Annotated in this window: 51 protein-coding genes, 1 tRNA gene and 1 other RNA gene (2 of these 53 cut by a window edge); 33 read left to right on the forward strand and 20 right to left on the reverse strand. The window is 65.8% G+C overall.

Annotated elements, in window-relative coordinates:
- Positions 1-872 carry the 3' portion of an NADH-quinone oxidoreductase subunit C gene (locus tag QW868_RS26020; protein WP_316231866.1) on the forward strand. It extends 640 nt beyond the left edge of the window, so 872 of the gene's 1,512 nt are visible here — the last part of the coding sequence; the start codon falls outside the window, past its left edge; it ends in the stop codon at positions 870-872.
- A 14-nt stretch (positions 873-886) separates the two neighbouring features.
- A complete protein-coding gene (locus QW868_RS26025; RefSeq protein WP_316231867.1) occupies positions 887-1,414 on the forward strand; it encodes an NADH-quinone oxidoreductase subunit B family protein in 528 nt (175 codons plus the stop codon).
- A 212-nt stretch (positions 1,415-1,626) separates the two neighbouring features.
- Here the strand turns inward: QW868_RS26025 and QW868_RS26030 are convergent.
- A tRNA-Arg gene (locus tag QW868_RS26030) sits at positions 1,627-1,703 on the reverse strand.
- A 269-nt stretch (positions 1,704-1,972) separates the two neighbouring features.
- Positions 1,973-3,448 carry a HAMP domain-containing sensor histidine kinase gene (locus tag QW868_RS26035; RefSeq protein ID WP_316231868.1) on the reverse strand — a complete coding sequence of 492 codons (1,476 nt, stop codon included), beginning with the start codon at positions 3,446-3,448 and terminating at the stop codon, positions 1,973-1,975.
- 501 nt (positions 3,449-3,949) lie between these two features.
- On the opposite strand from QW868_RS26035, the gene rpmH reads away from it, so the two are divergent.
- From rpmH to dapE, 10 genes are all read left to right on the forward strand, one after another.
- Complete coding sequence (rpmH, locus tag QW868_RS26040) at positions 3,950-4,084, forward strand: 50S ribosomal protein L34 (RefSeq protein WP_006609582.1); 135 nt, start codon at positions 3,950-3,952, stop codon at positions 4,082-4,084.
- 31 nt (positions 4,085-4,115) lie between these two features.
- The gene (rnpA, locus tag QW868_RS26045) at positions 4,116-4,526 is read left to right on the forward strand and encodes a ribonuclease P protein component (RefSeq protein ID WP_315775596.1); all 411 of its coding nucleotides are present in this window, start codon (positions 4,116-4,118) and stop codon (positions 4,524-4,526) included.
- Between the two features lie 22 nt (positions 4,527-4,548).
- Entirely contained in the window at positions 4,549-6,414 is a 1,866-nt protein-coding gene (gene yidC, locus QW868_RS26050; RefSeq protein ID WP_315775597.1) for a membrane protein insertase YidC, read from the forward strand.
- 145 nt (positions 6,415-6,559) lie between these two features.
- On the forward strand, positions 6,560-7,219 hold the full coding sequence (yihA, locus tag QW868_RS26055) for a ribosome biogenesis GTP-binding protein YihA/YsxC (RefSeq protein ID WP_316231869.1): 660 nt from the start codon (positions 6,560-6,562) through the stop codon (positions 7,217-7,219).
- A complete protein-coding gene (locus QW868_RS26060; RefSeq protein WP_316231870.1) occupies positions 7,216-7,587 on the forward strand; it encodes a DUF423 domain-containing protein in 372 nt (123 codons plus the stop codon). The genes yihA and QW868_RS26060 overlap by 4 nt, the downstream gene beginning before the upstream one ends.
- Before the next feature lie 75 nt (positions 7,588-7,662).
- The gene (gene argB / locus QW868_RS26065; RefSeq protein WP_012047096.1) at positions 7,663-8,559 is read left to right on the forward strand and encodes an acetylglutamate kinase; all 897 of its coding nucleotides are present in this window, start codon (positions 7,663-7,665) and stop codon (positions 8,557-8,559) included.
- A 203-nt stretch (positions 8,560-8,762) separates the two neighbouring features.
- Positions 8,763-9,773, forward strand: coding sequence for a DUF1036 domain-containing protein (locus tag QW868_RS26070; protein WP_316231871.1), 1,011 nt, complete (start codon positions 8,763-8,765; stop codon positions 9,771-9,773).
- A gap of 220 nt (positions 9,774-9,993) precedes the next feature.
- Complete coding sequence (locus QW868_RS26075) at positions 9,994-10,686, forward strand: pyrimidine 5'-nucleotidase (protein WP_316163406.1); 693 nt, start codon at positions 9,994-9,996, stop codon at positions 10,684-10,686.
- A gap of 215 nt (positions 10,687-10,901) precedes the next feature.
- Positions 10,902-11,747, forward strand: a complete 846-nt coding sequence (gene dapD / locus QW868_RS26080) for a 2,3,4,5-tetrahydropyridine-2,6-dicarboxylate N-succinyltransferase (RefSeq protein WP_315775602.1) — start codon at positions 10,902-10,904, stop codon at positions 11,745-11,747.
- Positions 11,748-11,806: 59 nt separating this feature from the next.
- Positions 11,807-12,961: a succinyl-diaminopimelate desuccinylase gene (gene dapE / locus QW868_RS26085; RefSeq protein ID WP_316231872.1), complete on the forward strand. Its 1,155-nt coding sequence runs from the start codon at positions 11,807-11,809 to the stop codon at positions 12,959-12,961.
- Positions 12,962-12,980: 19 nt separating this feature from the next.
- Here the strand turns inward: dapE and QW868_RS26090 are convergent, their stop codons facing one another.
- The 4 genes from QW868_RS26090 to def all read right to left on the reverse strand — a co-directional run bounded on the left by QW868_RS26090 (position 12,981) and on the right by def (position 17,652).
- Positions 12,981-15,038: a HAMP domain-containing methyl-accepting chemotaxis protein gene (locus QW868_RS26090; RefSeq protein ID WP_316163408.1), complete on the reverse strand. Its 2,058-nt coding sequence runs from the start codon at positions 15,036-15,038 to the stop codon at positions 12,981-12,983.
- 154 nt (positions 15,039-15,192) lie between these two features.
- On the reverse strand, positions 15,193-15,930 hold the full coding sequence (gene truA / locus QW868_RS26095) for a tRNA pseudouridine(38-40) synthase TruA (RefSeq protein ID WP_315734935.1): 738 nt from the start codon (positions 15,928-15,930) through the stop codon (positions 15,193-15,195).
- A 117-nt stretch (positions 15,931-16,047) separates the two neighbouring features.
- Positions 16,048-16,983 (reverse strand): methionyl-tRNA formyltransferase, encoded by a 936-nt coding sequence (gene fmt / locus QW868_RS26100; protein ID WP_316231873.1) that lies wholly within the window; start codon positions 16,981-16,983, stop codon positions 16,048-16,050.
- A 141-nt stretch (positions 16,984-17,124) separates the two neighbouring features.
- Positions 17,125-17,652, reverse strand: a complete 528-nt coding sequence (gene def / locus QW868_RS26105) for a peptide deformylase (RefSeq protein ID WP_315783908.1) — start codon at positions 17,650-17,652, stop codon at positions 17,125-17,127.
- A 169-nt stretch (positions 17,653-17,821) separates the two neighbouring features.
- Here def and QW868_RS26110 point away from each other — a divergent pair, with 169 nt between their 5' ends.
- Complete coding sequence (locus QW868_RS26110) at positions 17,822-19,054, forward strand: DNA recombination protein RmuC (protein ID WP_316231874.1); 1,233 nt, start codon at positions 17,822-17,824, stop codon at positions 19,052-19,054.
- Positions 19,055-19,097: 43 nt separating this feature from the next.
- Entirely contained in the window at positions 19,098-20,483 is a 1,386-nt protein-coding gene (locus tag QW868_RS26115) for an AmpG family muropeptide MFS transporter (protein ID WP_316231875.1), read from the forward strand.
- A 204-nt stretch (positions 20,484-20,687) separates the two neighbouring features.
- Here QW868_RS26115 and QW868_RS26120 read toward each other — a convergent pair whose 3' ends face one another.
- The 5 genes from QW868_RS26120 to ffs form a co-directional block, all read right to left on the reverse strand.
- Positions 20,688-21,113, reverse strand: coding sequence for a hypothetical protein (locus QW868_RS26120; protein WP_315773633.1), 426 nt, complete (start codon positions 21,111-21,113; stop codon positions 20,688-20,690).
- 20 nt (positions 21,114-21,133) lie between these two features.
- A complete protein-coding gene (gene recR, locus QW868_RS26125; RefSeq protein WP_008964175.1) occupies positions 21,134-21,733 on the reverse strand; it encodes a recombination mediator RecR in 600 nt (199 codons plus the stop codon).
- A 25-nt stretch (positions 21,734-21,758) separates the two neighbouring features.
- Positions 21,759-22,079 (reverse strand): YbaB/EbfC family nucleoid-associated protein, encoded by a 321-nt coding sequence (locus QW868_RS26130; RefSeq protein WP_315715348.1) that lies wholly within the window; start codon positions 22,077-22,079, stop codon positions 21,759-21,761.
- 103 nt (positions 22,080-22,182) lie between these two features.
- Positions 22,183-24,021, reverse strand: coding sequence for a DNA polymerase III subunit gamma/tau (locus QW868_RS26135; RefSeq protein WP_315783914.1), 1,839 nt, complete (start codon positions 24,019-24,021; stop codon positions 22,183-22,185).
- Between the two features lie 132 nt (positions 24,022-24,153).
- An RNA gene (ffs, locus tag QW868_RS26140) (signal recognition particle sRNA small type) lies at positions 24,154-24,250 on the reverse strand.
- Between the two features lie 145 nt (positions 24,251-24,395).
- Here ffs and QW868_RS26145 point away from each other — a divergent pair.
- The 5 genes from QW868_RS26145 (at position 24,396) to QW868_RS26165 (ending at position 28,323) form a co-directional block, all read left to right on the forward strand.
- The gene (locus QW868_RS26145) at positions 24,396-24,815 is read left to right on the forward strand and encodes an HIT family protein (RefSeq protein WP_315773628.1); all 420 of its coding nucleotides are present in this window, start codon (positions 24,396-24,398) and stop codon (positions 24,813-24,815) included.
- A 3-nt stretch (positions 24,816-24,818) separates the two neighbouring features.
- Positions 24,819-25,763, forward strand: coding sequence for an NAD(+) diphosphatase (gene nudC / locus QW868_RS26150; protein ID WP_315773626.1), 945 nt, complete (start codon positions 24,819-24,821; stop codon positions 25,761-25,763).
- A 130-nt stretch (positions 25,764-25,893) separates the two neighbouring features.
- On the forward strand, positions 25,894-26,394 hold the full coding sequence (locus QW868_RS26155) for an Lrp/AsnC family transcriptional regulator (RefSeq protein ID WP_315773624.1): 501 nt from the start codon (positions 25,894-25,896) through the stop codon (positions 26,392-26,394).
- 112 nt (positions 26,395-26,506) lie between these two features.
- Positions 26,507-26,836 carry a hypothetical protein gene (locus tag QW868_RS26160; protein WP_315775612.1) on the forward strand — a complete coding sequence of 110 codons (330 nt, stop codon included), beginning with the start codon at positions 26,507-26,509 and terminating at the stop codon, positions 26,834-26,836.
- 20 nt (positions 26,837-26,856) lie between these two features.
- Complete coding sequence (locus QW868_RS26165) at positions 26,857-28,323, forward strand: methyl-accepting chemotaxis protein (protein WP_315753813.1); 1,467 nt, start codon at positions 26,857-26,859, stop codon at positions 28,321-28,323.
- 63 nt (positions 28,324-28,386) lie between these two features.
- Here QW868_RS26165 and QW868_RS26170 read toward each other — a convergent pair whose 3' ends face one another.
- The 4 genes from QW868_RS26170 to QW868_RS26185 all read right to left on the reverse strand — a co-directional run bounded on the left by QW868_RS26170 (position 28,387) and on the right by QW868_RS26185 (position 34,682).
- Positions 28,387-29,886, reverse strand: a complete 1,500-nt coding sequence (locus tag QW868_RS26170; protein WP_315812548.1) for a phosphomannomutase/phosphoglucomutase — start codon at positions 29,884-29,886, stop codon at positions 28,387-28,389.
- Positions 29,887-30,110: 224 nt separating this feature from the next.
- Complete coding sequence (locus QW868_RS26175; RefSeq protein ID WP_315753978.1) at positions 30,111-30,611, reverse strand: TIGR02281 family clan AA aspartic protease; 501 nt, start codon at positions 30,609-30,611, stop codon at positions 30,111-30,113.
- Positions 30,612-30,772: 161 nt separating this feature from the next.
- Positions 30,773-33,247, reverse strand: a complete 2,475-nt coding sequence (gene hrpB, locus QW868_RS26180; protein ID WP_316231876.1) for an ATP-dependent helicase HrpB — start codon at positions 33,245-33,247, stop codon at positions 30,773-30,775.
- A 115-nt stretch (positions 33,248-33,362) separates the two neighbouring features.
- On the reverse strand, positions 33,363-34,682 hold the full coding sequence (locus QW868_RS26185; protein ID WP_315773616.1) for a UDP-glucose/GDP-mannose dehydrogenase family protein: 1,320 nt from the start codon (positions 34,680-34,682) through the stop codon (positions 33,363-33,365).
- Between the two features lie 151 nt (positions 34,683-34,833).
- On the opposite strand from QW868_RS26185, the gene QW868_RS26190 reads away from it, so the two are divergent.
- Entirely contained in the window at positions 34,834-35,886 is a 1,053-nt protein-coding gene (locus QW868_RS26190; RefSeq protein ID WP_316231877.1) for an acyltransferase family protein, read from the forward strand.
- A gap of 8 nt (positions 35,887-35,894) precedes the next feature.
- Here QW868_RS26190 and QW868_RS26195 read toward each other — a convergent pair whose 3' ends face one another.
- Positions 35,895-36,863, reverse strand: coding sequence for a quinone oxidoreductase (locus tag QW868_RS26195; RefSeq protein WP_316231878.1), 969 nt, complete (start codon positions 36,861-36,863; stop codon positions 35,895-35,897).
- Positions 36,864-36,962: 99 nt separating this feature from the next.
- On the opposite strand from QW868_RS26195, the gene QW868_RS26200 reads away from it, so the two are divergent.
- From QW868_RS26200 to QW868_RS26215, 4 genes are all read left to right on the forward strand, one after another.
- Entirely contained in the window at positions 36,963-37,814 is an 852-nt protein-coding gene (locus QW868_RS26200; protein WP_316231879.1) for a LysR family transcriptional regulator, read from the forward strand.
- 72 nt (positions 37,815-37,886) lie between these two features.
- Positions 37,887-40,952, forward strand: a complete 3,066-nt coding sequence (polA, locus tag QW868_RS26205; RefSeq protein ID WP_316231880.1) for a DNA polymerase I — start codon at positions 37,887-37,889, stop codon at positions 40,950-40,952.
- A gap of 876 nt (positions 40,953-41,828) precedes the next feature.
- Entirely contained in the window at positions 41,829-43,028 is a 1,200-nt protein-coding gene (locus QW868_RS26210; protein WP_316231881.1) for a glycosyltransferase family 87 protein, read from the forward strand.
- Positions 43,029-43,112: 84 nt separating this feature from the next.
- Positions 43,113-43,748: a LysE family translocator gene (locus QW868_RS26215; RefSeq protein WP_315783931.1), complete on the forward strand. Its 636-nt coding sequence runs from the start codon at positions 43,113-43,115 to the stop codon at positions 43,746-43,748.
- A 129-nt stretch (positions 43,749-43,877) separates the two neighbouring features.
- On the opposite strand, the gene QW868_RS26220 is transcribed toward QW868_RS26215, so the two are convergent.
- Positions 43,878-44,504, reverse strand: coding sequence for a glutathione S-transferase family protein (locus QW868_RS26220; RefSeq protein WP_315753834.1), 627 nt, complete (start codon positions 44,502-44,504; stop codon positions 43,878-43,880).
- Between the two features lie 169 nt (positions 44,505-44,673).
- Between QW868_RS26220 and pyrE the strand changes: the two genes are divergently transcribed.
- The gene (pyrE, locus tag QW868_RS26225) at positions 44,674-45,231 is read left to right on the forward strand and encodes an orotate phosphoribosyltransferase (RefSeq protein WP_315734978.1); all 558 of its coding nucleotides are present in this window, start codon (positions 44,674-44,676) and stop codon (positions 45,229-45,231) included.
- A gap of 188 nt (positions 45,232-45,419) precedes the next feature.
- Positions 45,420-46,238, forward strand: a complete 819-nt coding sequence (locus tag QW868_RS26230) for a DUF2865 domain-containing protein (protein WP_316231900.1) — start codon at positions 45,420-45,422, stop codon at positions 46,236-46,238.
- Positions 46,239-46,343: 105 nt separating this feature from the next.
- On the opposite strand, the gene QW868_RS26235 is transcribed toward QW868_RS26230, so the two are convergent.
- Complete coding sequence (locus tag QW868_RS26235; RefSeq protein WP_315734982.1) at positions 46,344-46,775, reverse strand: hypothetical protein; 432 nt, start codon at positions 46,773-46,775, stop codon at positions 46,344-46,346.
- A gap of 190 nt (positions 46,776-46,965) precedes the next feature.
- Here QW868_RS26235 and QW868_RS26240 point away from each other — a divergent pair, with 190 nt between their 5' ends.
- The 3 genes from QW868_RS26240 (at position 46,966) to QW868_RS26250 (ending at position 50,922) form a co-directional block, all read left to right on the forward strand.
- Positions 46,966-47,268, forward strand: a complete 303-nt coding sequence (locus QW868_RS26240; RefSeq protein ID WP_315812556.1) for a GIY-YIG nuclease family protein — start codon at positions 46,966-46,968, stop codon at positions 47,266-47,268.
- Between the two features lie 221 nt (positions 47,269-47,489).
- The gene (locus QW868_RS26245; RefSeq protein ID WP_315812557.1) at positions 47,490-49,997 is read left to right on the forward strand and encodes a glycogen/starch/alpha-glucan phosphorylase; all 2,508 of its coding nucleotides are present in this window, start codon (positions 47,490-47,492) and stop codon (positions 49,995-49,997) included.
- A 106-nt stretch (positions 49,998-50,103) separates the two neighbouring features.
- Positions 50,104-50,922 carry a thioesterase family protein gene (locus tag QW868_RS26250; protein WP_316231882.1) on the forward strand — a complete coding sequence of 273 codons (819 nt, stop codon included), beginning with the start codon at positions 50,104-50,106 and terminating at the stop codon, positions 50,920-50,922.
- 160 nt (positions 50,923-51,082) lie between these two features.
- Here the strand turns inward: QW868_RS26250 and QW868_RS26255 are convergent, their stop codons facing one another.
- Both QW868_RS26255 and QW868_RS26260 read right to left on the reverse strand, forming a co-directional pair.
- Complete coding sequence (locus QW868_RS26255) at positions 51,083-52,696, reverse strand: phosphoenolpyruvate carboxykinase (RefSeq protein ID WP_315734988.1); 1,614 nt, start codon at positions 52,694-52,696, stop codon at positions 51,083-51,085.
- A gap of 603 nt (positions 52,697-53,299) precedes the next feature.
- Positions 53,300-54,025 carry a HugZ family protein gene (locus QW868_RS26260; RefSeq protein ID WP_315735716.1) on the reverse strand — a complete coding sequence of 242 codons (726 nt, stop codon included), beginning with the start codon at positions 54,023-54,025 and terminating at the stop codon, positions 53,300-53,302.
- Positions 54,026-54,239: 214 nt separating this feature from the next.
- On the opposite strand from QW868_RS26260, the gene QW868_RS26265 reads away from it, so the two are divergent.
- The 4 genes from QW868_RS26265 to QW868_RS26280 all read left to right on the forward strand — a co-directional run.
- Positions 54,240-54,941, forward strand: a complete 702-nt coding sequence (locus QW868_RS26265) for a response regulator transcription factor (RefSeq protein ID WP_006611449.1) — start codon at positions 54,240-54,242, stop codon at positions 54,939-54,941.
- Between the two features lie 228 nt (positions 54,942-55,169).
- Positions 55,170-56,975, forward strand: coding sequence for a sensor histidine kinase (locus tag QW868_RS26270; protein WP_315734990.1), 1,806 nt, complete (start codon positions 55,170-55,172; stop codon positions 56,973-56,975).
- Positions 56,972-57,433: an HPr kinase/phosphatase C-terminal domain-containing protein gene (locus QW868_RS26275; RefSeq protein WP_315773606.1), complete on the forward strand. Its 462-nt coding sequence runs from the start codon at positions 56,972-56,974 to the stop codon at positions 57,431-57,433. Before QW868_RS26270 ends, QW868_RS26275 begins: the two co-directional genes overlap by 4 nt.
- A gap of 195 nt (positions 57,434-57,628) precedes the next feature.
- Positions 57,629-57,671, forward strand: partial view of a PTS sugar transporter subunit IIA gene (locus tag QW868_RS26280; RefSeq protein WP_315734995.1) — the 5' portion only. It continues 359 nt past the right edge of the window; the window shows 43 of its 402 coding nt (coding positions 1-43); the start codon lies at positions 57,629-57,631; the stop codon falls past the right edge of the window.

A 57,671-nucleotide genomic window follows, 5' to 3' on the forward strand; every position in this document is an offset into this window, starting at 1 on the left:
ACGGACTGGCCTTCGCGCGCGCGGTGGAGGCCGCGTTGGGGGTGGAAGTTCCGCTGCGTGCGCACCATCTGCGCGCGCTGATGGCGGAGCTGGAACGTCTCGCCAATCATCTCGGCGATTTCGGCGCAATCTGCAACGATGCTTCCTTCGCCCTGATGCTGGCCCATTGCGGCGTGTTGCGCGAGAAGGTGCTGCGCGGCGCGGGCAATGTTTTCGGGCACCGCCTGATGCGCGACTTGATCCTGCCCGGCGGCGTTGCGACCGATATCAACCAGGATGGCATCCAGGCGATCCGATCGCTGGTGAGCGATATCCAGACACGCTTCCCGGCCCTGGTCGAACTCTACGACAACACGGCCTCGCTCCAGGATCGCACCGTCACCACGGGCACGGTGAAGGCCGATCTCGCCCGTCAATACGCGCCCGGCGGCTTCATCGGCCGCGCATCGGGCCGCGCCTTCGACGCACGCAAGCATCTTGCCTACGCGCCCTATGACAAGCTCGCCTTCGAGATTCCTGTGCTTGAGGCCGGCGACGTCAACGCGCGGGTGTGGATTCGCGTTCGCGAGATCGAGCAGAGTCTAGGGCTCGTCACCCAATTGCTGGAGCGGATGCCGCAGGGCGAGTTGCGGATCGATCTGCCCATGGCCGGCGAGGTTCGCGAGGGCATGGCGCTGGTGGAGGGTTTTCGCGGCGACATCCTGGTCTGGCTCAGGCTCAATGCCGACAACAGCATTGCGCACTGCCATCTGCGTGACCCTTCCTGGTTCCAGTGGCCGCTGCTGGAGGCCGCGATCCAAGACAACATCGTTGCCGATTTCCCGCTCTGCAACAAATCGTTCAACTGCTCCTACTCGGGCCACGACCTCTAGGGACGTCCATCCAGATGAGAAAGCTGCTGTTCCAGAGTCTCGTGCAGATGCCGTTGACGGAGCCGGCGCCGTCGGCCGACGACCGGGCACTTGCAGAAGTGGGCGCTGCGCTGGAGCGGGCGGCCCGCCGGCGCCTTGGCCGGTCGCTGTCGATCCGCGAGGTCGACGCCGGCTCCTGCAACGGCTGCGAGCTGGAAATTCATGCGCTCAACAACGCCTATTACGATCTCGAACGCTTCGGCCTCCGCTTCGTCGCCTCACCGCGCCACGCGGACGTGCTGCTGGTGACTGGGCCGGTGACGAAGAACATGCGCATGGCGCTGGAGCGGACCTACAACGCAACGCCAAATCCGAAGTGGGTCGTGGCCGTGGGCGACTGCGCCCGCGACGGCGGGTGCTTCGCCGGCAGCTATGCCGTGGTGGGGGGCGCGGGAGAGGTCGTGCCGGTCGATCTGCATGTCCCGGGGTGCCCGCCCGCTCCGCTCGAAATTCTCCGCGGGCTATTGGCTCTTCTCGAACGCGTGGCTTCGGCCACGCCATAGCCATCTCGACGGCTTCGATGATTTATAGGACCTCAGAGGCACTGGCGGAGAGAGTGGAATTCGAACTCCCGTTAATTCTCCGATCTGGATGCAATCCTTTGCCAGGAGCGGCACCGTCCACAAGCATGCATGTCGCACACCAAAACCGTTTGAAAAACCGTTTTAGTTTTCAAATCTCAAACGGTGATTTTTAGCTAAGTCATTGATTTAAATGGCGCGCCCGGAACGATTCGAACGTCCGACCCTCAGATTCGTAGTCTGATGCTCTATCCAGCTGAGCTACGGGCGCGTTTTTCGCGTTTGGCAGGCTCCGGGCCAGGGGCCGGATCCCGGAAGGCCGGGGCGGCAAATGCCGGCAGGCCTCGCGAAGGGCCTCTGACTAACGGCTCGGAGACCGCTTGGCAAGGCTGGAGCGGGACAATTTGCGACCATTTTTCCGCAGACGCGCTGGCGCGGTTCGGTAGGGCCGGAGCGGACGGGCTTCGTTCCGGCACGCCCGGAGTTCCGGGCTCGACGCCTGCGGCATCGCCCCGGAATGGCAGGTGAGGCCGGTCCGGTTCAGGCGCTGGCGCGCTCGGTCCAGAAGGTCTGCAGCTCGACAGGGCGGTCGGGAATCGTGATTCGGAAGGTGGCCCCCAGGGTCCCTTCGACCAGCTGGATGTCGCCATCGTGGGCCCGGACCAGCTCGGCCGCGATCGCAAGGCCCAGCCCCGAGCCGCCCGGACGACCGGCACCACGGAAGGCCTCGAACAGGTGCTCTCGCACCTTCGCCGGGACGCCGGGACCCGTGTCCGAGACCTCCAGGATCGCCACCCCGCCCTCGCGGCGGCCGGTGATGCGGATCTGGCGCACGCCGGCATCCGCCGCGAGGCTGTCCAAGGCCTGGGCGGCATTGCGCACCAAGTTGAGCAGCACGCGGAACAGCTGGTCCGGATCAGCATCGATCTTCAGCCCGCGCTCGATCGCCGCGATCCACGTGATCGAGGCATCCGGCGACAGGCCAGCGGTCTCCCGCACCTCCGCCACCACCTGCTCGACCGCCACCATGCGGCGGTCCGGCGCCGGCTCCTGCACCTTGCCGTAGGACAGCGTCGACTGGCAGAACGCGATGGCGCGCTCCAGCGAGCGCATCAGCTTCGGCGCGAAGCGCTGCACCCGCGGATCGGGAACGCTGGCGAGCTGGTCCGACAGCAGTTGCGACGAGGCCAGCAGGTTGCGGAGGTCATGGTTGATCTTGGACACGGCGAGGCCGAGGGCGGCGAGCCGGCTCTTCTGATGCAGCATCGAGACGAGGTCGCGCTGCATGTCGGCGAGCTCGCGCTCGGCGACGCCGATCTCGTCGGAACGCTGGCTCGGCACGATGATTCGCGCCACGCTCTCCGGATTTTCGTGGAAGCCGACGAGGCTCGCGGTGAGGCGCCGCATTGGCCGCACGAACAGGAAATGCAGAGCAAGATAGACCAGCGCCGCGGTCAGCACCGCCAGCAGCAGTGACACGCCGAGCAGATTGCGCGAGAAGCGATACATCGCCTTGCGCAACGGCTTCTCGTCGGTCACGACCTCGATGAACTGGGCGCGGCCCGGCGACGGCCCGATCACGCGCATGGTGTGCTCGCCGGTCTCTGTCATCATCGTCAGCGAGTTCACGATCGACGACCACACCGTCATGTCGCGCATGTCGAAGTCGTGGTCGATCGAGGCGGGCAGGTCGGCGCTGGCGAGCAGGCGGCGCTGCTGGCCCATCTTGATGGCGACGCCGCGCGCGTTGATGGAGGTGAGGATCTGCCGCGCCAGCGAATCCGGCACCATGCCGGACGGCGCGGCATCAAGCACCAGCGCAGCGGTATTGGCGGCCGCCAGGCGATCGTTGAGCCGGTTGGTCCAGAAATTGGCGATCGCCGGCACGTAGATCAGCACCTCCGCGATCATCACCAGCGGAATGGTCAACAGCAGCAGCTTTCCAGACAAGCCGAGCCGGCGCGACCTTTTCGGTCGCAGGCGCTCCAGGATTGGCTGGTTGTCGCTCTCGGTCACGTATCGCCCTTGTAAGAGACACCCCCACCCTTACGGGACCGCAAGATGGGACTGCACCGGAGTCCGGTCAAATTACGGATCGCTCATGTTCCGGTTTCCAAATCGTTCATAATGGAACCCAAAACTGCACGACCTCTGACGTCTTCAACCCCGCCGTGCCGAGGCTATTCTTGCCCTCGTCTTGCGCCCAGGGTCTTACGTTCTCGTCTTGCTTCGTCTCATTCGCCACGCCGACCCACGGCCGGTGACGAAGGTCTTTACGAGATCTCGGCGCCGTCGATCGCCTGCACCGCCTAGGACGCCTTGCCGCGATTGACGAAGGCGGGACGCTCCCTTATAAGCCGCGCCAACCGTCCGCGATGACCCGGCCCGCCCGGGAGCGGCTCGATTTCAGGGCCGGCAGCGGTCCATTTCGGGCCCGGAAGCATCACCGGACATCAATCGACATTTCAAGCAGGCAAGTTGTCAACTGGCAAATTGCCCGGCAGCGGAGAACGACCCGTGAAGCGGACTTATCAACCCAGCAAACTGGTGCGCAAGCGCCGTCACGGCTTCCGCGCCCGTCTCGCCACCACCGGCGGCCGCAAGGTCCTTGCCGCGCGTCGCGCCCGGGGCCGCAAGCGTCTCAGCGCCTGAAGCCAGGGCGTCTGTCCCGGAGATTTCCATCATGGATCGGCTGCGGCAGCGGGCGGACTTCCTCGCCGTTGCCGATGGCGTGCGGGCGAACAGCCCTGCCTTCGGGGTCCAGCGCCGGGAACGGCCGGACCAGGGCCCGATCCGGATCGGCTTTACCGTCACCAAGAAGAATGGCACCGCCACGGAGCGTAATCGCATCCGTCGGCGGTTGCGCGAGCTTGTGAAACGGCTCGATCCCCTGTCGATGCGGCCGCACAGTGATTACGTGCTGGTCGGCCGGCGGGATGCCCTGTCACGCGACTTCTCGACCATGCTCGCCGACCTCCAGGCGACGCTCCGCCGCCTCGACCGGCCGCAGGCCAAGCCGCAGCCGCGCAAGCCGTCGGATGCGGACAAGCCAAACGCTCCCGCACCGGACGCGCATTCCCGCAAACCGGATTGAACGACGAGACGATAAGAAAACGATGACCGACAATCGCAACACCATCCTCGCCGTCATTCTGTCCGGCCTCGTGCTGATCCTGTGGCAGGTCTTCTACAACGGACCGCAGATGGAGAAGCAGCGCGCGCAGGCCCAACTGCAGGCCGAGCTCGCCAAGAAGCAGGCGCCGGCAACGCAGCCCGACAGCACCGCTCCGTCTGCCACCCCGCAGCCGGGCGCTTCCGCAACCGGCAGCCCGAGCGCACCGGGCGGGGCCGTGATCAGCACAGGCGTGATGCCGCGCGACACCGCCATCGCCGCCACCCCGCGCGTCAAGATCGACACGCCGCGGCTGACCGGCAGCATCTCGCTGAAGGGCGCGCGCATCGACGATCTGGCTTTCGTGAAGTACCGCGAGACGGTCGATCCGAAATCGCCGGCGATCGTGCTGTTCTCGCCGTCCAACACCGCCGAGCCCTATTACGCCGAGTTCGGCTGGGTCAACGCCGCCGGCGCCAAGGTGCAGGTGCCGGACCAGAGCACGATGTGGCAGCAGGACGGCTCCAACGCGCTGACGCCCTCGACCCCGGTGAAGCTGACCTTCACCAACGGCGACGGCCTGACCTTCCAGCGCACCATTTCCGTGGACGACCACTATCTCTTCACCATCAAGGACGACGTCACCAACGCCGGCAATGCGCCGGTGACGCTGTATCCCTACGGCCTGATCTCGCGTCATGGCACGCCGCAAGTCTCGGGCTATTACATCCTGCATGAAGGCCTGATCGGCTATCTCGGCGAAAAGGGCCTGCAGGAATTCACCTACAAGAAGATGGACGACGAGAAGGCGGCGAAGTTCGACGTCACCAATGGCTGGCTCGGCATCACCGACAAATATTGGGCGGCCGCGCTGCTGCCGATGACGGATGCCCGCCTGCAGGCGAACTATTCGTCGAAGCTGGTCGACAACCAGCATCGCTACCAGACGGACTATGTCGAGACCCCGCAGACGGTACCGGCCGGCGGCTCGGCCAGCGTCTCCACGCGGCTGTTCGCCGGCGCCAAGGAGGCCGGCGTCGTCGGCATCAACTTCCCGATCGGCGGCCTCGGCGGCTACAACCAGCAGCTCGGGCTGAACCATTTCGATCTCCTGATCGACTGGGGCTGGTTCTACTTCCTGACCAAGCCGATGTTCCTGGCGCTGGATTTCTTCTTCCGCTTCTTCGGCAATTTCGGCATCTCGATCCTGCTGGTGACGGTGCTGGTGAAGCTCCTGTTCTTCCCGCTCGCCAACAAGTCCTACGCCTCGATGGCGAAGATGAAGGCGATCCAGCCGCAGCTCCAGGCGCTCAAGGAGCGCTATCCGGACGACCGGATGAAGCAGCAGCAGGAGATGATGGAGATCTACAAGAAGGAGAAGATCAACCCGGTCGCCGGCTGTCTTCCGGTCGTGCTGCAGATCCCGGTGTTCTTCTCGCTCTACAAGGTGCTGTTCGTCACCATCGAGATGCGGCATGCGCCGTTCTATGGCTGGATCAAGGACCTGTCGGCGCCGGATCCGACCAATCTGTTCACGCTGTTCGGCCTGATCCCGTTCGACCCGACCCAGCTGCCGCTGTTCGGCCACTACCTGGCGCTCGGCATCTGGCCGATCATCATGGGCATCACGATGTGGTTCCAGATGAAGCTGAACCCGACGCCGCCGGACCCGACCCAGGCGATGATCTTCAACTGGATGCCGCTGATCTTCACCTTCATGCTCGCCGGCTTCCCGGCCGGCCTCGTGATCTACTGGGCCTGGAACAACACGCTGTCGGTGCTGCAGCAGGGCTTCATCATGCGCCGCAACGGCGTGAAGGTGGAGCTGTTCGACAACATCCGCGGCACGTTCAAAAAAAAAGTAGCGTGACGAGTAAGGCGGCGTGAGCCGCTGAAGCAACGAACCGTCTACCGTCATGGCCGGGCTTGTCCCGGCCATCCACGTTTTGATATCCCGCGCAATGGGCGTGGATGCCCGGGCCAAGCCCGGCCATGACGAAGAGCGAGGCCTTGTCATGACCACCAGCCACGACACCGACGAGCGCCTGATCGAAAAAGGCCGCAAGCTGTTCGCTCAATCGTGGCGCTTCACCCACGCCTCGCCCTCGATCGAGAGCCTGCCGCCGATGGGAAGCCTCGAAGTCGCCTTCGCCGGCCGCTCCAATGTCGGCAAGTCCAGCCTGATCAACGCACTGACCGGCCAGAACGCGCTGGCGCGCACCTCGCATACGCCGGGCCGCACCCAGGAGCTGATCTTCTTCGAGGGGCCCGAGCATGCGCCGCTGCGGCTGGTCGACATGCCCGGCTATGGATATGCCGCCGCGGCGAAGACCAAGGTCGCGTCCTGGACCGAGCTGATCCACAAATTCCTGCTCGGCCGCGCCTCGCTCGCCCGCGTCTATGTGCTGATCGATGCCCGTCATGGGCTGAAGGAGGTCGATCAGGAGATTCTCAAAACGCTCGACAGGTCCGCCGTCAGCTATCAGCTCGTCCTGACCAAGGCCGACCAGATCAAGCCGGCTGAGCTCGCAAGCCGGATCGCCGAGACCGAGGCCGCGCTCGCCAAGCATCCGGCGGCGTTTCCTCAGGTGCTGGCGACGTCGTCACGATCCGGCACCGGCATGCCGGAGCTGCGTGCCGCCATGGTGCGGCTGCTGGAAGAGCGGAGCACATGATGACGCCGTGGCGAATCCTGGTCGCAATGGCCGGGCTGATGGGCGCCACGGGCGTCGCGCTGGCGGCCAAGGCCGCGCACGACCCTGACGCATCGCGGCTCGCGACCGCCTCCACCATGCTGCTGTTCCACGCCTGCGCCCTGCTCGGCACCATCGCGCTGGCAGAGCGCGGCGTGGTTCATCGGCGCATCGGCCTGATCACGGCGATCGGCTTCGTGCTCGGCCCGGCCCTGTTCGCCGGCGACCTCCTGATGCGGCAGTTCACCGGCGATCGGCTGTTTCCGTTCGCGGCGCCGATCGGCGGTAGCTTGCAGATCGCGAGCTGGCTCGCACTCGCGGTCTGCGCGCTGTGGCCGCGGCGGGCGTGATCCGGCGCTTTGCGCCGCGGGCGGCAATCGGCTAGAACGCGGCGCGACGCCCCCGACAGCCGAGACCTCCCAGACATGACCGACGCGACCACCATCAGCCCGCTCGATCAGGCCCGCATCCTGTCCGAAGCGCTCCCGCACATGCAGGAGTATGACGACGAGACCATCGTCATCAAATATGGCGGCCACGCCATGGGTGACGAGGACACCGCGAAAGCGTTCGCGCGCGACATCGTGCTGCTCGAGCAGACCGCCATCAATCCGGTGGTGGTGCACGGCGGCGGACCGCAGATCGCGACCATGCTCAAGCGCCTCGGCATCGTCTCCGAATTCGCCGCCGGCCTGCGCATCACCGATGCCGCAACCATCGAGATCGTCGAGATGGTGCTGGCCGGCTCCATCAACAAGCAGCTGGTCGGCTACATCAACGAGGCCGGCGGCAAGGCCGTCGGGCTGTGCGGCAAGGACGGCAACATGGTGCGCGCGGTCAAGGCGACCCGCACCATGGTCGATCCCGACAGTCACATCGAGAAGGTGGTCGATCTCGGCTTCGTCGGCGAGCCGGACAAGGTCGATCTGACGCTGCTGAATCAGCTGATCGGCTACGAGCTGATCCCGATCCTCGCGCCGCTGGCAACCTCGAAGGAAGGCCAGACCTTCAACGTGAATGCCGATACGTTCGCCGGGGCTGTGGCCGGTGCGCTGAAGGCCAAGCGCCTCTTGCTGCTCACCGACGTGCCCGGCGTGCTCGACAAGTCGAAGAAGCTGATCCCGGAATTGTCGGTGAAGGACGCGCGCAAGCTGATCGCCGATGGCACCATCTCCGGCGGCATGATCCCGAAGGTCGAGACCTGCATCTACGCACTCGAGCAGGGCGTGCAGGGCGTCGTCATCCTGGACGGCAAGGTGCAGCACGCCGTGCTGCTCGAGCTGTTCACCAACCAGGGCACGGGCACGCTGATCCACAAGTGAGCAGGCGCGACCATCTCTCTCCGTCATGGCCGGGCGAAAGCGCGGAGCGCGTCTTCGCAATGCAGACAGCCCGGCCATCCACGTCGTTCGGCGAAGTCGGAGAGAGAGACGTGGATGCCCGGGCCTCCGCCGCGCCGAAGCGGCTTCGGCCGCGCAGGCGGGTCAAGCCCGGGCATGACGATGTGGGGATATGCGGGCCTGCAATGCCCCTCACGACTCGCCTCTTCCTCGCCCTGTCTACGATCCTCCTTACCCTTCTCGTCGCGGCCACCCCCGCTCGCGCCGACCTCAAGCTCTGCAACCGCATGAGCTACGTCGTCGAGGCCGCGATCGGCATCGACGAGAAGGCCGCGACAGCGACGCGCGGCTGGTTCCGGCTCGATCCGTCGACCTGCCGCGTGGTGCTGCAGGGGACGATGACCGCCGATCGCATCCTGCTGCATGCGCGCGCGCTCAGCCTGTACGGCGCGTCGCCGATCGCCGCGAACGGCAATGACCCGCTGTGCGTCGCGACCGACAATTTCGTCATCGCAGCCGCCCGGCAGTGCCGCACCGGGCAGACGCCGGCGCCGTTCACGCAGGTGACGCCGACCAAGGCCGACGACGGCACCCTGATCGCCTACCTCGCCGAGAGCGCCGAATATGACGACGAGCAGGCGCGGCTCGCCGGCATCCAGCGGCTGCTCGGCATCGCCGGCTATGACGCCTCGCCGATCGACGGTGTTGACGGGCCGAAGACCCAGGCCGCGCTCGCCGCGTTCCTGAAGAGCCGCGGGCTGTCATCCGACGTTGTGTCGCAGCCGAATTTCTTCGCGACCATGGTGGAGGCGGTGCAGACGCCGGCGCCGACCGGGCTGACCTGGTGCAACGACACGCCGCACAAGGTGATGGCGGCAGTGGCGACGGACGACGGCCGCACCGTGGTCAGCCGCGGCTGGTACCGGATCGATGCCGGCAAATGCCTGCATCCGGACATCGCCGGACAGCCGAAGAAAGTCTACAGCTTCGCCGAAGCGGTCGACGATGAGAACCGCACCATCAAAGTGAAGAACAAGCCGCTGAACTGGGGCGGGCTGGTGCAGCTCTGCACCCGCGAGAACAAGTTCGAGACATCCGAGCAGGGCGACTGTCCGAGCCGCGGCTTCACCGCCACCGGCTTCACCGCCGTCGACATCGCCCGCGGTGGCAAGACGCTGCGCTTTGCGCTGCCGTGATCGGCATATCGATGTTGCCCACGTTGCCACCACACCCACAGCTGTCATCCCGGCGAACGCCGGGATCCATAACCACCGGCCGAGGTTTGGGCCATCGGCATCAGCCATCATGCCGCAAGATAGCTTCCGCGGTATGGGTCCCGGCGTTCGCCGGGACGACAGCGGAATATGCCGCCCTAGCCGGGCATGATGACCGAAGGCAGGATGGACCGACGCCCACATGACAGAATCCCCCCGCGCCTTCGATCACGTCGACACCTGGGTGTTCGACCTCGACAACACGCTATATCCGCATCACGTCAATCTGTGGCAGCAGGTCGATGCCAGGATCGGCGAGTTCGTGTCCAACTGGCTCAAGGTCGACGCGGATGAGGCGCGCCGGATCCAGAAGGACTACTACCGCCGCTATGGCACGACGATGCGCGGCATGATGACCGAGCACGGCGTGCACGCCGACGACTTCCTGGCCTATGTGCACAAGATCGATCATTCGCCGCTGGAGCCGAATCCGGCGATGGGCGCGGCGATCGAGAAGCTGCCCGGACGCAAGCTGATCCTGACCAACGGCTCGGTCGACCATGTCGATGCCGTGCTGGCGCGGCTCGACATTGCCGGCCATTTCCATGGCGTGTTCGACATCATCGCGGCCGAGCTGACGCCGAAGCCGGCGCGCGAGACCTACGACAAATTCCTCAAGCTGCATGCCGTCGATCCGACACGGGCGGCGATGTTCGAGGACCTTTCCCGCAACCTCGTGGTGCCGCACGACCTCGGCATGACCACGGTGCTCGTGGTGCCGGACGGCACCAAGGAGGTGGTGCGCGAGGATTGGGAGCTGGCGGGTCGCGACGACCCGCATGTCGATCATGTCACGGACGATCTGACCGGATTCTTGCAGCGGCTGGTGGGGTGAGACCCGCCACGCATTGAACTGTCATTCCGGGGCGATGCGAAGCATCGAACCCGGAATGACGGAGCACGATAAGCCGCACCTCCCGCGCGGACGGCCCCCGCCACCGATGCGTCCTTGACTCTCCGGGTCCAAATCCCGAAAAAGCCGCCCTGCCCACCATGCTCGTACACGGCCGTCCCCGGCTTTCTGCCCAGGGACCAAGCGAGGATCGACCGATGTCACTGTCCGCCCTGGAATCCACCATCAACAGCGCCTTCGATGCCCGTGATGGCGTCTCGACCACGACCAAGGGCGAGGTCCGCGACGCCGTGGAGAGCGCGCTGGAGTTGCTCGACAAGGGCGAGGCCCGGGTCGCTGAGCGCGGCACTGACGGCAAATGGAGCGTCAACCAGTGGCTGAAGAAGGCCGTGCTGCTGTCGTTCCGCCTCAACGACATGAGCGTGATCCCGGGCGGCCCCGGCCAGGCGTCGTGGTGGGACAAGGTGCCGTCGAAGTTCGAAGGCTGGGGCGAGAACCGTTTTCGCGATGCCGGCTTCCGCGCCGTGCCCGGCGCGATCGTGCGCCGCTCGGCCTACATCGCCAAGAACGTCGTGCTGATGCCGTCCTTCGTCAATCTCGGCGCCTATGTCGACGAAGCCACCATGGTCGACACCTGGTCGACGGTCGGCTCCTGCGCCCAGATCGGCAAGCGCGTGCACATCTCCGGCGGCGTCGGCATCGGCGGCGTGCTGGAGCCGCTGCAGGCCGGTCCTGTGATCATCGAGGATGACTGCTTCATCGGCGCGCGCTCGGAGGTTGCCGAGGGCGTGGTCGTGCGCAAGGGGGCGGTGCTGTCGATGGGCGTGTTCCTGGGCGCGTCGACCAAGATCGTCGACCGCGAGACCGGTGAGGTGTTCGTCGGCGAGGTGCCGGAATACGCCGTCGTTGTGCCGGGCGCACTGCCGGGCAAGCCGATGAAGAACGGCCAGATCGGCCCCTCCACCGCCTGCGCCGTCATCGTCAAGCGGGTCGACGAGCGCACCCGCTCCAAGACCTCGATCAACGAGCTCTTGCGCGACTGATCGTCCGCGCTCGGGCGGCCGCACTAGCCGCCGCCCGAACGCCCATGTTAAGCGAGGGCATGACCGATGCCCTCGCCATCACCCGCGACCTGATCCGCTGTCCCTCAGTGACCCCCGCCGATGCCGGGGCACTCGGCGTGCTCGAGGCCCTGCTGAAACAGGCCGGCTTCACGACCCATCGCGTGACCTTCTCGGAAGCAGGCGCCGCCGATATCGACAACCTCTACGCCCGCATCGGCACCGAGGGGCCGCACATCACCTTCGCCGGCCACACCGACGTGGTGCCGCCCGGCGATGAAGCGGCGTGGAGCCTTGGCGCGTTCTCCGGCGAGGTGAAGGACGGCTACATCTATGGCCGCGGCGCCGTCGACATGAAGGGCGGCATCGCCTGCAGCGTTGCGGCCGTGCTCGACTATCTACGCGATCACGGCGGACAGCCAAAAGGCTCGATCTCGTTCCTGATCACTGGCGACGAAGAGGACGTCTCGGTCAACGGCACCATCAAGCTGTTGCAGTGGGCGGCCGAGCGCGGCGAGCGGTTCGACCATTGCGTGCTCGGCGAGCCGTCCAATCAAGAGGTCATGGGCGACTGCGTCAAGATCGGCCGCCGCGGCTCGCAGTCCGGCACCCTGATCGTCGAGGGCAAGCAGGGCCACGTCGCCTATCCGCACCGTGCCTCCAACCCGGTGCCGGACATCTCGCGCCTGATCGTCGCACTGTCGGACGAGCCGCTCGATCATGGCAGCGCGCAGTTCCAGCCGTCGAATCTCGAATTCACCACCGTCGATGTCGGCAACACCGCAACCAACGTCATCCCGGGCCTGGCGCGGGCGAAGTTCAACATCCGCTACAATGACTGCCATACGCAGGAGACGCTGCGCGCGCTGGTGGAAGAGCGGCTCGCCAAGGCCTGTGGCAACCGCATCCGCGCCCACATCGACTGGCTGCCGTCGAACTCCAACGTGTTCCTGACCAAGCCCGGACCGTTCACCGACCTCGCCGTCGCCGCGATCGAGAGCGTGACGGGGCGCAAGCCGGAGCTGTCGACCACCGGCGGCACCTCGGACGCGCGTTTCATTTCGAGCTACTGCCCGGTGATCGAGTTCGGCCTGGTCGGCCAGACCATGCACCAGATCGACGAGCGCGCCTCGGTCGCCGACATCGCGACCCTGACGAAGATCTATCGCGGCATTCTCGAAAGATATTTCGCCTGAGCGGCGCGCCTGATCCTGATCAGGCGGCCTTCACCTCCGCCAGGAACTGATCGACCTCGCGACGCAGGTCGGTGGCCTGGCCGGCAAGGCTCGCCGCGGAGTCGAGCAGCGAGCGCGCCGATCCGCGGGTGTCCGCGGCGGCCGCGCTGACCAGCGCGATCGACGACGAGACGTCGTTGGTGCCGCTCGCGGTCTGCTGCACACTGCGGGCGATCTCCCGGGTCGTGGCGCTCTGCTCGGCCACCGCGCTCGCCACCGCACCGGTGACGCCGCTGATGGTGTTGACGACGGCGGCGATCTTCTCGATCGCGGCCACCGTGCTGCCGGTCTCGTTCTGGATCGCGGCGATCTGGCTTTCGATCTCCTCGGTGGCCTTGCTGGTCTGGGATGCGAGACTCTTCACCTCGGATGCAACGACGGCAAAACCCTTGCCGGCCTCGCCGGCGCGCGCCGATTCGATCGTGGCATTGAGCGCGAGCAGATTGGTCTGCGAGGCGATGGCGCGGATCAGCTGCACGACGTCGCCGATGCGCGTGGCGCTGCCGGCGAGCGTGCGCACCTTGTCGGTGGTGTCGAGCGCCTGGCTGGTCGCGTTGGAGGATTCCGACGCGGCTTCCGCGATCTGCCGGGTGATCTCCTTCATCGACGCGTCCAGCTCCTCGGAGGCAGCCGCCACCGTATTGACGCCAGAGGTCGCCTGCGCCGCCGCTTCGGCCACGGCGGTGGCACGGGACGCGGTGGTGCTGGCCGAGCCGTCGAGCGTCTCGGCCGATTGCTTCAGGCCGCTCGCGGCATCGCTCAGCCGGCCACACAGCGTGTCGATGACCTCGCCGAAGCGGCGCGTGAGCGCCTCGATCTTCTGCCGACGGGCGTCGCGCCGGGCCTCGGCATCGGCGCCCTGCAGCGACAGCCGGTCGGCCTCCGCCGATTTCTCCTGCAGAACACCGATGGCGTTGGCGAGCGTGCCGATCTCGTCGGTCCGATCGCCATATCCGATCTCGACGCTGCGCTCGCCACCGGCGATCCGACGGATCATCTCGGTCAGATTCGACAGCGGCTTGATCACGCGGGCATTGAACCAGACCGTCCCCAGTGCGGCGGCCGCGACGTTGACCAGCAACAGGACCAGCGCCAGGGCAAAACGGGTCTGCGACTCGGCAATCGCGACCTCGCTCTGGCTCAGCGCCTCGGCGAGGGCTGCATCCCGCAGCGGCAGGATCGTATCGAGGATCGGGAATACGGACCGCAGGAACTGGTCGGGATCGAGCTCGAGCACCTTGCCCCGGTTCGGCACCACCTGCGACGAATAGAACTCGCCACCGCGGGCCCAATAGCCATTCTCGACCTCGGTCAGGGCCGCGAAGATCGGCTTCTGGTTGATCTCTGCGGCAGCGAGCTTGGCCGTCGTCCAGATGCGCTCGATGCGTCCCTTGAACGTCGCGAGCGCCTCGGCCGGTTCACCCGCCATCGGCTGCTTGGTCGCGATCATGCGAACGAACGTCGTCGTGGCGCGACCGGCCCAGTCGCGCAAATCCCAGCCGATCACCGCGAGACGCGCCGCCTGGCCTACCGCGGGATTGGCCGCATTGATCCGGCGCACGATCACGTCGACATGGCTGCCGGTCGTTTCCTGGATCGTGAACATCTGCGGCACGTAATCACGGACGATTGCTTCGGATCGCGCCGCCTTGGCCTGCGCGACGGCATCGAGAGCGGCCCCGCGCGTCGCACGCAATTTCTGTTGGATCGAGTCCAGCGCGGCGGTGTCTTCACTCAGCAGCGCCAGGCTGCGCGCCTTGGCGAAGGCGTCGTCAGAGCCTTGAAGTATCTTCTGCAGCGCGGCCAGCTCATCGGCCGTCGCCGGATTCGGCGATGCCAGCCGCGGATTGACCATAGCGCGCTCGAGGTTCAGCTTTTCAGGCAGCCGCAGCATGGCGGCCAGCAGCTGCGTATCACGGCCTGCCGTCCTCGCGGCCTGCAGCGAGGTCAGCTGCTGCCAGGCGAACAACATGGTTGCGAGCAGGCCGATGACGGCCCCGAGCAGCAAAGAGAGCAGGAAGACTTGACGAATGCGCACGATCGACCTCGCTGGACAGCAGCCTGAGGTCCGGATAGCAGCGAGGGCTTCAATTTGGAGTTAATGAATCCTGTCCCTTACTCCCGAAACGACTACTCATTAGGATAATCATTGGCAGCTAATAGCGATTTGCGGGTTCCACTGCAGAACGATCTCAATAGTCGACCTTCACGAGATAGAGGCCTTCCGGCGGGGCGACGACGCCACAGGCGGCGCGATTGCGCGCGGCGAGCGCGGCGGCGAGATCATCGGCGCTCCAGCGGCCCTGCCCGACCCACACCAGCGAGCCAACCATCGAGCGCACCTGGCTGTGCAGATAGGAGCGTGCGGAGGTGAGGATGGTGATGGCATCGCCGTCCCTGACGACGTCGAGCTGATCGAGCGTCTTCTCCGGCGATTTTGCCTGACATTCCGTGTCGCGGAAAGTCGTGAAATCATGCTTGCCGATCAGCCGCTGGGCCGCCGCGTGCATCGCGTCCGAGTCGAGCCGCTGCGGCACGCGCCAGACGCGGCCGACCTCGAGCGCGAGATTGGAGCGGCGGTTGACGATGCGATAGCGATAGTGCCGCCTGCGGGCGGAGAAGCGTGCTTCGAAGGTGTCGGGAACGATCTCGGCGTCGAGCACCGCGATCGGGTTGGGCCGCAGATGCGCGTTGAGCGCGTCGCGCAATTTGTCGGGCCGGAATTCTTTCTCAACGTCGCAATGCGCGACCTGACCGGTGGCGTGGACGCCGGCATCGGTGCGCCCCGAGCCATGCACCCGGGTCGGCACGCCACAGGTCGCCTGCACCGCCGCTTCGAGCGCGCCCTGCACCGACGGCAAGGTCGCCTGCAGTTGCCAGCCGCAGTACGGCGCGCCGTCATATTCGATGGTGAGCTTGTAGCGGGGCATCTGACCCGATCGAGTTTTGCCGTCATTGCCGGGCTCGACCCGGCAATCCATCCCTGGACGAAGCTTGTTCTTGAGATGGATGCGCGGGTCAAGCCCGCGCATGACGAGATGAGGTGGTCAGCCGAAACGCAGGCCCGGCGCGATACGGGTGCCGCGCAGGAAATCCGCGGCCTTCATGGGACCCTTGCCGGCGCGCTGTAGCTCGGTGACGCGGATGGCGCCGTCGGCGCAGGCGATGGTGAGCTGCTCGTCAAGAACGGCGCCCGGCTCGCCCCCGCCGTCGGCAAGCGCGCAGCGCAGGATCTTCAAGCGGACCGCTTCGCCATCAAGCGTGAACTCACTCCAGGCGCCAGGAAATGGCGACAGGCCGTGGATGTGCCGCAGCACCGCGTGGGCCGGCTTCGTCCAGTCGATCCGCGCCTCGGCCTTCTCGATCTTGGCGGCGCAGGTGACGCCTTCCTCTGCCTGCTTCGTCAGCGTCAGCCCGCCGCGCTCTAGCGCCGCCATCGCGCGCACCATGAGATCGGCGCCGATCCGCGACAGGCGGTCGTGCAGATCGGACGCCGTCATCGCATCGGTGATCGCAAGGCGCTCGGCCATCGCGACATCGCCGGTGTCGAGCCCGACATCCATCTTCATCACCATGACGCCGGACTCGGCATCACCCGCCATGATCGCGCGGTTGATAGGCGCGGCACCGCGCCAGCGCGGCAGCAGGGAAGCGTGGAGATTGTAGCAGCCGAGCTTGGGCGCATCGAGAATGGCTTGGGGAAGGATCATGCCGTAGGCGACGACCACGGCCGCATCGGCCTGATGAGCCTGAAACTCGGCCAAGGCCTCCTCGGTCTTCAGCGTCTTCGGCGTGAACACGGCAATGCCGAGCCGGCGCGCCTCGGTCTCGACCGGCGTCGGCTGCAGCGCGAGGCCGCGGCGGCCGCCGGGTTTCGGCGCGCGCGTATAGACCGCCGCGATCTCGTGGCCGTGGCCGGCGAGTTCGAGCAGGGTCGGCACGGCGAAATCCGGCGTGCCCATGAAGATCAGGCGAAGCGGCATCTGGTGGAAGATCCTGCATTGCCGAATCCTCCGCGTCATGGCCGGGCTTGTCCCGGCCATCCACGTCGAGCTGCCTGTAACGCGCGGCGAGACGTGGATGCCCGGGTCAAGCCCGGGCATGACGGAGGAGAGAGTTGATCGTTACTCGCTGGCGCGCTTGGCGGCCTTGGTGAACTTCTTCATCACGCGGTCGCGCTTCAGCTTCGACAGATAGTCGATGAACAGCACGCCGTTGAGATGATCGATCTCATGCTGGATGCAGGTGGCGTAGAGCCCCTCGGCATCCTCCTCGCGGACCACCCCGTCGAGATCGATGAACCGCACGCGCACGCGCGCTGGCCGCTCGACCTCCTCGTAATATTCGGGGATCGACAGGCAGCCTTCCTCGTAGACCGACAGCTCGTCCGACTTGGCGACGATCTCCGGATTGATGAAGACGCGCGGCTCGCGCTTGCCTTCCCCGTTCGCGTCGGGCTTGGCCAGATCCATGGTGATGACGCGCAGCGGCTGCGCGACCTGGATCGCTGCGAGCCCGATGCCCGGCGCGTCATACATGGTCTGGAACATGTCGTCGACCAGCTGCCGGATCTCCAGCGTGACCTTCTCGACCGGCTTGGACACCAGCCGCAACTGCCGGTCCGGCAGGATGATGATTTCTCTTAGGGACATGGCGCGCGATTTAAGCCGCGGAACCGGCGGGGTCAATGTGATGGCTCGCGGTTAAGACTTCACTAACCATGAATTTCAACGTTTCGTTAACCATGATTCTTAACGTGCCCTTAACCATAATTGTTCTCTCTTCGTTCGCGAGCTTGCGCGAATCGGATAGACGGGGGTGATGACCGTCAGCCAATCCCTCAATCCTGTCGTCGTCATCATCGGCGACCTGCCCATCAGGGCGAGCGATGCGCTGATCGGATTCGGCGTACTGGTGCTGCTACTGCTCGTGATCATCGTGGCCGCCGTGGCCCGCTCCGGACGGCGCGGCGCGGAGCTCGCCGCCCAGCAGGCGATGCGGGCTGACGAGCTCGAACAACGGTTCGGCGAGATGATCCGCGTCCAGAGCGAGGCCTCCGGACGGGTCGACGCGATGGCCCAGTTGCTCGCCGGCCGTCAGGTGGACCTGGCCCGCAGCGTGAACGAACGGCTCGATGCGGTCACCCACCGCGTCGGACAGTCGATGGAGCAGAGTACGCGCCACACAATGGATAGTCTGCGCGTGCTGCACGAGCGCCTCGGCATCATCGACAACGCCCACCGTGATCTCAGCGAGCTGACGACGCAAGTGACGACCTTGCGCGACGTCCTCGCCAACAAACAGTCGCGCGGCGCCTTCGGCCAGGCGCGCATGGAGGCGATCGTCCAGGACGGGCTTCCGAAGGGCAGCTACGCGTTTCAGCACACGCTCGCCAGCGGCAAGCGGCCCGACTGCGTCGTGTTCCTGCCCGATTCGCGACCGCTGTGCATCGACGCCAAGTTTCCGCTGGAAGCCGTGACCGCGCTGCACGACGCCGTGACCGAGGAGGAGAAGCGCGCCGCGGCGCAGCGGCTGCGCACCGACGTGCTCCGCCACGTCAATGACATTGCCGAGAAGTACCTCGTGGTCGGCGAGACGCAGGACACGGCGCTGATGTTCGTGCCGTCGGAATCGGTCTATGCCGAGATCCATGACGGCTTCGACGACGTGATCCAGAAAGCCTATCGAGCGCGCGTCGTGCTGGTGTCGCCATCGCTGCTGATGCTCGCGATCCAGGTCATGCAGCAGATCATGAAGGATGCGCGCATCCGCGACGCCGCCGACCAGATCCGCAACGAGGTGATCCATCTCGGCGACGATCTCGGCCGCCTGCGCGAGCGCGTGCTCAAACTGCAGAAGCATTTCGGCGATGTCGGCGAGGACATCCGCCAGATCCTCATTTCCGCCGACAAGATCGAGAAGCGCGCCGCCCGCATCGAGGAGCTCGATTTCAGCAAGCAGGATTCGCCGGTGGACTCACCACGCATCGCGCCGGTTACCGGCACGACGCCGGATCTGTTTCCGCTGGCGGGACGCGTGCAGGTGGGGGAGTGATGGTGGCGTCGCGAAGGCCGTTCAAATCTGCTACCACCCGCCCATGACCGCACCTGACGCCGCTTCCGAGATCCCTGCTGCCGCTCCAAAGCCCGGCGCTGCCAAACCCGCCCCCACCTGGCGCGAGAGCATGGCCGTCTACTTGCAGCCGCGCGTGCTCGTGGTGCTGTTCCTCGGCTTCTCGTCGGGACTGCCGCTGGCGTTGTCCGGCTCGACGCTTCAGATCTGGATGCGTGAGCTCGGCGTCGATCTCGGCACGATCGGGCTGTTCGCCCTCGTCGGAACGCCTTACACGCTGAAATTCCTTTGGGCGCCGCTGGTGGACGCGCTGCACGTGCCGCTGCTCACGCGCGCGTTTGGACGGCGGCGCGGCTGGCTGGTGTTCGCACAGCTGCTCTTGATCGGCGCCATCCTGCTGCTGGCGCTCACCGATCCGGCACATGCGCCGTTCATGGTGGCGCTGGCCGCGCTGCTGGTCGCCGCGATGTCGGCGACCCAGGACATCGTGGTCGATGCCTTCCGCGTCGAGAGCCTGCCGGAGAGCGAGCAGGCCGCGGGCATGGCGGCGTATGTCGCCGCCTATCGCATCGGCATGCTGGTCTCGACCGCCGGCGCACTGGTGGCGGTCAGTGCATTCGAGAACTCGGGGCTGACGCGTCCGTCGTCCTGGATGTGGGGCTATGTTGCGATGGCCGTACTGGTGCTGATCGGCACGATCACGGCCCTCGCGGCGACCGAGCCGGCCCAGTCGCAGCAGGCGGAGGCCGCGATGGGTGCGGACACCGCGCTCACCCGCGTGATGCATGCGGCTGCCGGAGCCTTCGTCGAGTTCCTCGGCCGACGTGATGCGCTCACGGCGCTCGCCTTCGTCGTGCTGTTCAAGTTCACCGACGCCTTCTCCGGCACGATGACCGCGCCGTTCGTGATCGATCTCGGCTTCAGCAAGGTCGACTACGCCGCGATTGTGAAAGGCGTGGGCCTCGCCGCGACGCTCGCCGGCGGCTTTGCCGGCGGCTTCGTCGCGCGACGCTATTCGCTCGCGACGAGTCTCTGGATCGGCGGCATGGTGCAGGCGCTGGCAAACCTCTCGTTCTCCTGGCTTGCGATCGTCGGAGTCAATCAATGGGCACTGGCGCTGGCGATCTCGGCGGAAAACTTCACCAGCGCGGTCGGCACCGTGATCTTCGTCGCCTATCTCTCCGCGCTGTGTCAGAACCCGCTGCACACCGCCACCCAATATGCACTGCTGACCGCGCTCGCCGCGGTCGGGCGCACCTATTTGTCGTCAGGCGCCGGCTACGTGGCGAAGGCGACCGGCTGGCCGCTGTTCTTCGTGATCTGCGTGCTGGTCGCGATCCCGAGCCTCGTGCTGCTCGCCTGGCTGCAGCGGCGCGGACATTTCGACCAGTTGGGGCCAGTGAAGGTGTAGCTGCCGCCTCACATTCGACCGTCGTCACCCACCACCGGGTGTCGTCTTCGACGAGCCCGATGACAGGCTCCGACGGGTGACCCAGTATTCCAGAGACGTCAGCCATCGACCGAGCAGCCGCGGGGTACTGGATCGCCCGGTCGAGCCGGGCGCTGACAGCGGAAAGTCAGGACGCCGCGCTCGCGTGGACGGCCCAATCAGGTCTCACCGCTTCACTAAGCTCCACTTGGTCACGACCGCCTCGCTCATCTGTCCCGCATCCTGGGCGCAGGCGATCTCGTCGACCTTGACCGCGATCTGCTTGCCGAGCAGACCCTTGAGCTGCGACGCCTGCGCCGTGTTCGCGGTAACGAGCTGGAACGTCTCCGGGCCGGTCTCCAGATTGCACAGCCCGCTCGGCGGCGGCAGGCGGCGCGGCTCGCTCGTGATCTGATAGGCGGCGGACGGCTGGCCCGGCTTGGCGCCTTTGAGCTTCAGCGCGTTCAGCTCGCCCGACAGCACGTCACCGGCATTGAGCGGCTTGCCCGCCTTCTGCGCCGCCTCGCTTTGCTGCGCCAGCACTGACGGCGCCGAGAGCGCCGCCAGAATCGCGCCCAAAGCCAGCCGTTTGCCGAATCCGCGTTTCGTCATCATTCCACTTCCGTCTGTGCTTAGAACAAGGTCCGCTGCCGCATCGCGGCCGAGAGCGTGCCTTCGTCGAGATAGTCGAGCTCGCCGCCGACCGGCACGCCATGTGCCAGCCGCGTGACCTTGACGTTCGCCTCCTGCAGGAGGTCGGTGATGTAGTGCGCGGTGGTCTGGCCGTCGACCGTCGCATTCAAAGCGAGGATGATCTCGGACACCTCGGGCGCATGCGCGCGCTGCACCAGCGCATCGATGGTGAGATCCTGCGGGCCCACGCCGTCGAGCGGCGACAGCGTGCCGCCGAGTACGTGATAGCGGCCGTTGGAGGCCTTGGCGCGCTCCAGCGCCCAGAGGTCGGCGACGTCGGCGACGACGACGATCATCGCCGGATCGCGACGCGGATCGGTGCACACGGTGCACGGGCTTTGCGTATCGATGTTGCCGCAGGTCTTGCAGACCTGGATGCGATCGATCGCGACCTGCAGCGCCGAGGCAAGCGGCACCATCAGCGCCTCGCGCTTCTTGATCAGATGCAGGGCGGCGCGCCGCGCCGAGCGCGGACCGAGGCCGGGCAGGCGCGCAAGCAATTGGATCAGGCGTTCGATCTCGGGACCGGCGACGGCCATCAGTTCACAAATGTCATCAGGTCAACTAACCAAAACCGAAGCCTGGCGGCAGGCCGAGCTTGCCGGTGATGGCCTGCATCTTCTCCTGCATCGCGGCTTCAGCCTTGCGGCGCGCATCGCCATGCGCGGTGACCAGCAGGTCCTCCAGGATCTCGGCCTCCTCCGGCTTGAGCAGCGACGGATCGATCTTGATGCTCTTCACGTCCATTTTGGCGGTCATGCGCACGGCAACCAGACCGCCGCCCGAGATGCCCTCGACCTCGACGTTGCCGAGTTCCTCCTGCATCTCCTGCATCTTCGTCTGCAGCTGCGCCGCCTGTTTCATCATGCCGAGAAAGTCAGCCATCGGAGCACCTCATCATCAGTCATCTTGTTGAGCATGATCTCCGCGCAAACGCCTTTGGCGTTTGTCGCGAGGAAAACCGGTTTCCACTTTTCCGGATCATGCTCTAGAAATCATCATCGTCGGACTCGTCGGGCGGCTCGACAGCACTGGCGTCCGATTCGGGCGGCTCGGGGGCGAGCCGGCGCACTTCGACCACCTTGGTGCCCGGGAACCGCGCCAGGATCTCCTGCACGCGCGGATCGGCCTCCGCCGCCGCCTCGCGCTCGCTCTTGGCGCGCAGATTCTGCTCGCGCAAGGTCGCCTGGCCCGGCTCGTTGGAAACGATCACCGTCCAGCGCCGGCCGGTCCAGTCTTCCAGCTTGCGCCCGAGGTCCGAGACAAGCGAGCGCTGCGCCGTCCGTTCCAGCGCGATCTCCAGTCGTCCCTCTTCGAAGCGGACCAGCCGCACATCCATCTCGAGCGCGCTCTTGGTGATCAGGTCACGATTCTTGCCGGCCAGCGCGACGAGTTCCTGAAAGCTCCCTATGCGCAGTGCGGGCTGGTCCTGTGATGCCGGCGACGGCTGCGATGACATCGCCTGCGGGCGCATCGAACCGCCGACCGCGGCGAGCGTCGGGCCTTGCGCGCGCGGCGCCTGCATCGGCGCCGACGTCATCACAGGCGGCGCCCCCGCGCTCATGCCGGATGCCGGCGCAGGGCGCGCCCCGCCGCCGTTCGTGACGATCGGCGAGCCACCACCGCTCTGCTCGATCATGCGAATGGCTTCGTCGGGTGTCGGCAGATCGGCCGCGTAGGCGATGCGCACCAGCACCATTTCCGCCGCTGCAGCCGGGCGCGTCGCGCCTTGTGTCTCGGCGATGCCCTTGAGCAGCATCTGCCACATCCGCGACAGCACCCGCATCGACAGCTTGGTGGCGAAGTCGCGCGCGCGCAGCCGCTCGGTCTCGCTGAAGGCGACGTTGTCGGCCGTGGCCGGCACGACCTTCACCCGGGTGACGAAGTTCACGAACTCGGCCAGATCCGACAGCACGACCACGGGGTCGGCGCCGACGTCATATTGCTCGCGGAATTCCTTGAAGGCGGCGGCAATGTCGCCGCTGGCGAGATGGTGGAACAGGTCGATCACGCGGGTGCGATCGGCGAGGCCGAGCATCTGCCGGACATCGTCGGCGCGGACCTCGCCGGCGCTGTGCGCGATCGCCTGATCGAGCAGCGACAACGAATCGCGCACCGAGCCTTCGGCGGCGCGCGCGATGATGCCGAGCGCCTCGGGCTCGATCGTCACGCCTTCCTTGGTCGCGATGCCCTGGAGATGCTTCATCAGCACCTCGGCCTCGACCCGGCGCAGATCGAAGCGCTGACAGCGCGACAGCACCGTCACCGGCACCTTGCGGATCTCGGTGGTGGCGAACACGAACTTGGCGTGCTCCGGCGGCTCCTCCAGCGTCTTCAGGAAGGCGTTGAACGCCGCCGTCGACAGCATGTGGACTTCGTCGATGATGTAGACCTTGTAGCGCGCGCTGGCCGGCGCATAGCGGACGCTGTCATTGATCTGGCGGACGTCGTCGACGCCGGTATGGGACGCCGCGTCCATCTCGAGGATGTCCATGTGCCGGCTTTCCATGATCGCCTGGCAATGGGTGCCGAGCACCGGCATGTGGATGGTCGGCCCCTTCACCGAGCCGTCCGGCAGCTCGTAATTCAATGCGCGGGCGAGAATGCGGGCGGTGGTCGTCTTGCCGACGCCGCGGACGCCGGTCAGAATCCAGGCCTGCGGAATCCGGCCGGTCTCGAACGCGTTCGAGACCGTGCGCACCACGGCCTCCTGGCCGATCAGATCTGCGAAGCTGGCGGGGCGGTATTTGCGCGCCAGCACCCGGTAGGGCTTGGCGGGAGCGTCGGCGCTGTCAGGCGGAACAGGTGGGGCGCCAGCGTCGGTCATCGAGCGATCCGCAAGTGAGTATTCCAGGCCGGCATCGATCGCGGGTCGTCGACGCAATCAGCCGGAGCGCGGTCGAGCGCCCGCCCTGCGCGGGGTCCCCGCCATCTTTGCGCGATTCGCTCGAGAAAACAGGTAGGAGACTGACGAGCGACCCGATCCGGACCTCGTTAGGGCTGCTTCCTTCCGGACCTGACCCGGTTGGCGAGTGGCTCGTCCACCGCCAATCTCCCGCTGCCTATTTGGGGCCAAACGGTCCGGAAAGCAAGCGCGAGCTTCGCCGGGGCGGCCCACCGCCCCGCGGGCTTGTGCCGCAGCTCGGAAAGGCTTTAGGTGCCGTCGAATTCCCCGCCAGACCGTCCGCCAGGAACCGCCGCATGCCCGAATCAGCCTGGTCGCTGCATCCGCAACTTGCGAAGGATACGATCGACATTGGCGACCTGCCGCTGTCCCGCGTGCTGGTGATCAAGGACGCGAACTATCCTTGGCTGCTGGTGGTGCCGCGCCGCGAGGGCGCGGTCGAGATCATCGATCTCGACGAGGTTGCGCAGGCGCAGCTGATGACCGAGATCACGCGGGTGTCGCGCGCGCTCAAGGAGATCACCAAATGCGACAAACTCAACGTCGCCGCGCTCGGCAACATGGTGCCGCAGTTGCACGTCCACATCATCGCGCGACGCACAAGTGACGTGGCCTGGCCGCGACCGGTGTGGGGCACCGCGCCGCCTGTGCCTCACGATGCGCAGGAGGTGCAGCAGTTCATCAGCGCTGTCAGGCGCAAGATCTGGTTAGGGTAAGAGATGTCGCCATTCGACTTGTTTCCGCTCGGCAAGCCGGCCTTCGTCAGCCATCCAATCGATCGCGCCGCCCATCTGCGCTTCCATGATGACAAGCTGATCGCCTTCGAGAGCAATCCCTCGACGCGCGCCTATGTCGTGCACCGCGATTCGCTGGTGCTAAAGCGCGACGGCGACCAGCTGCGCGCGCTGCTGTCGATCGACGAGGCGCTGAAGTTCGGTGCCAATCCGGGAACGATCTTCCTCGGGCTGCAGGACGGCGCGGCCGTGTTCGGCATGGGCATCTCGCCGGCCGCCGTCGAAAAGCTCGCCGGGCGCGACGATGTGTCGGTCGCCGAGCTGCGCGGGATGGCGATGCAGGGTGCGACCCCGGTCGACCAGCTGGCGACGATCGCGATGGCGAAATCCCTGGTGTCCTGGCATCAGCGTCACGGCTTCTGCGCCAATTGCGGCGCCAAGACCGCGATGCGCGAGGGCGGCTGGAAGCGCGAATGCCCGAGCTGTAAGACCGAGCATTTCCCGCGCACCGATCCGGTCGTGATCTCGCTGGTCGCTTCCGGCGACAAGTGCCTGCTCGGGCGGCAGAAGCAGTTTCCGGCCGGCATGTATTCCTGCCTCGCCGGCTTCGTCGAGGCGGCCGAGACGATCGAGGACGCCGTCCGGCGCGAGGTGTTCGAAGAATCCGGCATTCGCTGCACCGACGTGACTTATTACATGACCCAGCCCTGGCCCTACCCGTCGTCGCTGATGATCGGCTGCAGCGCCCGGGCGCTCAACGAAGACATCGTCATCGACCGTAACGAGCTCGAGGACGTGCGCTGGTTCAGCCGCGACGAGGCCCGGCAGATGCTGGTGCGGCAGCATCCGGATGGCTTGGCGGGACCGCATCCGTTCGCCATTGCTCATCATCTGGTCGGCCGCTGGCTGAAGGAGAACGACGAGCGGTAACAGGAGACCGGCCTACCCCTCCGCGAAAGCGGCCAGACCCGGCCGCAACGGGCTGAACGGCCGATCCTTGCCTTGGAACGATTTTCTCTATATGAGGGTTTTATAGCCTTCATATGGAACAAGTTTCTCCATGACCGATGTCGCCGCCCAAAGCTCCGAGGCCAATCGCCGGCTCGATGCCATCGACCGCAAGATTCTGATGGTCCTGCAGGAGGACGCTTCGCTGTCCGTCGCCGAGATCGGCGACCGGGTCGGACTGTCGTCGACACCGTGCTGGAAGCGCATCCAGCGGCTGGAGGCCGATGGCGTGATCCTGCGCCGGGTGGCCCTGGTCGATCAGAACAAGATCGGGCTCGGCATCTCCGTGTTCGTGTCGGTGGAGAGCGCCGACCATTCTGAGGCCTGGCTGCGCAAATTCGCCGAGGCGGTCAGCTCGATGCCGGAGGTGATGGAGTTCTACCGGATGGCCGGCGACGTCGACTACATGCTGCGCGTCGTCGTTGCGGACATGCAGAGCTACGATGTCTTCTACAAGAAGCTGATCAGCGCGGTGCCCCTCAAGAACGTCACCTCGCGCTTCGCCATGGAGAAGATCAAGTCGGTGACGGCGCTGCCGGTGCCGCCGGTCTGAGCCGAGCATTCCGGGCAGCTTCGACGTTGCAGCGCTAGCGTCCCGAACCTCGGTCGTCATCCCTAACGAACGTTTACCTGAAGTTATTCCCATCCCTCTATTCTTGGATGCGATGACGTCCGGTGCAACCATACCTCAGCCTTCGCGCGCCTGGCTCAATGCCACGGCGCTCCTGATCGCGAGCTTTGTCGCGGTTGCTGCGCTGTCACTCCAGGTGCGCATGGGGAGCGAAATCGTGGCCGTCGCTTTCCCACCTTGGTGGAGCGCGCAACAGGCGATGCTCGCTGCGGCCTCGGCTGACGCCGCTCTCGTGCGCACGACGACCGTTTCATCGCTGCTGGTCGTCCGTCCCGGCGAACACGACGGCTTGGCGCGGCTGCGCGAGGCTGGCGCCTGGCTCATCATCGATCCGCAGGCGGTCTCCGCCTGCTTTGCAAAATGATCTCTTTGGGGGAATAGGAAATGACCGTCGAGACCAGCGATCTGGCAACCCTCCGGCACACGACCAGCAAGCTTCTGCTGGCGGTGCTCTGGGTTCACGTTCCGCTCTCCCTCATCATCGGGCTGTCGCGCGGCGACTGGTTGATGCCGACCATGCTCATGGTCGTCATGGCAGTGGTGGCAACCCTTTCCTGGCGCAGCGCTGGCGACACTTTGTCGACCCAGCTCACCGTCGCAGTCGCCGTCATGGGCGGCGTATCCGTGCTCGTCTACCAGATGTCCGGACATGCCTGGCAGATCGACATGCACATGTATTTCTTCGCGGCGCTGGCCTGTCTGGTCGCATATTGCGACTACCGGCCGATCCTGGCCGGCACCGTCGCCGTCGCGCTTCACCATCTGGTCCTGAACTTCGTCTTTCCTGCAGCGATCTACCCGGGCGGCGCTGATTTCGGCCGCGTTGTGCTGCATGCGGTCATCCTGCTGATCGAGGCCGGCGTTCTCATCGCCCTCGCGCTCAAGCTGACGCAGTTGTTCGAAACCAGCGCGCGCAAGACCGCGGAAGCCGAATCGGCGATCGCTGCCGAGGCGCGCGCCAACGCCGAGCGGTTCGAGGCCGAGCAACGCGTCAAGCAGCAGACCGATCTTGCCCGGCGCGAGCTGGCAGAGGGCTTCGAGCGCAAGATCGGCGGCATCGTCGAGGCGGTGGCCGTCGCCGCAAACGAGATGCAGAGCCTGTCCTCGTCGATGAGCCGGAGCAGCGCCGAGTCCTCGCGCCAGACGTCGGCCGCGGCCGGCGCCTCGCAGCAGGCGTCGACCAATGTCGAGACGGTCGCTGCAGCAACGGAAGAGCTGACTGCGTCGATCAACAACATCTCGCAGCAGGTGACGCGCTCGGCGGAGATCGCCGCGAAAGCGGCGGACGAAGCTCGCCGTACCAACACGGTGGTCGAGAGCTTGGCTGCCGGCACCCAGAAGATCGGCGAGGTGGTGACGCTGATCCAGACGATCGCCAGCCAGACCAACCTGCTGGCGCTGAATGCCACCATCGAGGCGGCGCGCGCTGGCGAGCACGGCAAGGGCTTCGCCGTCGTGGCAAGCGAGGTCAAGGCGCTCGCCAACCAGACCGCGAAGGCCACCGAGGAAATTTCCAGCCAGGTGCAGAGCATCCAGAGCGCCACGGGTGACGCCGTCAGCGCCATCCAGGCGATCGGGGGAACGATTGCCGAGATCGACGAAATCTCCAAGGAGATCGCCACCGCGGTCGAGCAGCAGGGCCTCGCCACCGGAGAAATTTCCGGCAACGTGCAGCAGGCGGCCGAAGGCACGCGGCTTGTCAGCCAAAGCATGGGCAGCGTGACCCGTGCCTCCGACGAGACCGGCAGCGCCGCGTCCCGGCTGCTGGAGTCGGCGAACGGACTATCCTCGCAATCCACCCGGCTCAAATCCGAGGTCGATCAGTTCCTGAGCTCCCTGAGGGCTGCTTGATCCCATCGAATAGGATGGGATCAGCGCGAGCATCGGCCCCAGCGCGACATCATCAACGCGGCCTCAGATCGTCTGGTTGTAGGCGCCGACTTCGGGATGCGTCCGCAGCACCTCGTTGACCGCCTCGAACATGTCGTGCATGCGCCGCTCGGACACCGGGCTTTCGACTACCACCACGAGCTCGGGCTTATTGGATGACGCTCGCACCAGACCCCAGCTGCCGTCCTCGACCGTGACGCGCACGCCATTGACGGTGACGAGATCGCGGATCGGCTGGCCCGCGACCTTGCCGCCCTGCTGCTGCAGCGCCTGGAAATGCTTCACGACGGCGTCGGCGACGCCGTATTTGACCTCGTCGCCACAATGCGGCGACATCGTCGGCGACGACCAGGTCTTCGGCAGCGCGTCCTTCAGGTCGGCCATCGATTTTCCGGGCGCGCGATCGAGCATCTCGCAGATCGCGATCGCCGAGACCAGACCATCGTCATAGCCGCGACCGAATGGCTTGTTGAAGAAGAAGTGGCCGGATTTCTCGAAACCGGCGAGCGCGCCGAGCTCGTTGGTGCGGCGCTTCATGTAGGAATGGCCGGTCTTCCAATAGACGGTCTTCGCGCCCTGGGCCTGCAGCACCGGATCGGTCATGAACAGCCCGGTTGATTTCACGTCGACGACGAACTGCGCATTCTTGTGGATCGCCGACATGTCGCGCGCCAGCATCACGCCGACCTTGTCGGCAAAAATCTCCTCGCCGGTGTTGTCGACCACGCCGCAGCGGTCGCCGTCGCCATCAAATCCGAGACCGACATCGGCCTCGTGCGCGAGCACGGCATCGCGGATGGCGTGCAGCATCTCCATGTCTTCGGGATTGGGATTGTATTTCGGGAAGGTGTGATCGAGCTCGGTGTCGAGCGGGATCACCTCGCAGCCGATCGCCTCCAGCACCTGCGGCGCGAACGCGCCCGCGGTGCCATTGCCACAGGCCGCGACCACCTTGAGCCTGCGCTTGAGCTTGGGACGGCTGGTGAGGTCGGCGATGTAGCGCGCCGGATAGTTCTCGTGAAATTGGTAGGAGCCGCCACCGCCGTTCTTGAACTCGGCGTTGAGCACGATCTCCTTCAGCCGGGTCATCTCCTCGGGCCCGAAGGTGAGCGGACGGTTGGCGCCCATCTTCACGCCGGTCCAGCCGTTGTCATTGTGCGAGGCGGTCACCATGGCGACGCAGGGCACGTCGAGATCGAACTGCGCGAAATAGGCCATCGGCGTCACCGCGAGGCCGACGTCATGCACCTTGCAGCCGGCGGCCATCAGGCCCGAAATCAGGGCGTATTTGATCGAGGCGGAGTAGCCGCGGAAATCGTGCCCGGTCACGATCTCCTGCTTCACGCCGCGTTCGGCGATCAGCGCGCCCAGCCCCATGCCGAGCGCCTGCACCCCCATCAGATTGATCTCCTTGTTGAACAGCCAGCGCGCGTCATATTCGCGGAAGCCCGTCGGCTTCACCATCGGCTCGGATTCGAAGGCGTAGGTATTGGGAACCAGGACGGGCTTGGGTTTCGGAAACATCAGGAGACGGCCTCGGCAATATCACATCAATGGAAGAAGGCGTTCATGCTTAGCACGACGTCAGACAACAGTGTCAGAAGGCAGAGGAATGCAGGCAACAATCGGGCAGGACCGCTCGAGCAGGCCACCCGACGAACTATTCAATGACTGCGACTCGGGATCGGCCTGCCTGCCGGTATATGGGGGCCGGTGACGCGCGAAACAACATTCCGCTTCGGTGCAGCCTACTGCTCCAGCACCATCTGGCCGTTGGCGTAGGCGAAACGCTTCAGCTTGGACAGGAACGACAGGCCAAGCAGATTCTCCGACAGCGCCGTATCGGGCAGCACCAGGGCATCGACGTCACGCACGGTGAGCTCGCCGAGCTCGACCATCGCAAGCTTGGCCCGGGCGGCCTTCACGGTGCCGTTGGCCGTGGTCACGGTGGCGGTGTAGTCGCCGCGCGCCGGACGCAGGCCGAAACGGGCGGCCGAGCTCTCGTTCAGCGCGACCATCGAGGCGCCGGTATCGACCATGAAGCTGATGCGCTGGCCGTCGATGCGGCCGTCGGCGCGGAAGTGACCGCGGCGGTCGGTCGGAATGCTCAGGCTGCGCTGGCCCGCAGCAGACGGTTCCGCCGTGGCGACCCGCGCGGACGGCGTCGCGGATGCCGACGCGGGGGTCAGGCGATCGGCCAGTTGCGCCATGAAGGTGCCGAGACCGACGAGAACGGCCGCGAAGATCATTATGTTACGCATGACGCAAACGCCCGACTTTACCCCGCAACCGATTTGACCATCAAAGCCGCTGACGGGCGACTGCGAGCGACCGGCTGCCGCCGCCATTTTGGCGAAAACGATGAGTGAAGCGTTAACGACAACGACAGCGGCGGTACAATTTGCATGAGCTACGTCCCCCGCGGCTTGGCCCGCCGGGTCGGCTCGGCATGGGCCGGATCATCAGGCCAGGGATGGCGCGGATAACGACCGCGCAGGTCGGTGCGGACCGCGGCATAGGAGCCGCGCCAGAAGCCGGGCAGATCGCGCGTCACCTGTACCGGCCGCTGCGCCGGCGACAGCAGCTCCAGCACCAGGGGCACCGCGCCGCGCGCGATCGAGGGATGGACGTTCAGGCCGAACAGCTCCTGCAGCCGCACCGCGATGGTGGGCCCCTGCTCGGCCTCGTAGTCGATCGCCAGCATGGTGCCGGTCGGCGCCTCGAAATGCGTCGGCGCCTCCCGGTCGAGCCGGGCCCGCAGATCCCAGGGGAGCAGTGCCATGACGGCATCCGAGACGTCGCCGGGCGAGACCTCCTTGAGCGAGGTCTTGTCGGCCAGCAGCGGCACCAGCCAGTCCTCGCGCCGCTCGGCAAGCCCCGCATCCGACAGGTCCGGCCAACTGTCGCCTTCCGCCTTGCGCAGGAAGGTAACGCGATCGCGCCATTGCAGGGCGGCCTTCGACCACGGCAGCCTGTCAAGGCCCGCGGCGCAGATGCCGTCGGCGAAGATGCGCGCGGTCTCCTCCGACGGCGTCAGCGCGACCGGCGCATCGGCCATGGTGATCGCATGCAGCTTGCGCCGGCGGCGCGCCCGCAACGCCATCGCGTCTTGATCGAAGCTGACCTCGTCTCTCGCTTCGATATGCGCAGCAAAATGCCGCTCGATATCCTCGATCGCCAGCGGCGCCGCCAGCAGGATGCGGCCGCTGGCCGCCGTTCCCGTCAGCTCACCGACCGCGATATAGGGTACGCGCGCCAGCGACGAGGTCGGCTCGACGGCGGCGCCACGGCCATTGGCGAGCACGAAGCTGGCATTGCCGCGGTTGCGCGCGATCCGGTCGGGAAAGGCGAAGGCGAGCATCAAGCCGGTGCTGAGCTGCCCTTGCACTTGCGGGGAGGAAGCCGCCTCGACCTGCTGCGCCCAGCGCCGTGCCATGTCACGCGCACTCTGCGCCCGTTGCGAGCGGTCGCGACGGAACTGATCGAGCCTGACCTCGAGATCAACGCTGTCGCCGCCGAGCCCGCGCTCGGTCAGGATGGCGGCGATGTCGGCGGCCTGCGCGGCGGCGCCATAATCAGCGGCGTCGACGATCATGCGGGCGAGCCGCGGCGGCAGCGCCAGCGCCCGCAGGCGGCGGCCCTCGTCGGTGAGGCGGCCTTCTTCGTCGAGCGCGCCGAGCTCGCGCAGCAGATCACGCGCCTCCTTCCAGGCCGGTTGCGGCGGCGGATCGAGGAAGCTCAGCGTGGAGGGGTCATTGACACCCCATTGCGCCAGATCGAGCACCAGCGAGGACAGGTCGGCGCTGAGAATTTCCGGCTGCGTATAGGCCGCCAGCGAGGCCGTCTGCGGCTCGTCCCATAACCGGTAGCAGACGCCAGGCTCGGTGCGGCCGGCGCGGCCGCGGCGCTGATCGACAGCGGCGCGCGAAGCCCGCACCGTCTCCAGCCGTGTCAGGCCGATGTCCGGCTCGTAGCGCGGCACCCGGGCGAGCCCGGAATCGACCACGATGCGGACGCCCTCGATGGTCAGCGAAGTCTCGGCAATCGAGGTCGCCAGCACCACCTTGCGCTGCCCTTTTGGGGCGGGCGAGATGGCGCGGTCCTGGACCGCGGCATCGAGCGCACCGAACAGCGGCACGATCTCAACGCTGGCATCGTGGACGCGCTCGGCGAGCATGGTCTGGGTGCGCCGGATTTCGGCGGCGCCCGGCAGGAAGGCGAGCACGGAGCCGGCATCGGCGCGCAGCGCGCTGGCGATGGTTTCGGCCATCTGGCGCTCGACGGGCGCATCCGGCTTGCGGCCGACATAGCGGGTCTCGACCGGATAGGCGCGGCCCTCGCTCTCGACCACCGGTGCATTGCCGAGCAGGGTAGCGACGCGGGCGCCGTCGAGCGTCGCCGACATCACGAGGATGCGGAGATCCTCGCGCAGCCCCTGCTGCGCATCACGCGCCAACGCCAGGCCGAGATCGGCATCGAGCGAGCGCTCGTGGAATTCGTCGAACAGCACGGCGGCGACGCCGGTCAGCTCGGGATCATCCAGGATCTGCCGCGTGAAGATGCCCTCGGTGACGACCTCGATGCGGGTCGCGCGCGAGATCTTCGAGCCGAAGCGCACGCGGTAGCCGACGGTGTCGCCTACGCGCTCGCCGAGCGACTTCGCCATCCGCTCGGCGCTGGCGCGGGCCGCGATCCGGCGGGGCTCCAGCACGATGATCTTCTTAGTTCCGACCCACGGCGCATCACGCAAGGCCAGCGGCACCCGCGTGGTCTTGCCGGCGCCGGGCGGCGCCACCAGAACGGCGGTGTTGCTGCGTTCGAGCGTGCCGGACAGGTCGTCCAGCACGGCGTCGATGGGCAGCGGTGTGTCGAAGCGAAGGGGCAATCGTTGAACCCGTCATTGCCCGCGAAGGCGGACAATCCAGTAGACGCAGATCTCGCGGATGACGAAGATCGAGGCTACTGGATACCCCGCCTACGCGGGGTATGACAACGTCATGTCACGCGCCCTTCACCGACGGCCTACCGACGCTCTCGTAGACGAAGCCGTGAGCGGCCATCTCGTCGGGGCGGTAGACGTTGCGCAGGTCGACGACGACCGGATGGGCCATCACCTCCTTGAGGCGATCGAGATCCATGGCGCGGTACTGCACCCATTCGGTCACCAGCACGATCGCATCGGCGCCCGTCGCGCACTCATAGGGATCGTCGAAATAGGCGATCTCCGGCAGCTCCTTCTTGGCCTGCTCGATGCCGACCGGATCATGCGCGCGCACCTTGGCGCCCATGTCGAGCAGCCCGGTCACCAGCGGGATCGACGGCGCCTCGCGCATGTCGTCGGTCTCCGGCTTGAAGGTGAGGCCCAGCACCGCCACCGTCTTGCCGCGCAGATTGCCGCCGACCGCATGCGCGACCTTGCGCGCCATCGCGCGCTTGCGGTTGTCGTTGACGGCCAGCACCGATTCGACGATGCGCAGCTGCGTGTCGTAGTCCTGCGCGATCTTGATCAGCGCGCGCGTATCCTTCGGGAAGCACGAGCCGCCGAAGCCCGGACCGGCATGCAGGAACTTGGAGCCGATGCGGTTGTCGAGACCGATGCCGCGCGCCACCTCCTGCACGTCGGCGCCGACCTTCTCGGCGAGATCGGCGACCTCGTTGATGAAGGTGATCTTGGTGGCGAGGAACGCGTTGGCGGCGTACTTGATCAGCTCGGCGGTGCGGCGCTCGGTGTACATCATCGGCGCCTGGTTCAACGACAGCGGACGATAGATGTCGCCGAGCACCTTGCGGCCGCGCTCGTCCGCGGTGCCGACGACGATGCGATCCGGCCATTTGAAATCGCGGATCGCGGCACCTTCGCGCAGGAATTCCGGGTTGGAGGCAACGACGACATCGGCCGCCGGATTGGTCTCGCGGATGATGCGCTCGACCTCGTCGCCGGTGCCGACCGGCACCGTCGACTTCGTCACGACCACGGTGAAGCCGGTGAGGGAGGCTGCGATCTCGCGCGCTGCGGCATAGACGTAGGTGAGGTCGGCGTGACCGTCGCCGCGCCGCGACGGCGTACCAACCGCGATGAACACGGCATCGGCCTCCGCGACCGGCTGCTTGAGGTCCGTGGTGAAATCGAGCCGCTTGGCCTTTACGTTGGCCGCGACCAGCGCATCCAGGCCGGGCTCGAAGATCGGGATTTCTCCGCGATGCAGCGCGGCGATCTTGCTCTCGTCCTTGTCCACGCAGGTCACCTGGTGGCCGAAATCGGCGAAGCAGGCACCGGACACCAGCCCCACATAGCCCGTGCCGATCATCGCAATTCGCATCGAAACCCATCCTTCAAGGTTAATACTTTCGCGTCTTAAACCATTTGCGGTTCAAGGGGAATTTAGAAAACGGCATGACGTTTGGATGACAAGGAGGAGTATTAACGGCTCTGCCCGACAATGCGACAGCTCCGCGCCAAAGAGGGACAGCATGACCGCAAATGGTACGCCGAAATCGGCCGGAACCGAGGCGCGCATCGACTGGGTCGACTACGCCAAGGGTATCTGCATCATCATGGTCGTGATGATGCACTCGGTGCTCGGCGTCGAGCTGGCCGCCGGCGAGACCGGCTTCATGCACGCCGTCGTCGCATTCGCCAAGCCGTTCCGGATGCCCGACTTCTTCCTGATTTCCGGCCTGTTCCTGCCGCTGGTGATCGACCGGGATTGGCGCACCTATATCGACCGCAAGGTCGTGCATTTCGCCTATTTCTATGTGCTGTGGGTGACCATCCAGTTCGGCTTCAAGGCGCCCGGCTTCGCCGCGGCCTCCGGCTGGCAACATGCCGGCTATCTGTATCTCGAATCCTTCATCGAGCCGTTCGGCACGCTGTGGTTCATCTATCTGCTGCCGATCTTCTTCATCGTCATCAAACTGACACGAAAGCTGCCGGCGCCGGTGATCTGGGGCATCGCGGCCGGCCTGGAAATGTCGCATATCGTCACTGGCTGGACCGTGATCGACGAATTCTGCGCCCGCTTCGTCTACATCTATTCCGGCTATCTGTTCGCGACCACCATCTTCGCGCTGTCGGACCGCGCGCGGGCGCAGCCGATGCTCGCCATCGTCGGCCTGCTCGCCTGGGCTGTCATCAACCAGTCGCTGGTGAACCTCGGTGTCAGCGAATGGCCGGCTGTCTCCCTCATGCTTGGCTATGCCGGCGCCGTCGCCATCATCATCGCCGGCACGCTGCTGGCGCGCGCGCAACTCCTCAATGCGCTGCGCTTCTGTGGCGAGCATTCGATCGTGATCTACCTCGCCTTCTTCCTGCCCATGGCAGCCACACGCACAGTCCTGCTGAAGACCGGGGTGATCGGGGACATCGGAACGATCTCGCTGCTGGTCACGATCGCCGGCGTGCTCGGCGCGCTCCTGATCTGGCGCCTCGCGCTCCGCGTCGGCGCCCGCTTCCTGTTCGAACGCCCGATCGCGTTCTGGATCGCGCCGCCGAAGCCGAAAGCCGTGTTGCAGCCGGCGGAGTAGCCTCACCGTCAGGGCACCAGAAGCAGCGCGCCACGGCTGCGGCCGCTCTCCAGATCGATATGGGCCTCGACGACCCGCGCCAGCGGATACGCGGTGCCGTGGCCGACGAGGTCGCCATCGGCGAGCGCGGCGAGAACCGTCGCTGCATCCCTGCGATAGTCGGCGACATCGTTGACATGGGCCATCACGCTCGGGCGTGCCAGCGACAGGCTGCGGCGCGGCCCCAGCTCCTCGACGGCAAGGCTTGGAATTGGACCGCCGGACTGACCGATGCTGGCGACCGTCCCGAACGGCCTGACGCAGGCGAGCGTTTGCGCAAGTGTCTTGCCGCCGACGCCATCATAGGCGACATCGACGCCGCGCCCGTCGGTCAATCGCTTCACGGCATCGACAAAGTCAGCATCCCGGCCGACGATCAGATGGCGCGCGCCAGCGGCACGCGCGAGCTCCGCCTTGGCCTCCGAGCTCACCGTGCCGATGACGGTCGCGCCGCGCAGCCGAGCCAGTCGCGTCAGCACCTGGCCGAGCCCGCCGGCGGCACTGTGCACCAACAGCGTCGTTCCGGCTCCGACGGCATAGGTACGATTGAGCAGCATCGCCGCGGTGATGCCTTTCAGCAAGGTCGACGCAGCGCTCGCTTCAGACACGGCGTCGGGCAGCGGCATCGCGCGCCAGGCGGGCAGATTTCGCTCCGAGGCATAGGCGCCGACCGGGGCGCCGGCATAGGCGACGCGGTCGCCGACGGACAACTCTGTCACGTCGGCGCCTTTCGCCGTCACGATCCCCGCCCCTTCGACGCCAGGAATTCCATCGGGCAGCGGATAGAGGCCGCTGCGCTGATAGATATCGATGAAGTTCACGCCGATCGCGGTGTGGCGCAGCCGGATCTCGTTGGCGCCCGGCGCCGGCAGCTCAACATTCTCCAGCACCAGATTCTCCGCGCCACCGGGTGACTTCAGTCGAACGATAGCAACCATGCCCGTCTCCACACATCTTGCCTTGATCCGGACAGTGTGGTCAGCGTTGGCATTCTGCGGAATTGCCCAATTTGGCTCCCCTATTGTGAATATTCGAACATGCGGATCGACTGGACCGACCTTCACCACTTCGTGACCCTGGCCCGCGAGGGCACGCTGTCGGCCGCCGCACGTGGTCTCGGCGTCGATCATGTCACGGTGGCCCGCCGGATCGCGGCCCTGGAACGGGCCACCGGGCTGAAGCTGGTCGATCGCCGAGCGCGGGCCTATGAGCTGACCGAGGACGGCCGCCGCCTCGCCGCGGCCGCCGGCCCGATGGAGCAGGCCGCGTTCGCGATCGAGCGCGCCGTGGTCGCATCGCGTCCCGGTCTGGCCGGTGAGGTCTCGGTCAGCGCGCCGCCGACGCTCGCCAACAGGCTGATCGCGCCACGGCTGGTCGAGCTGCACCGACGACATCCCGCCATCATCATCAAGCTGATCGGCGAGAAGCGCAGCGCCTCGCTCAACCGACGGGAAGCCGACATCGCTCTGCGACTGTCGCGTCCCGACGAGCCCGGCCTGATCGCACGCAAGATCGGCCGCTTCGGCTTCAACCTCTACGGCGCGCCGCACTATCTCAAGGAGACGCCGCAGCATGCGCTCGGATTCATCGCCTATGATGCCAGCATGGACTCGGCACCCCAGCAGCAATGGCTGAAGGCGGTCGCCGGGCAGCGCACGATCGTGTTTCGGAGCAGCGATCTCGAGAGCCAGGCCGCAGCGGCGCGCGCAGGGCTGGGGCTCGCCGCCCTGCCGCATTTTCTCGGCGATCATGATCCCGACCTCACCCGCTTCGAAGCCGGCGCTGCCATCAGCAGGGACATCTGGCTCATCGTTCATCGCGACCTCAGGCGCACGCCCCTCATTCGCGCCGTCATGGAGTTCCTGACCCGCTGCGTCCGACCGGACTGAGGGGCGGAAAAATCCGGTGCGCATGGCGTCGTCACGGCTGTCAATGCGAGCGAAAATCCCTACATTGCGGCCATGCCCAAAGCTCCCCAGAAAGCCGCCGCCACGCCCGCCGCTCCCGCGCCTGCCGCCGCCAAGGGCGCGGCCAAGGGCGACCATGTGTTCCTGGTCGACGGCTCGTCCTACATCTTCCGCGCCTATCACGCGCTGCCGCCACTCAACCGCAAGTCCGACGGGCTGCAGGTCAATGCCGTGCTCGGCTTCTGCAACATGCTGTGGAAGCTGCTGCGCGACATGCCCGAGACTGACCGTCCCACGCATCTGGCCATCGTGTTCGACAAGTCCGAGGTCACGTTCCGCAACAAGATCTATGCCGACTACAAGGCGCACCGGCCGCCGGCGCCCGACGATCTGATCCCCCAATTCGCGCTGATCCGCGAGGCGGTCCGCGCCTTCGAGCTGCCCTGCCTGGAGCAGGCCGGCTACGAGGCCGACGATTTGATCGCGACCTATGCGCGGCTTGCCTGCGAGCGCGGCGCCACCACCACCATCGTGTCCTCCGACAAGGATTTGATGCAGCTCGTCAACGACTGCGTCACGATGTACGACACGATGAAGGACCGCCGCATCGGCATCGCCGAAGTCATCGAGAAGTTCGGCGTGCCGCCGGAGAAGGTGGTCGAGGTGCAGGCGCTGGCCGGCGATTCCACCGACAACGTACCGGGCGTGCCCGGCATCGGCATCAAGACCGCCGCGCAGCTGATCACCGACTATGGCGATCTCGAAGGGCTGCTGACGCGCGCGGGCGAGATCAAGCAGCCGAAGCGGCGCGAGGCGCTGATCGAGAACGCCGAGAAGGCGCGGATCTCGCGCCAACTGGTGCTGCTCGACGACAAGGTCGCGCTCGAGGTGCCGCTCGACGACCTCGCGGTGCACGAGCCGGATCCGCGCAAGCTGATCGCGTTCCTGAAGGCGATGGAGTTCACGACGCTGACGCGCCGCGTCGCAGAGTATTCGCACATCGATCCCGCCGACGTGTCGGCGGATGAGCAGTTGAAGAGTGGTGCGGGCACTGCTGCCTCCGTTCCCTCCCCCCTTGTGGGGGAGGGTCAGGGAGGGGGGCACCCCACCAACGGTGCCTCCGCAGCACCCCTCTCCCCAGCCCTCCCCCACAAGGGGGGAGGGAGCCCTCGCACCGGTGATCCGCGTACCGACAAGTCGGCGATGAGCAAGGGCACGCCGGCGAGCCTCGCGGAATCCAGGGCGGAGGCGGCGAAGAGCGGGCGGATCGATCGCGACAAGTACCAGACGCTGCGTAGCCTCCCAGAGTTGAACACCTGGCTCGCGCGCATCCATGACTTCGGCCGCGTCACTCTCGAGGTCAAGGCCAGCTCGATCGATCCGATGCAGGCTAGCTTGTGCGGCATCGCCCTGGCACTTGCGCCGAATGAGGCCTGCTACATCCCGCTGGCACATCGCCAGGCCGGCGATGGCGGCGGCCTGTTCGATGCCGGGCTCGCGCCGGACCAAATCAAGGAGAGCGATGCGCTCGCCGCGCTGAAGCCGGTCCTCGAATCCACAGGGCTGCTCAAGATCGGCTACAACATCAAGTTCATCGCCGTGCTGCTGGCGCAGCACGGCATCACGCTGGCGAATGTCGACGACATCCAGCTGATGAGCTACGCGCTCGATGCCGGGCGCGGCTCGCACAAGCTCGAGTCTCTGGCCGAGCACGTGCTCGGCCACGCCGTGCTCGGCGAAAGCGAGCTGATCGGCAGCGGCAAGAACAAGCTGACGTTCGAGCAGGTCGCGATCGACCGGGCCGCGGCGCATTCGGCCGAAGCGGCCGATGTCATTCATCGCGTCTGGCGCGTGCTGAAGCCGCGCCTCACGGCCGAGCGCATGACCGCCGTCTACGAGACCTTGGAGCGGCCGCTGGTGCCGGTGCTCGCGCGCATGGAGCGGCGCGGCATCTCGATCGACCGCCAGGTGCTGTCGCGTCTGTCCGGCGATTTCGCCCAGACTGCCGCTAGGGTCGAGGCCGAGCTGCAGGAGCTGGCCGGCGAGCCGATCAATGTCGGCAGCCCCAAGCAGATCGGCGACATCCTGTTCGGCAAGATGGGCCTTTCGGGTGGCACCAAGACCAAGACCGGCGCCTGGTCGACGTCCGCATCGATTCTCGACGACCTCGCCGAGCAAGGCAACGAGTTCGCGCGCAAGATCCTGGAATGGCGCCAGGTCTCGAAGCTGAAATCGACCTATACCGATGCGCTGCCGACCTATGTCAACCCGCAGACGCATCGCGTGCACACCACCTACGCGCTGGCGGCGACCACGACGGGGCGGCTGTCGTCGAACGAGCCGAACCTGCAGAACATCCCAGTCCGGACCGAAGATGGCCGCAAGATCCGCCGCGCCTTCATCGCGACGCCGGGCCATAAGCTGGTGTCGGCCGACTACTCGCAGATCGAGTTGCGGCTGTTGGCGGAGATCGCGGACATCCCGGTGCTGAAGCAGGCGTTCAAGGACGGGCTCGACATTCACGCGATGACGGCGTCCGAAATGTTCGGCGTGCCGATCAAGGACATGCCGAGCGAAGTCCGCCGCCGCGCCAAGGCGATCAATTTCGGCATCATCTACGGCATCTCCGCGTTCGGCCTCGCCAACCAGCTCGGCATCGCCCGCGAGGAGGCCTCGGCCTACATCAAGCGCTATTTCGAGCGCTTCCCCGGCATTCGCGACTACATGGACGCGACCAAGGAGTTCTGCCGCAAGCACGGCTATGTCGTCACGCTGTTCGGCCGCAAGTGCCATTACCCGGAGATCAAGGCATCGAACGCCTCGGTGCGCGCCTTCAACGAGCGCGCCGCGATCAACGCGCGGCTGCAGGGCACCGCAGCCGACATCATCCGGCGCGCCATGACCCGCGTCGAGGAGGCCCTGGCGCAAAAGAAGCTGTCGGCTCAGATGCTGCTGCAGGTGCATGACGAACTGATCTTCGAGGTGCCGGACGACGAGGTCGCCGCGACCTTGCCGGTGGTGCAGCACGTCATGCAGGACGCCCCCTTCCCCGCCGTGCTGCTCTCGGTGCCGCTGCACGTCGATGCGCGGGCCGCCGACAATTGGGACGAGGCGCATTGAGCTGATCGCGGTGATCTCTGCTTCGTCATCGCGAGCGCCGAAATCCGTCCACGAGCGAGATGCCACCCTCCCCTGGAGGGGGAGGGTGGGCAGTGTGCCTCGCAACGCAGCCCTCATACGCATCCGTTTGATGCTCCCCGATACGATGATCATTGGCTACAACGCGAGGCGTAGACATGCCTCAGCCTTCTCGCAGCATGATTTGCTCGAGGGATGCATGTCGTTCGCCCTCTGAATTTTGCAAAGGGCGCAGGGAAGGCCGGGCCTCGGCTGAGGCCCGTGGCCCGCCTGCTCAAAAGAATGCAGGCGGCAGGTACCACAGGTCCAGCCGGACAGACCCGGCCCTCCCTGCGCGATGGGCTTAACGTCTGCTCCGAGCTCTCCCCGGGGACCGGCTTGTTTGCCCCCGTCACCAGCGCGACACGTGATGTCACGCAGGCTTGGCGCCAGCTTCGGGGCGCCAGGACCACACGGCTTGAACGTCCGCGAGCTGCCAATCGTCCAGTGCATCAGCACCTGACAGGCCCACGGCCACCGCTCCCCGCCTCAACGTATCGTGACGACGCGTACGCCCCTCTGCATGAGGACGGGATGCGCTGAATAGAGCACGACTTCGGAAAAGTAGCAATATAAATCTTGACGAGCGCGTTGCCCGATGCGGAGCGATGACCCCGTCCCCTGTCCACGGTCACTCGGAACGCGGCGATTTTACCCCTCGTTAGGCACGATGAGATCGCGCCTGGCCGGATGGACGGACGGTAACACGGCGTGCAGCGCACCCTGGCAAGGTTGGAGAGGCACCGCACGCGAGCGATCGCTGACAGCTCCGATCATCCCCATGCCACGACTGCGCCGAGGGCGCGAACGAAGAGCTCCATGACCGCGACCTCATCCGCAGCTCACCCCAAGACGCGCGACCGGCGCGCGATGCTGATCCTGCTGATCGCACTCGTGCTCTACAACGGCGCCTATCTCGTCGGCTGGGCGCTGTCGTCGCCGCAGCCGGCGTTTGGCGACTTCTTCGGGCTATGGTCGTTCGGCAGATTTGCCGCGCTGTCCGGCGCCAGCATCTACGATCCGGTTGCGCTCGCGCGCTATCAGCAGACGCTGGATCCGACGCTGGGCGGCGGCGGCTTTCCCTATCCCTATCCGCCGACCTTCCTGCTGGTGCTGATACCCCTGGGCATGCTGGCGCTGCCGGTAGCCTATGTCTGCTGGATCTCGGTCACCTTCGCGCTTTATGGCTTGGCGACGCTGGGGCGCGATTGGCGCTCGTTAAGCTCTCTGGCGCTGCTCGCGGCGCCAGCCACGCTCATCAACGCGATCACCGGCCAGAACGGTTTCCTGTCGGCGGCCTTGCTGATCGGCGGACTGCGACTGCTCGCGAGCCATCCCATCATTGCCGGCGCCCTGCTCGGCCTGCTCGCCTACAAGCCGCAATTCGTGCTGCTGATGCCGGTCGTGCTGCTGGCGTCACGCAACTGGCGCGCCATCCTCTCGGCCATCGCCACGACCGTGATCGTCGCGGTCGTCACCAGCGCTGCACTCGATCCGTGGATCTGGCTCGAATGGATCGTGAAGTTTCCGAGCTATCAGGCGCAATTGCAGGCCAACCAGGCCAGCCTCGATCACATGATGCCGACGGTCATCGCTGGCTTGCACGCGCTCGGCGCGCCGCCGCCGATCGGCTACCTGGTTCAGCTCCTGTTGTCCTGCTCCATCGTCGTGATGGTCTGGGATGCCTGGCGACGCGGCATGACGGAGCAGGCGATCGCGCTGGTCGCGGTCGGCAGCATCATCGCCACGCCCTATGCGATGATCTATGACATGCCGATGGTGGCGGCGGGGATTGCGATCCACTGGAAGGCGCGGAGCGACGCCGGCGAGCCGATCCCGCCGCTGGAGATCGGCCTCGTGATCGCGCTGGGAGCCTGCCTGCTCGCCATGATCGTGCACTCCGTGCCGCTCGCGGCGGCCATTCTGCTGGTCCTGCTGGCGTTGAGCATCGCCGGTGTGTTCGACCGCTCCAGCCGGCGCGCCCCTGCATTGAACATGACGCCGCCGGCGGCGGGCTGATTGCTCTCGGTGCAATTGACCGGATGACGATGCGTGATCGTCCGCGCTAAAGCAGCGGCAGAGATCCCGATCATCGAACCAGTCATGCCGCACACATCCTCCCTGCTCGCCTTCGCCCTCGTCTCGCTCGGCATGGTGCTGACACCAGGGCCGAACATGATCTATCTGATCTCGCGCTCGATCACGCAGGGCCACGCCGCCGGCCTGGTCTCGCTCGGCGGCGTTGCCGTCGGCTTTCTGGTCTACATGCTGGCGGCGGCGTTCGGCATCACGGCGCTGCTGTTTGCCGTGCCGTTCGCCTATGACGCGCTGCGCCTCGCCGGCGCTGCCTACCTGCTCTATCTGGCGTGGCAGGCGGTGAAGCCGGGCGGACGCTCGCCCTTCCAGGTGAGGACGCTCGCCATCGACAGCCCGCGCCGGCTGTTCCTGATGGGGCTCGTCACCAACCTGCTGAACCCGAAGATCGCGATGCTGTATCTGGCGCTGCTGCCGCAGTTCATCGATCCCGCTGTTGGCGGCGTGCTGACGCAGTCGGTGGTGCTCGGCGCGATCCAGATCGTGATCAGCGTCAGCGTCAACGCCATGATCGCCATGGCGGCGGGATCGATTGCCCTGTTCCTGGCGACACGGCCGAGTTGGGCGCTGGTGCAGCGCTATCTGATGGGCACGGTGCTCGCGGGACTTGCGGTGCGCATGGCGCTGGAGGCGCGGCGGGGGTGATTTGCATCGGCTCCCCCGCCTTGTCCGCCGAAGCCTCCCGGCAAAGGCGGACGAGAGCGGGAGAGGGGGCACCGCGCGTGCGGAAAGATCTCGGAAGTCATCGTCGGCAAAGAACGGCCGATGAGCTTCTCAGTCCAGCTTCGCCTCCATGCCGCGCTTCACGGCGGGGCGGGCCATCAGGGTATCGTACCAGCGCTCGACGTGGGGAAAGTCGGCCAGATCGACCTTGTGGCGCGGGTGGCGCCAGGCCCAGCCGAGGATGGCGAAGTCGGCGATCGAGAGCGCGCCGGCGACGAACTCTTGCTGCGCCAGCCGGCGGTCGAGCACGCCATAGAGCCGGACCGTCTCGGCCATGTAGCGCTTGAGGCCGTAGGCGCGGTCCTGCTCGTTGGTCAGCGCGATGAAATGGTGCACCTGGCCGGGCATCGGGCCGAAGCCGCCCATCTGCCACATCAGCCATTCATAGACCGGAATCCGCTCGGCGAGGGATCTCGGCAGGAACTGCCCGGTCTTCTCAGCCAGATAGAGCAGGATGGCGCCGGATTCGAACACGCTGACCGGCTTGCCGTCGGGGCCGTCCGGATCCACGATGGCGGGAATCTTGTTGTTGGGGCTGATCGCCAGGAACTCCGGCGCCATCTGGGCGCCCTTGGTGATGTCGACCGGAACGACGCGGTATCGCAGCCCCATCTCCTCCAGCGCGACCGAGATTTTGCGCCCGTTCGGGGTGTTCCAGGTGTACAGCTCGATCGTCATGCGGGGCATCCTTCCCAATCGTCCTTGCTTGGTCGCGGGCTCCCATTAGCTCGAAACTGCATCCGGCTTCAAACGTACCGTTGTTGATGGGACATCGTGGCGGCTGGTCTCCGCCGCCCGCCCCCGATAGATTGCGCCACCCAAGAATCCACCCTCAGGGGAAAACGCCGTGTCCAAATCCGCCTCCCGCGCCCGCCTCCTCGAGATCATCCGCAGGCGCTCGTTCGGCCGTGGCGAGGTCACGCTGGCCTCCGGCCGCAAGAGCGATTTCTATTTCAACCTGAAGCCGACCATGATGGACCCGGAGGGCGCCACCTTGCTCGCCGAGCTCACCTATGAGGCGCTGAAGGACGAGGGCTTCGATTATATCGGCGGCCTGGAGATGGGCGCGGTGCCGCTCGCCGGCGCGATCGCCCAGATCTCCTGGATCAAGGGCCATCCGATCGCGGCCTTCTTCGTCCGCAAGAAGCCGAAGGAGCATGGCGCCAGGCTCGCGATCGAGGGCCTAACCCGCGACGAGACCCTGGCCGGCAAGCGCATCGTCGTGGTCGAGGACGTCACCACCACCGGCGGCTCGGCGATGAAGGCCGTGGAAACCCTGCGCGAGGCCGGCGCCGAGGTGACGCTGGTGTTCACGATGGTCGACCGCGAGGAAGGCGCCGCCGAGACCTTCGCCCAGGCCGGCCTGCCGTTCCAGGCGCTCTTCAAGGCGCACGAATTCCTCTGAGGCGCTTGGCGCGCGGCGCAATTCGCCGCCCGCGCATACCGCTCATTTACCAACGCCCGTTAAGGTTACCGCAAAGCTGATGGCGCCATGCCTTGGGCAAGGCGCGTTCGATCGCACATGATCGAACGACGCGGGTTGCCGCGTCACGGCGTGGCTTTGCGGTGAAGATCCTGGCGATGGAGCGGGCGTTGCGTAGCGTGTTGTCGTTTCGGCGGAGGTCCCGCCACGTCGCTGTCGCGGCGACGGTCGGCCTCGTCGCGGCCGGCGCGCTGGCGCCGCGGATGGCGTCGGCCCAGGGCCTGTTCGACTTCCTGTTCGGCGGCTTCAACAAGCCGCAATCGCAGCGGCCGGCGGCGCAAGGCGGCCTCTTCGCCGATCCGTTCGGCACCAACCCGCAGGCCCCCGCCCAGCCGCGCGCCGCGAGCGGCGGATCGGGGGCAGCGTTCTGCGTGCGCACCTGCGACGGCCGCTATTTTCCGCTGGCGCGCGGCCTCGCCTCGCCGGCGCAGATGTGCCAGGCGTTCTGCCCGGCCAGTGCGACCAAGATCTATTTCGGCTCCAACATCGACTACGCCACGGCGGCGAACGGGGAACGCTATGCCGACAGCGAGAACGCGTTCGCCTATCGCCAGGCGCTGCGCGCCGACTGCACCTGCAACGGCCGCGATCCGGCCGGGCTGGCGCCGGTCGATCTGTCGCTCGACACCTCGCTGCGCCAGGGGGACGTCGTCGCCACGGCCGACGGGCTGGTGGCCTATTCCGGCGCGCGCGGCAGCGGCGGCCAGCCGGCCGACTTCAAGCCGGTCGCGTCCTATCCCGGGCTCAACTCGGACATGCGGGCCAAGCTGAGCGAGATGAAGGTCGCGCCGGTGCGCGCCGACATGGTCGGCGCAGACGCGCAGGCCATGGCTCTGCCGGCGGACGTCAATGTCGGCACCGCACCGCCGCCCCTGAGCATCGCGCCAAAGCCCGCCGCAAGCCGGCTGAAGCAGGCGGATGTGAATTGAACACGCGCTGCGCCAAGTCGCAGCGCCGGCGTCGGTGCAGGCCGGCTCGGCACAGCGACCTCTGGAGCTTGAGCGCGCACTGTCCGCCGGGACTGACGGCCAGGGCTAGCGCGCGACGATCACGCCGATGACGTTCGGCGCTTCCAGATATTTCTCCTCGATCGCCGCGCGGGCTGCGGCGCGGTTGTCCGGCGTCAGCAGGCCGCGCTTCTCGGCCAGGATCATCCAGCAGAAGCCCCACCAATCGGTCAGCATGCCCTCGTCGTCGACCAGGTCATAGCCCTGCTCCGCGGCGAAGATGCGCGCTCGCGCCTCGTCGAGGCCATCGAGGAAGGTGTGGTCGGTGGCCGAGAACAGGTCGTCGGAAATGTCGTCGATGGTGTAGCCCCAGACCGACATGCACACCGCGTTGAAAGCGCGGTCGATCTGGTCGTCGTCGACGGCCCGCCGCCGCGCCGTCTTGTGCAGCCGCGTCAGGCTGCGCGCGAAATCGGCAATGCGGGTCAGGGCCAGGGGATCGAAGGCGATATGGGACATGGGTGTCCTCGCGGGATGCACTGATGCCGGTTTGTCTGGGGCGGATCGAATCGCAATCAGGATAATCGATCGCCTGCTGAATTGTTCTTAATTTGTTCTTGCGAAAAAAGGAAGTGCTGATTTATCGTCGTCCCGGCCCCCGAGCCGGGACCCAGAGCCACCGCAGCAGCCCTTTGGTTTGCACGGACCGATGAGCACCCAGGCCGCATGGACGGTCTACATTCTTGCCAGCGGGCATCATGGCACGCTGTACATCGGCATCACCAATGATGTCAGAAGGCGCCTCGAAGACCACCGTGCCGGGCGAGGCGCCAAGTTCGTCAGCAGGTACAAGGTTTTTCGCCTGGTTCACGTCGAGAGCTTTCCAACTCCGATCGAGGCGATCGCTCGCGAGAAGCAGCTCAAGAACTGGCACCGCGACTGGAAGGTCGAGCTGATTGAAAGGGACAACCCCGATTGGAGTGACTTGTCGGGCCTCATCCTCGGCCGGTGAGTCTGGATCCCGGCTTTCGCCGGGATGACGATGTGGAGAGTCCTTTCAACATCACCGCATATGCAACCAGCCGCCAGCGTGTTCCGCCCCCGGAACTCCGGCCCCGTTTTTGCATCATTTTCCATCACCTAGCTGTGCGGACCAGCCTTTCCCCGGGTTTCGGACCGCGCGCAACCATCGTATGCTTTTACCGGTTCCTCGTAGCATCACAGGTTTCCAAGGTGACAGATCAGCCGTCCCAGCGCAGCTTCGTAAGCACCGGCCAGCCCGTCGACGAATTGGCGGTCGCGGAGATCAAGAGCGACATCCTGGCCAAGCTTCGCCTCGCCATCGGCAAGGAAGCGAGCCAGGCGACGCAGCAGGACTGGTACCACGCCGCGGCGCTGACCTTGCGCGACCGCATCGTGCATCGCTGGCTGACCGCGGACAAGGAGAGCTACGACGCCGGCCGCAAGCGCGTCTATTATCTCAGCCTCGAATTCCTGATCGGCCGCCTGTTCAGCGACGCGCTCAACAACATGGGCCTGATGAAGGTGTTCGAGACCGCGCTCGGCGATCTCGGCGTCGGCCTGATGGACCTGCGCAAATGCGAGCCGGACGCCGCGCTCGGCAATGGCGGCCTCGGCCGCCTCGCGGCCTGCTTCATGGAGAGCATGGCGACCTTGCAGATCCCGGCGATCGGCTACGGTATCCGCTATGATTTCGGCCTGTTCCGCCAGGTGATCGTCGACGGCTGGCAGCACGAATATCCCGACGTCTGGCTGTCGTTCGGCAATCCCTGGGAATTCCAGCGCCCAGAGGTGGTCTATCACGTCCATTTCGGCGGCGGCGTCGAGCATGTCGACGACAAGGGCCGCGACCGCGCGATCTGGCACCCCGGCGAGACCGTGCAGGCGGTCGCCTATGACACCCCGATCGTCGGCTGGCGCGGCCAGCATGTGAATGCGCTCAGGCTGTGGTCGGCCCGCTCGCCCGACCCGCTGAAGCTCGACGTCTTCAACTCCGGCGACTATCTCGGCGCCTCAGCAGAAGAAGCGCGCGCCGAGGCGATCTGCAAGTTCCTCTATCCGAACGACGAGAGCCCGGCAGGACGCGAGCTGCGGCTGCGCCAGGAATATTTCTTCGTCTCGGCTTCGCTGCAGGATCTCGTCAAGCGCCATCTCGGCTCCGACGGCCAGCTGCGCAGCCTGGCGCAGAAGGCCGCCGTGCAGCTCAACGACACGCATCCTTCGCTCGCCGTGGCCGAGCTGATGCGGATCCTGGTCGACCTGCACAATTTCCGCTGGGACGAGGCCTGGAAGATCACCATCGCGACCTTGTCCTACACCAACCACACGCTGCTGCCGGAGGCGCTCGAGACCTGGCCGGTCGAGCTGTTCGAGCGGCTGCTGCCGCGGCATCTCGAGATCATCTACCACATCAATGCGCAGCATCTCGCGCTCGCCGAGCAGCGCGCACCGGGTGACATCGACTACCGCGCCTCGGTGTCCCTGATCGACGAGAAGAGCGGCCGTCGCGTGCGCATGGGCCAGCTCGCCTTCGTCGGCTCGCACCGCATCAACGGCGTCTCGGCGATGCATTCCGACCTGATGAAGGAGACCGTGTTCCACGATCTCAATCATCTCTATCCCGGCCGCATCACCAACAAGACCAACGGCATCACCTTCCGCCGCTGGCTGACCCTGGCCAATCCCAAGCTGACGAACCTCTTGCGCGAGGCCTGCGGCGACGCCGTCGTCGACGATCCGACGCTGCTGTCGAGCCTCGAGAGCTACGTTGCCGACGCCAGCTTCCACCAGAAGTTCCGCGCGGTGAAGCATCACAACAAGGTGCTGCTGACGCGTCTGATCGTCGAGCGCATGAACGTGCGTCTCGATCCGGGCGCGCTGTTCGACGTGCAGATCAAGCGCATTCACGAATACAAGCGCCAGCTCTTGAACATCCTCGAAGCCGTCGCGCTATATCAGGACATGAAGGACGACCCACAACGCGACTGGGTGCCGCGGGTGAAAATCTTTGCCGGCAAGGCGGCGGCGAGCTACCGCTACGCCAAGCTGATCATCAAGCTGATCAACGACGTCGCCGACACCGTCAACAACGATCCCGCGATCGGCGGCAAGCTGAAGGTCGTGTTCATGGCCGACTACAATGTCAGCCTGGCGGAAACGATCATTCCCGCGGCCGACCTGTCTGAGCAGATCTCGACCGCCGGCATGGAGGCTTCCGGCACCGGCAACATGAAGCTGGCGCTGAACGGCGCCCTTACCATCGGCACGCTGGACGGCGCCAATATCGAGATCCGCGACAATGTCGGCGCCGACAACATCGCGATCTTCGGCATGGAGGCCGACGAGGTCATGCTCCGCCGCAAGCAGGGGCTGGACGCGTCCGACGTGATCCACCGGTCACCGCGGCTGGCGCGCGCGATCGATGCGATCGCGACCGGCGCGTTCTCGCCGGACGAGCCCGGCCGGTTCGAGCCGATCGCGCATGCGCTGCGCCATCTCGACCACTATATGGTCTCGGCCGATTTCGATTCCTACTACGAGGCCCAGCGCGGCATCGATGCACGCTGGCAGACCGTGCCGGCCTGGACCCGCGCCTCGATCCTGAACGTCGCGCGCATGGCGTGGTTCTCCTCCGACCGCACCATCCGCGAATATGCCGACGACATCTGGAACGTGCCGGTCGGCCCGGTGATGGCGCCGGTGCAAGCGCAGCGGGCGTGAAGGGCCCTTCCCTCCCGCCTTCATCAATGACCCATGACGTCATTGCAAAGGCCTTCGATTGCTTTTCACCTGACGGCCATCATACGATGACCGTCGGGAGGAATGCATGACCGAACCGCCAGTTCACTTGTTCGACGAGGCGACCCGGGTCACTGCCGGCGACAGCCGCTGGCAGGGGCGGACCAGCCCGGATTACTGGGCTTTCGTCGGCCCGTTTGGCGGCGTCACGGCGGCGACCGTACTGCGCGCGTTGATCCAGCACCCGCAAATCCAGGGCGATCCGCTGGCGGTGACGGTGAACTATTGCGCGCCGATCGCGGAAGGGCCGTTCGATCTCGACGTGCGGTTGGTGAAAGCGAACCGCTCCTCGCAACATTGGTGCGTCGAGCTGAGTCAGGGCGACTCTGACGCGGCGACGCTCGCCACCGTCGTGTTCGCCGAGCGCCGGCCGTCCTGGTCGCACCAGCCGGCCACAAAGCCCGAGGCGCCGCCGTTCGACCAGGTCAAGCGTCATCCCGACACGAACATGTCCTGGACCAAGCAGTACGATTTCCGCTTCATCGAGGGCCGTCCGGCATTTGGCGCATCGTCGTCGGGTGAGCCGCACAGCAGCTATTCCCGGCTCTGGATCTCCGACCGCAAGCCGCGCAAGCTCGACTGCCTGTCGCTGCTGTCGATGTCGGACGCCTTCTTCGGCCGCGTCTTCCACGCCCGCGGCGAGCTGGTGCCGTTCGGCACGGTGTCGCTGACGACCTATTTCCACGTCAGCCGGGACGAGCTCGCGGCCGAGGACATCACGCACGTGCTCGCAACGGCCGATGCCAAGATCTTCAACCGCAGCTATCAGGACCAGCATGGCGAGCTGTGGTCACCCTCCGGCCGCCTGCTCGCGACGACAACGCAGATCGCGTATTTCAAGGCGTGAAAGCCGGGACGCAAGCCAAGAAAACGGCGTCGTCCCGGCGTTCGCCGGGACGACAGCTGTGGGTATGGCTTGAGCTCGCGCCTCTCGTGCATTGAACGGGGCGGAGCGGGAAAATGTGGGGTCAGCCGCAACGCGACCGCCCCCTTTGACGTTTGCAGCCCTACTCCGCCGCCAGCTTCAGATCCGGCGCGGCGTTACGGACCTCGGCATCGACCTGGGCTTCGAACTTGGCAAAATTCTTCTGGAACATGCCGACCAGGGCGCGCGCAGTCTTGTCGAACTCGGCCTTGTCCTTCCAGGTGTTGACCGGGTCGAGGATCTCGGTCGGCACGCCCGGTAGCGCGGTCGGCACCGCGAAGCCGAAATATTTGTCGGTGCGGAACTCGACGTTGCGCAAGCTGCCGTCGAGCGCCGCCGTCAGCAGCGCACGCGTCACCTTGATCGGCATGCGCGAGCCCGTGCCGTACTTGCCGCCGGTCCAGCCGGTGTTGACCAGCCAGCAGTCGACATTGTGGTCGGCGATCAGTTGCCGCAGCATGTTGCCGTAGACGGACGGATCGAGCGGCAGGAACGGCGAGCCGAAGCAGGTCGAGAATTCCGGCTGCGGCTCGGAGCCCAAGCCGCGCTCGGTGCCGGCGACCTTGGCGGTATAGCCCGACAGGAAGTGGTACATCGCCTGGGCCGGCGAGAGCTTTGCGATCGGCGGCAGCACGCCGAAGGCGTCGGCGGCGAGCATCACGACGTTCTTCGGATGCGGCGCGCGGCCGGTGCGCGAGGCGTTCGGGATGTAGTCGAGCGGATAGGCCGAGCGGGTGTTCTCGGTCTTGGAGCCGTCGTCGAAATCGGGAACGCGCGTATCTTCATCGAGCACGACGTTCTCGAGCACGGCGCCGAAGCGGGTCGACGCCGCGAAGATCTGCGGCTCGGCTTCCTTCGACAGCTTGATGCACTTCGCATAGCAGCCGCCCTCGAAGTTGAACACGCCGGACGGGCCCCAACCATGCTCGTCGTCGCCGATCAGGGTGCGGTTCGGATCGGCCGACAGCGTGGTCTTGCCGGTGCCGGACAGGCCGAAGAAGACCGCGGTGTCGCCCTTCGGCCCGACATTGGCGGAGCAGTGCATCGGCATCACGCCGCGCTCGGGCAGATAGTAGTTGAGCGTCGTGAACACGCTCTTCTTCATCTCGCCGGCATAATAAGACCCGCCGATCAGGACGATCTTGCGGGTGAAATCGATCGCGACGACGTTCTGCGAGCGCACGCCATGACGTTTCGGATCGGCACGGAAGCTCGGCATGTCGATGATGGTGAGCTCCGGCACGAAGGTGTCGAGCTCGATGGTCTCGGGGCGGATCAGAAGGGTGCGGATGAACAGCGAGTGCCAGGCGAGCTCGGTGAAGACGCGCGTCTTGATGCGGAAGGTGGGATCGGCGCCGCCATAGAGGTCCTGCGCGTACAGGGTCTTGCCTTCGGCGTGCTTGATGAAGTCCTGATGCAGCGCCTCGAACTGCTCGGGCGTGATCGCCTGGTTGCCCGCCCACCACATCTTTTCGGTGGAGGCGTCGCGCACCGTGAACTTGTCCTTCGGGCTGCGACCGGTGAACTCACCAGTATCCGCGCACAGCGCCCCATCGGCCGACAGCACAGCCTCGCCCGCCGCCAGCGAATACTGATAGAGCTGAGGAGCGCCGAGATTCCAGTGCACCTGCTTGAGGTTCTTTAAGCCGAACTTGTCGGCACCGAAGGCGCCGTTGCGAATACCCGTCTCTTGCACGAAGATCCCTCCTGAGAGCCCGCATCTGTTGCGCGCAGTCGCGCGCGTTGCGCGGTGACCGTTGCCGTTACATCGCCTTATCGAAGCGCGGTCGCCGACCTAATACTGATCAACGCTGGTCTTGCCAAGACGATCCGGCCCAATTGGTTATTGGCAAGCCGTGATGCACGTAGCTCATGTTTTGCCGCGTCATGCACATTCCAGCGGCAACCGCCTGCGCTCCGCTGAGATGCTGCAACGCAACAGATATATCAGCGCGGTTGGGTTTCACGAGAACGACGAACGACGCTCAAATCGACGAATTCGCGCGGGCAAGCGAAGACCAAGCGACGAAATGCGTCGGTGATCAGCCGTGTCGTCGCCCATCCGATCAGCCAGCTTCCATTCACGATTGTCTCGCGCTTGCGGGATCACTTAATCCGATTCTCCCGGCCGCGACGTCAACGAGCTCACCCGCGCCCACGCCGTGGGTTTGCGCGGCGCTCACCTTCTGCTGGGCAGGGAGCGTGCACATCGAGCTTCACGGCAACTGCGTTCATGTGTGAACTTCGCCGTCGTCACGAGAGGATGAGCACAGCCATCAAGGCGCGCTCGAACTACACCTCACTTCGCGCGGGCCTCGTCAGCAAGCCTCACCAGCATCTTGCGCAATGCCCCGGGCGTGGTCACGCGCTCGGGAAACTCCAGCCGCAGCGTCCTGCCGTCGGCCATCAGATCCAATCCCTCCGGGTCACAGCCGCTACACCGCCACTCCGCGGCTTCGGCGCCGAGCAGCGTCGTCGCGTAGAGGGCGAGCGCCTCGCGATGATCTTCGTTCATGTGATCGACGGCGCCCTGCTCTGCCAGAATCAGTTCGTCAGCATCGGATATATCCGTGAGAAACTGCTCGGGCTTGAGATCGACGATGCGGCCGAATCCGGCGACGAGATGCGTGCCTGACGGGCGAATCACGAAGAACGAGAAGTCGGCGAAATCCGCGTAGTCCGCAGCAGACGGATGCGCATTGAGATACCGACGGCGCAGCATCTCGCGATTGTCGTCGCTGGCCTGCTCGGCTTTTCCCGACAGCATGATGCGCGAACCTTCGAGCGGATCGCCGGGCGCGCGTTCATCGAGCATCAGCGACACGCGCGAATCGGCAAGTACATTCCTGGTGTGCACGGCTAATCGCGAGATCAGGATGATCGGAGCACCATCGGACGCAGTAGCGACATTGACCAGCGAGCAGTAGGGATCGCCCGAGCCAACCATCAAGGTTGCAAGTGCGCCCTGCCGGCTCCGGCGCAGCAGGGAATGCGTCACGCGGTTAGGGTTAAAGCTCGCAGACATCATCTTTCCCTCGTCCAAGCAGTTGCAATGAAGGCCTTTTTTCGGCTAAACGGACCACAAACTTGGGCGGGGCACAAACTTTGCCATGCTATTTGTGGAACTCGGTCACACTTCAGCCCAGCTTGCATTGCTCGTTGACCATGTTCGAAGCCCAGTTATGCGGCCCTTAGCTCGATTCTCGTGTCTCGGCTAACCAGACTCTGAAAGCAGGCTCATGCCCACAATCGCCTTGGTCGATGACGACCGCAACATTCTGACATCCGTCTCGATCGCGCTCGAGGCCGAAGGCTATCGCATCATGACCTATACCGATGGTGCATCGGCGCTCGACGGATTCCGGACCAGCCAACCCGACCTTGCCATCCTCGACATCAAGATGCCGCGCATGGACGGCATGGAGACGTTGCGGCGGCTGCGGCAGAAGTCCGACCTGCCCGTGATCTTCCTCACCTCCAAGGACGAGGAGATCGACGAGCTGTTCGGCCTGAAGATGGGTGCGGATGACTTCATCCGCAAACCGTTCTCGCAGCGCCTGCTGGTCGAGCGCGTCAAGGCCGTGCTGCGTCGCTCGCAGCCGAAGGATCCGACGGCGCTGCCGAAGGAGAACGACGCCAAGGCGCTCGATCGCGGCCTGCTGCGCATGGATCCGGAGCGTCACACCTGCACCTGGAAGAACGAGCCGGTCACGCTGACCGTCACCGAGTTCCTGATCCTGCAGGCGCTGGCGCAGCGTCCGGGCGTGGTCAAGAGCCGCAATGCGCTCATGGACGCGGCCTATGACGACCAGGTCTATGTCGACGACCGCACCATCGACAGCCACATCAAGCGGCTGCGCAAGAAGTTCAAGATGGTCGATGAGGAGTTCGAGATGATCGAGACCCTCTACGGCGTCGGCTATCGCTTCAAGGAAACCTGAAACGATAGCTCTGAAGCAAGGGACCTGAAGCATTGCCTTGCGCGACGTCATGCGAAATTGCGCGCTGACGTCGCGGTCTCGATTGGATAGGCTACGCCTCCTGCGCGTTTGTCCGAGCGCAGATGCCGGAACGGGGCCATTGTTGCGGCGAATTCGGGTGCGGCAAGTCGAGTTCTCACGGGAATTCGCCGCACGACCCCTACGAAATTCGGAATCGGAGCACTCACATTGCTCGATCGCACGCAGCTTGACCCAGCCGTGAATGCCCACGACGCCGCGGCGACGATCGCGTCCGAGGCGGCGGACGAGACCCCGCAGGTCTCCGGCTGGCAGCGTCCGCTGAGCTGGCTGCGCCGCGCCGGACAGTTCCTGTTCGCGCTGTCGTTCTCGAGCCTCACCCGCCGCATCGTCTCGCTGAACATCGCCGGCCTGCTCGCACTGGTTGCAAGCATTCTGTACCTGTCGCAGTTCCGCGCCGGACTGATCGATGCGCGCGCGCAGAGCCTTCTGGTGCAGGCCGAGATCATCGCCGGCGCCATCGCCGCCTCGGCCACCGTGCAGACCAACACCATCACCATCGATCCCGAGCGCCTGCTCGATCTCAAGCCCGGCGAGAGCTACGGCGCGCCGGACGAATATTCGCCGCTCGACTTCCCGATCAATCCGGAACGCGTCGCACCGGTGCTGCGCACGCTGATCTCGCCGACCAAGACCCGCGCACGCATCTATGACCCGAATGGCGGCCTGTTGCTCGATAGCCGCAATCTCGAGAACGTGCTGCGCTTCGACCTGCCACCGCCGTCGAGCGAGAAGCCCGGCTTCGTCGAGCGCGCGCTGATCTCGGTACGCACCTGGCTCAATCGCGGCGACCTGCCGCTGTACCGCGAATATGGTCCCGAGAACGGCAACGGCTACGAGGAAGTCGCCGACGCGCTGAAGGGCCAGAAGCGCAGCATGGTCCGGGTCAATTCGCGCGGCGAGGTCATCGTCTCGGTCGCGGTGTCGGTGCAGCGCTCGCGCACCATCCACGGCGCCTTGATGCTGTCGACGCAGGGCGACGACATCGATCAGATGGTCACCGCCGAGCGTCTCGCCATTCTGAAGGTCGGCGGCGTTGCCTCCGCGGTCATGATCGTGCTGTCGCTCTTGCTCGCCAGCACCATCGCCGGGCCGGTGCGCCGGCTCGCCGACAGTGCCGAGCGGGTCCGCCGCCGCATCAAGACCCGCGTCGAGATTCCCGATTTCACCCGCCGCCGCGACGAGATCGGCCATCTCTCCGGCGCGCTGCGCGACATGACGGACGCGCTCTACAACCGCATCGAGGCGATCGAGATGTTCGCCGCCGACGTCGCCCACGAGCTCAAGAACCCGCTGACCTCGCTGCGCTCGGCGGTCGAGACCCTGCCGCTGGCGCGCAACGACAACAGCCGCGCCCGCCTGCTCGCCGTGATCGAGCACGACGTGAAGCGGCTCGACCGGCTGATCTCCGACATTTCCGACGCCAGCCGGCTCGATGCCGAGCTGCAGCGCCAGGACATGACCCTGGTCGATCTGCGCCGCCTCCTGAACACGCTGACCTCGGTCGCCAACGAGACCAAGCTCGGCACCGACGTCGCCGTCGAGGTCCGGTTCGAGGGCCGCGGCGCCAACGACACGTTCTCGGTGCCCGGTCATGATTCGCGGCTCGGCCAGGTGATCTCCAACCTGCTGTCGAATGCGCAATCGTTCTCCGCCGCCGGCGGCAAGGTACGCATCACCTGCCGACGCGTGCGCTCGGAGATCGAGATCACGGTCGATGATGACGGTCCCGGCATTCGCGAGGATGCCCTGCAGCGCATCTTCGAGCGGTTCTATACCGACCGGCCGCACCAAGGCTTCGGCCAGAATTCCGGCCTGGGCCTATCGATCTCCAAGCAGATCATCGACGCCCATGGCGGGCGGATCTGGGCCGAGAACCGGCCCGGCCCTGTCGACGCCGACGGACATCCGACCTCGGCCGGGGCCCGCTTCATCGTCCGGCTGCCGGCGTCGTGACGACCGAAGCGGCGAGCATCCATGCGTCTGCCGTCCAGGTGGGGGAACTGGCCGTCCTGATCCGGGGTCCCTCCGGGTCCGGCAAATCCCGTCTCGCCTTCGATCTGATGCTCGCCGGACGCGCGGGACAGCTGCCGCCGACGGTTCTGGTGGGCGACGACCGTGTTCATCTCGCCACACGCGGCGGGGAAATGTGGGTAAGTCCCGCACCCGCTCTGGCCGGACTGATCGAGATCCGCGGCCTTGGAATCCGCGCCTGCGACCATGTGTCGGAGGCGAAACTGGGGCTGGTGGTCGACCTGATGGCCGAGGATGCCGCCCGCCTGCCGAACGCCGAATCGCTTCGCATTCATCTCAACGGTATCAAATTGCCACGCATACCGGTTGGGCCGGGTTTTCCACCCCTCCCTTTGGTTGTAGCAGAGCTTATTACCACCCCGACTTTCATGTTCCGGTAATCTTTCGGCCGATTGTGTGGAGCAAATTGGTAACCATATCAGCCCCACTATCGCGACCGATTAGACCGCCGCCAGCTCCCATTCTGTATGCCAGAATCCGGGAGGCTCGCGAATATGCCCTCTTGCGCGGGGGCTCCGGATGGTCAAAGTGGCGCGTTCGTGCGGTGCACCCAAGGCGCCCGCGAGGAGTATCCGATGATTGGCCTGGTACTGGTGACCCATGGGCGCCTCGCCGACG

It is taken from the genome of Bradyrhizobium sp. SZCCHNR1051 (assembly GCF_032489615.1).
Classification (GTDB): domain Bacteria; phylum Pseudomonadota; class Alphaproteobacteria; order Rhizobiales; family Xanthobacteraceae; genus Bradyrhizobium.

Excerpts from the sequence above, each read along its gene's own strand:
- QW868_RS26160 (WP_315775612.1), top strand. The coding sequence starts at position 26,507 with ATGACGTCCGGTGCAACCATACCTCAGCCTTCGCGCGCCTGGCTCAAT.
- QW868_RS26120 (WP_315773633.1), bottom strand. The coding sequence starts at position 21,113 with ATGACGAAACGCGGATTCGGCAAACGGCTGGCTTTGGGCGCGATTCTG.
- QW868_RS26165 (WP_315753813.1), top strand. The coding sequence starts at position 26,857 with ATGACCGTCGAGACCAGCGATCTGGCAACCCTCCGGCACACGACCAGC.
- recR (WP_008964175.1), bottom strand. The coding sequence starts at position 21,733 with ATGGCCGTCGCCGGTCCCGAGATCGAACGCCTGATCCAATTGCTTGCG.
- fmt (WP_316231873.1), bottom strand. The coding sequence starts at position 16,983 with ATGCCGCTTCGCCTGATCTTCATGGGCACGCCGGATTTCGCCGTGCCG.
- QW868_RS26115 (WP_316231875.1), top strand. The coding sequence starts at position 19,098 with ATGACCGCACCTGACGCCGCTTCCGAGATCCCTGCTGCCGCTCCAAAG.
- QW868_RS26025 (WP_316231867.1), top strand. The coding sequence starts at position 887 with ATGAGAAAGCTGCTGTTCCAGAGTCTCGTGCAGATGCCGTTGACGGAG.
- QW868_RS26185 (WP_315773616.1), bottom strand. The coding sequence starts at position 34,682 with ATGCGAATTGCGATGATCGGCACGGGCTATGTGGGGCTGGTGTCCGGT.
- polA (WP_316231880.1), top strand. The coding sequence starts at position 37,887 with ATGCCCAAAGCTCCCCAGAAAGCCGCCGCCACGCCCGCCGCTCCCGCG.
- argB (WP_012047096.1), top strand. The coding sequence starts at position 7,663 with ATGACCGACGCGACCACCATCAGCCCGCTCGATCAGGCCCGCATCCTG.
- QW868_RS26220 (WP_315753834.1), bottom strand. The coding sequence starts at position 44,504 with ATGACGATCGAGCTGTACACCTGGAACACCCCGAACGGGCGCAAAATC.
- QW868_RS26070 (WP_316231871.1), top strand. The coding sequence starts at position 8,763 with ATGCCCCTCACGACTCGCCTCTTCCTCGCCCTGTCTACGATCCTCCTT.
- dapE (WP_316231872.1), top strand. The coding sequence starts at position 11,807 with ATGACCGATGCCCTCGCCATCACCCGCGACCTGATCCGCTGTCCCTCA.
- QW868_RS26170 (WP_315812548.1), bottom strand. The coding sequence starts at position 29,886 with ATGTTTCCGAAACCCAAGCCCGTCCTGGTTCCCAATACCTACGCCTTC.
- QW868_RS26250 (WP_316231882.1), top strand. The coding sequence starts at position 50,104 with ATGACCGAACCGCCAGTTCACTTGTTCGACGAGGCGACCCGGGTCACT.
- QW868_RS26060 (WP_316231870.1), top strand. The coding sequence starts at position 7,216 with ATGATGACGCCGTGGCGAATCCTGGTCGCAATGGCCGGGCTGATGGGC.
- yihA (WP_316231869.1), top strand. The coding sequence starts at position 6,560 with ATGACCACCAGCCACGACACCGACGAGCGCCTGATCGAAAAAGGCCGC.
- QW868_RS26190 (WP_316231877.1), top strand. The coding sequence starts at position 34,834 with ATGACCGCAAATGGTACGCCGAAATCGGCCGGAACCGAGGCGCGCATC.
- QW868_RS26215 (WP_315783931.1), top strand. The coding sequence starts at position 43,113 with ATGCCGCACACATCCTCCCTGCTCGCCTTCGCCCTCGTCTCGCTCGGC.
- QW868_RS26195 (WP_316231878.1), bottom strand. The coding sequence starts at position 36,863 with ATGGTTGCTATCGTTCGACTGAAGTCACCCGGTGGCGCGGAGAATCTG.
- QW868_RS26260 (WP_315735716.1), bottom strand. The coding sequence starts at position 54,025 with ATGTCTGCGAGCTTTAACCCTAACCGCGTGACGCATTCCCTGCTGCGC.
- QW868_RS26200 (WP_316231879.1), top strand. The coding sequence starts at position 36,963 with ATGCGGATCGACTGGACCGACCTTCACCACTTCGTGACCCTGGCCCGC.
- QW868_RS26210 (WP_316231881.1), top strand. The coding sequence starts at position 41,829 with ATGACCGCGACCTCATCCGCAGCTCACCCCAAGACGCGCGACCGGCGC.
- nudC (WP_315773626.1), top strand. The coding sequence starts at position 24,819 with ATGTCGCCATTCGACTTGTTTCCGCTCGGCAAGCCGGCCTTCGTCAGC.
- QW868_RS26240 (WP_315812556.1), top strand. The coding sequence starts at position 46,966 with ATGAGCACCCAGGCCGCATGGACGGTCTACATTCTTGCCAGCGGGCAT.
- truA (WP_315734935.1), bottom strand. The coding sequence starts at position 15,930 with ATGCCCCGCTACAAGCTCACCATCGAATATGACGGCGCGCCGTACTGC.
- QW868_RS26145 (WP_315773628.1), top strand. The coding sequence starts at position 24,396 with ATGCCCGAATCAGCCTGGTCGCTGCATCCGCAACTTGCGAAGGATACG.
- QW868_RS26130 (WP_315715348.1), bottom strand. The coding sequence starts at position 22,079 with ATGGCTGACTTTCTCGGCATGATGAAACAGGCGGCGCAGCTGCAGACG.
- QW868_RS26110 (WP_316231874.1), top strand. The coding sequence starts at position 17,822 with ATGACCGTCAGCCAATCCCTCAATCCTGTCGTCGTCATCATCGGCGAC.
- QW868_RS26175 (WP_315753978.1), bottom strand. The coding sequence starts at position 30,611 with ATGATCTTCGCGGCCGTTCTCGTCGGTCTCGGCACCTTCATGGCGCAA.
- def (WP_315783908.1), bottom strand. The coding sequence starts at position 17,652 with ATGTCCCTAAGAGAAATCATCATCCTGCCGGACCGGCAGTTGCGGCTG.
- QW868_RS26235 (WP_315734982.1), bottom strand. The coding sequence starts at position 46,775 with ATGTCCCATATCGCCTTCGATCCCCTGGCCCTGACCCGCATTGCCGAT.
- QW868_RS26135 (WP_315783914.1), bottom strand. The coding sequence starts at position 24,021 with ATGACCGACGCTGGCGCCCCACCTGTTCCGCCTGACAGCGCCGACGCT.
- dapD (WP_315775602.1), top strand. The coding sequence starts at position 10,902 with ATGTCACTGTCCGCCCTGGAATCCACCATCAACAGCGCCTTCGATGCC.
- QW868_RS26265 (WP_006611449.1), top strand. The coding sequence starts at position 54,240 with ATGCCCACAATCGCCTTGGTCGATGACGACCGCAACATTCTGACATCC.
- rnpA (WP_315775596.1), top strand. The coding sequence starts at position 4,116 with ATGGATCGGCTGCGGCAGCGGGCGGACTTCCTCGCCGTTGCCGATGGC.
- QW868_RS26155 (WP_315773624.1), top strand. The coding sequence starts at position 25,894 with ATGACCGATGTCGCCGCCCAAAGCTCCGAGGCCAATCGCCGGCTCGAT.
- QW868_RS26075 (WP_316163406.1), top strand. The coding sequence starts at position 9,994 with ATGACAGAATCCCCCCGCGCCTTCGATCACGTCGACACCTGGGTGTTC.
- yidC (WP_315775597.1), top strand. The coding sequence starts at position 4,549 with ATGACCGACAATCGCAACACCATCCTCGCCGTCATTCTGTCCGGCCTC.